Annotated in this window: 34 protein-coding genes and 3 pseudogenes; 25 read left to right on the forward strand and 12 right to left on the reverse strand. The window is 39.0% G+C overall.

The window, feature by feature from the left end; translation table 11 throughout:
* A pseudogene (locus AN490_RS19380) lies at nucleotides 1-250 on the reverse strand (RNA-guided endonuclease TnpB family protein); the annotation flags it as partial.
* Between the two features lie 323 nt (nucleotides 251-573).
* Between AN490_RS19380 and AN490_RS19385 the strand changes: the two are divergent.
* Nucleotides 574-1,896 (forward strand): hypothetical protein, encoded by a 1,323-nt coding sequence (locus tag AN490_RS19385; protein WP_300006527.1) that lies wholly within the window; start codon nucleotides 574-576, stop codon nucleotides 1,894-1,896.
* Nucleotides 1,897-1,921: 25 nt separating this feature from the next.
* Here the strand turns inward: AN490_RS19385 and AN490_RS19390 are convergent, their stop codons facing one another.
* Nucleotides 1,922-2,530 (reverse strand): Uma2 family endonuclease, encoded by a 609-nt coding sequence (locus AN490_RS19390; protein ID WP_300006528.1) that lies wholly within the window; start codon nucleotides 2,528-2,530, stop codon nucleotides 1,922-1,924.
* 237 nt (nucleotides 2,531-2,767) lie between these two features.
* On the opposite strand from AN490_RS19390, the gene AN490_RS19395 reads away from it, so the two are divergent.
* Nucleotides 2,768-3,967 carry a hypothetical protein gene (locus AN490_RS19395; protein ID WP_300006529.1) on the forward strand — a complete coding sequence of 400 codons (1,200 nt, stop codon included), beginning with the start codon at nucleotides 2,768-2,770 and terminating at the stop codon, nucleotides 3,965-3,967.
* Between the two features lie 11 nt (nucleotides 3,968-3,978).
* Nucleotides 3,979-5,358 (forward strand): DUF2079 domain-containing protein, encoded by a 1,380-nt coding sequence (locus tag AN490_RS19400; RefSeq protein ID WP_300006530.1) that lies wholly within the window; start codon nucleotides 3,979-3,981, stop codon nucleotides 5,356-5,358.
* A 24-nt stretch (nucleotides 5,359-5,382) separates the two neighbouring features.
* Here AN490_RS19400 and AN490_RS19405 read toward each other — a convergent pair whose 3' ends face one another.
* Entirely contained in the window at nucleotides 5,383-6,915 is a 1,533-nt protein-coding gene (locus AN490_RS19405; protein ID WP_300006531.1) for a glycosyltransferase family 39 protein, read from the reverse strand.
* A 41-nt stretch (nucleotides 6,916-6,956) separates the two neighbouring features.
* Between AN490_RS19405 and AN490_RS19410 the strand changes: the two genes are divergently transcribed.
* The 3 genes from AN490_RS19410 to AN490_RS19420 all read left to right on the forward strand — a co-directional run bounded on the left by AN490_RS19410 (nucleotide 6,957) and on the right by AN490_RS19420 (nucleotide 9,600).
* The gene (locus AN490_RS19410; RefSeq protein ID WP_300006574.1) at nucleotides 6,957-7,901 is read left to right on the forward strand and encodes a glycosyltransferase family 2 protein; all 945 of its coding nucleotides are present in this window, start codon (nucleotides 6,957-6,959) and stop codon (nucleotides 7,899-7,901) included.
* A gap of 83 nt (nucleotides 7,902-7,984) precedes the next feature.
* Complete coding sequence (locus AN490_RS19415; RefSeq protein WP_015078111.1) at nucleotides 7,985-8,353, forward strand: EamA family transporter; 369 nt, start codon at nucleotides 7,985-7,987, stop codon at nucleotides 8,351-8,353.
* A gap of 317 nt (nucleotides 8,354-8,670) precedes the next feature.
* Nucleotides 8,671-9,600: a polysaccharide deacetylase family protein gene (locus AN490_RS19420; protein ID WP_300006532.1), complete on the forward strand. Its 930-nt coding sequence runs from the start codon at nucleotides 8,671-8,673 to the stop codon at nucleotides 9,598-9,600.
* A gap of 400 nt (nucleotides 9,601-10,000) precedes the next feature.
* Here the strand turns inward: AN490_RS19420 and gltB are convergent, their stop codons facing one another.
* Complete coding sequence (gene gltB, locus AN490_RS19425; protein WP_300006533.1) at nucleotides 10,001-14,707, reverse strand: glutamate synthase large subunit; 4,707 nt, start codon at nucleotides 14,705-14,707, stop codon at nucleotides 10,001-10,003.
* Between the two features lie 1,282 nt (nucleotides 14,708-15,989).
* Between gltB and AN490_RS19430 the strand changes: the two genes are divergently transcribed.
* The 13 genes from AN490_RS19430 (at nucleotide 15,990) to AN490_RS19490 (ending at nucleotide 30,475) form a co-directional block, all read left to right on the forward strand.
* Nucleotides 15,990-17,846: a phosphodiester glycosidase family protein gene (locus AN490_RS19430; protein WP_300006534.1), complete on the forward strand. Its 1,857-nt coding sequence runs from the start codon at nucleotides 15,990-15,992 to the stop codon at nucleotides 17,844-17,846.
* Between the two features lie 216 nt (nucleotides 17,847-18,062).
* Complete coding sequence (locus tag AN490_RS19435; protein ID WP_148766981.1) at nucleotides 18,063-18,479, forward strand: cupin domain-containing protein; 417 nt, start codon at nucleotides 18,063-18,065, stop codon at nucleotides 18,477-18,479.
* A 135-nt stretch (nucleotides 18,480-18,614) separates the two neighbouring features.
* On the forward strand, nucleotides 18,615-18,941 hold the full coding sequence (locus AN490_RS19440; protein ID WP_300006535.1) for an iron-sulfur cluster assembly accessory protein: 327 nt from the start codon (nucleotides 18,615-18,617) through the stop codon (nucleotides 18,939-18,941).
* A gap of 3 nt (nucleotides 18,942-18,944) precedes the next feature.
* Complete coding sequence (locus tag AN490_RS19445) at nucleotides 18,945-19,193, forward strand: hypothetical protein (RefSeq protein WP_300006536.1); 249 nt, start codon at nucleotides 18,945-18,947, stop codon at nucleotides 19,191-19,193.
* Nucleotides 19,194-19,269: 76 nt separating this feature from the next.
* A complete protein-coding gene (rpsL, locus tag AN490_RS19450) occupies nucleotides 19,270-19,653 on the forward strand; it encodes a 30S ribosomal protein S12 (RefSeq protein ID WP_015078104.1) in 384 nt (127 codons plus the stop codon).
* Between the two features lie 381 nt (nucleotides 19,654-20,034).
* Nucleotides 20,035-20,505, forward strand: coding sequence for a 30S ribosomal protein S7 (rpsG, locus tag AN490_RS19455; protein WP_015078103.1), 471 nt, complete (start codon nucleotides 20,035-20,037; stop codon nucleotides 20,503-20,505).
* 180 nt (nucleotides 20,506-20,685) lie between these two features.
* Nucleotides 20,686-22,764, forward strand: a complete 2,079-nt coding sequence (gene fusA, locus AN490_RS19460) for an elongation factor G (protein ID WP_300006537.1) — start codon at nucleotides 20,686-20,688, stop codon at nucleotides 22,762-22,764.
* A 22-nt stretch (nucleotides 22,765-22,786) separates the two neighbouring features.
* Nucleotides 22,787-24,016 carry an elongation factor Tu gene (gene tuf / locus AN490_RS19465; RefSeq protein ID WP_300006538.1) on the forward strand — a complete coding sequence of 410 codons (1,230 nt, stop codon included), beginning with the start codon at nucleotides 22,787-22,789 and terminating at the stop codon, nucleotides 24,014-24,016.
* Between the two features lie 164 nt (nucleotides 24,017-24,180).
* Nucleotides 24,181-24,498 (forward strand): 30S ribosomal protein S10, encoded by a 318-nt coding sequence (rpsJ, locus tag AN490_RS19470; protein WP_015078100.1) that lies wholly within the window; start codon nucleotides 24,181-24,183, stop codon nucleotides 24,496-24,498.
* A 143-nt stretch (nucleotides 24,499-24,641) separates the two neighbouring features.
* Nucleotides 24,642-25,292, forward strand: coding sequence for an LON peptidase substrate-binding domain-containing protein (locus AN490_RS19475; RefSeq protein ID WP_015078098.1), 651 nt, complete (start codon nucleotides 24,642-24,644; stop codon nucleotides 25,290-25,292).
* A 113-nt stretch (nucleotides 25,293-25,405) separates the two neighbouring features.
* A complete protein-coding gene (locus tag AN490_RS19480) occupies nucleotides 25,406-27,475 on the forward strand; it encodes a prolyl oligopeptidase family serine peptidase (protein ID WP_300006539.1) in 2,070 nt (689 codons plus the stop codon).
* A 230-nt stretch (nucleotides 27,476-27,705) separates the two neighbouring features.
* A complete protein-coding gene (locus AN490_RS19485) occupies nucleotides 27,706-29,775 on the forward strand; it encodes a PAS domain S-box protein (RefSeq protein WP_300006540.1) in 2,070 nt (689 codons plus the stop codon).
* Between the two features lie 367 nt (nucleotides 29,776-30,142).
* Nucleotides 30,143-30,475 carry an RNA-binding protein gene (locus AN490_RS19490; protein WP_300006541.1) on the forward strand — a complete coding sequence of 111 codons (333 nt, stop codon included), beginning with the start codon at nucleotides 30,143-30,145 and terminating at the stop codon, nucleotides 30,473-30,475.
* Between the two features lie 48 nt (nucleotides 30,476-30,523).
* On the opposite strand, the pseudogene AN490_RS19495 reads toward AN490_RS19490, so the two are convergent.
* From AN490_RS19495 to AN490_RS19505, 3 genes and pseudogenes are all read right to left on the reverse strand, one after another.
* Nucleotides 30,524-30,685: pseudogene (locus AN490_RS19495) on the reverse strand (Uma2 family endonuclease); the annotation flags it as partial.
* Nucleotides 30,686-30,688: 3 nt separating this feature from the next.
* Nucleotides 30,689-31,225, reverse strand: a pseudogene (locus AN490_RS19500) (Uma2 family endonuclease); the annotation flags it as partial.
* 439 nt (nucleotides 31,226-31,664) lie between these two features.
* On the reverse strand, nucleotides 31,665-33,371 hold the full coding sequence (locus tag AN490_RS19505) for a diflavin flavoprotein (protein ID WP_300006542.1): 1,707 nt from the start codon (nucleotides 33,369-33,371) through the stop codon (nucleotides 31,665-31,667).
* A gap of 790 nt (nucleotides 33,372-34,161) precedes the next feature.
* Between AN490_RS19505 and AN490_RS19510 the strand changes: the two genes are divergently transcribed.
* Nucleotides 34,162-34,884 (forward strand): hypothetical protein, encoded by a 723-nt coding sequence (locus AN490_RS19510; protein WP_300006543.1) that lies wholly within the window; start codon nucleotides 34,162-34,164, stop codon nucleotides 34,882-34,884.
* Nucleotides 34,885-35,060: 176 nt separating this feature from the next.
* On the opposite strand, the gene AN490_RS19515 is transcribed toward AN490_RS19510, so the two are convergent.
* Complete coding sequence (locus AN490_RS19515) at nucleotides 35,061-36,785, reverse strand: diflavin flavoprotein (protein WP_300006544.1); 1,725 nt, start codon at nucleotides 36,783-36,785, stop codon at nucleotides 35,061-35,063.
* Between the two features lie 587 nt (nucleotides 36,786-37,372).
* Here AN490_RS19515 and AN490_RS19520 point away from each other — a divergent pair.
* Complete coding sequence (locus AN490_RS19520) at nucleotides 37,373-37,849, forward strand: phosphate-starvation-inducible PsiE family protein (RefSeq protein ID WP_015078089.1); 477 nt, start codon at nucleotides 37,373-37,375, stop codon at nucleotides 37,847-37,849.
* Nucleotides 37,850-38,112: 263 nt separating this feature from the next.
* Nucleotides 38,113-39,030, forward strand: coding sequence for a carbohydrate ABC transporter permease (locus AN490_RS19525; RefSeq protein WP_300006545.1), 918 nt, complete (start codon nucleotides 38,113-38,115; stop codon nucleotides 39,028-39,030).
* 16 nt (nucleotides 39,031-39,046) lie between these two features.
* Here the strand turns inward: AN490_RS19525 and ruvC are convergent, their stop codons facing one another.
* A complete protein-coding gene (gene ruvC, locus AN490_RS19530; protein ID WP_015078083.1) occupies nucleotides 39,047-39,538 on the reverse strand; it encodes a crossover junction endodeoxyribonuclease RuvC in 492 nt (163 codons plus the stop codon).
* A 190-nt stretch (nucleotides 39,539-39,728) separates the two neighbouring features.
* On the opposite strand from ruvC, the gene AN490_RS19535 reads away from it, so the two are divergent.
* The 3 genes from AN490_RS19535 to tsaE are packed head-to-tail and all read left to right on the forward strand — an operon-like array spanning nucleotide 39,729 to nucleotide 42,421.
* Nucleotides 39,729-41,102 (forward strand): gluconeogenesis factor YvcK family protein, encoded by a 1,374-nt coding sequence (locus AN490_RS19535; RefSeq protein ID WP_300006546.1) that lies wholly within the window; start codon nucleotides 39,729-39,731, stop codon nucleotides 41,100-41,102.
* Nucleotides 41,103-41,158: 56 nt separating this feature from the next.
* Entirely contained in the window at nucleotides 41,159-41,959 is an 801-nt protein-coding gene (locus tag AN490_RS19540; protein ID WP_300006547.1) for a Uma2 family endonuclease, read from the forward strand.
* Nucleotides 41,960-41,989: 30 nt separating this feature from the next.
* On the forward strand, nucleotides 41,990-42,421 hold the full coding sequence (gene tsaE / locus AN490_RS19545) for a tRNA (adenosine(37)-N6)-threonylcarbamoyltransferase complex ATPase subunit type 1 TsaE (protein ID WP_300006548.1): 432 nt from the start codon (nucleotides 41,990-41,992) through the stop codon (nucleotides 42,419-42,421).
* Here the strand turns inward: tsaE and AN490_RS19550 are convergent.
* From AN490_RS19550 to AN490_RS19560, 3 genes are all read right to left on the reverse strand, one after another.
* Nucleotides 42,402-43,649, reverse strand: coding sequence for a hypothetical protein (locus tag AN490_RS19550; protein ID WP_300006549.1), 1,248 nt, complete (start codon nucleotides 43,647-43,649; stop codon nucleotides 42,402-42,404). The genes tsaE and AN490_RS19550 overlap by 20 nt on opposite strands.
* A gap of 3 nt (nucleotides 43,650-43,652) precedes the next feature.
* Entirely contained in the window at nucleotides 43,653-44,393 is a 741-nt protein-coding gene (locus AN490_RS19555; RefSeq protein ID WP_300006550.1) for a hypothetical protein, read from the reverse strand.
* Nucleotides 44,390-45,375: trypsin-like peptidase domain-containing protein (locus AN490_RS19560; RefSeq protein WP_300006551.1), on the reverse strand; the 986-nt coding region annotated here is incomplete at its 5' end. The genes AN490_RS19555 and AN490_RS19560, both read right to left, overlap by 4 nt.

Here is a 45,375-nt window from a genome sequence, read left to right on the forward strand (position 1 = left end):
CAACCCGTTTTAATGTGGCTTGTAATGCTTGAGAATTAATGACTTTATATTCTATCCAGACTTCTTTGAAATCCGGTAAACAGTTCTGTTGTTCAAAGTAAGAAACAGATTTACCAAACTTTTTATATGAAGTAATGCGGTTAGATACAGCAGCATTATACAAATCTTTGTGAAGTTGGCGGTGGTAGGACAACATTTCACTGACTTGTTTATTTGGATATAGTCGGAAAGTTGCTCTCCGTAATGCCATCATCAATCACCCCCTTGGTTTATCTATAGTATACTGCTATTATCTAATTCCATCACTGATATTCTCAATACAGACAAATGGTTGCTGAATCTGCTGACTTTGTCGAGAAATACATTGATAATTTGGCATAAATAAAATATAGTTGTCAAAAACTCAACTGTCCAAATAATTTCTTTCAACTTTGTTGAAAATTAATTATCCAGACGTTTCGTTTTTGACTTGCTTACATCCCCACCATATCAGTACATTGAGGGTGGGGATGTAAGCAAAACAGTTAAAACTAACATTGTCATTATCTCAAAGTCAGAAAAAAGCATAAGCCTATGGTTAAAGCGCAAATGGCGATATCTACGCTCGTCGCAGCCATCGCCAAATTTATCTGGACAGATGATTTCTTATTTCCTGCGTCTATGTGGCTTGTGAGTCGCATATTTATTGGGACTGCTATGTTATTGATTGCCCCCAATTTACCAGCATTACAAGATGGGATTACGCCTCATTTTGGCTGGGGAATTTTTGATGCTTGGGATAGTGTCCATTATCGAGCAATTTCCACTGAAGGTTACGAATTTGTTGATGATGGCAAGCAACATAATTTGGCATTTTTCCCCCTATTTCCTGTCAGCATTTTTATCTTCATGAAATTTGGGTTTCCTTTTGAATTAGCTGGATTAATTATCAATAATTTAGCATTTCTAGGAACACTTTATTTTTTATATTCTTGGGTGAAAAAACAATGTGGTATCAGCGCAGCCCATTGGACAATTTCTGTCATGGCTTACTGTCCTATGTCTCTATTTACGGGGGTAATTTATACAGAAGGATTGTATTTGTTATTGAGTACAATCGCTTTACGTGCCTTTGATCAAAAACAATATGTTTGGACAGCAATTTGTGGGGCAATGGCCACAGCAACACGTCCTACAGGTATGGCATTAATTCCCGCATTTTTAATTACTGCTTGGAAACAAAATAAACCATTAACTGCCTATATTGCAGGTTTATTATCTGCCACAGGGTTGTTAATATTTAGTGTCTATTGTAAATTGAATTTTAATGATTTTTTAGCCTTTATTGCTGCACAAAAAGGATGGCGGCCTTCCTTAGGTTTTGATTGGGAAGGTTGGTTAAATATGTTTATGCAAATTCCCTTTGGCAACAATTGGTATTTTGGTTGGGTTGAGAATGATGAAGGCGGGATTAAAGACTTTTGGTATCCGCTATTTTTTGGTTTAATTGTAATTAGTTCTTCTTGTTTATTCTATTGGCGAAAATATTTCAATCCATTGATATTCTATGCTGGTTATGCGATAATCATATTATCATTAATAATTGCCGATCAGGGATTAATAAATAATTTACTGAATGTATCTATGATATTAGGTAGTACCTACCTTTTATGGTATTTCCGTCAGCAATTAACTCCAGTTATGGTAGTTTATGGTTTTTGTGGTATTGGTTTACTTTTAGCCTCTGGTGGCACAATTTCTTTAAGTCGTCTTGCTTATGGAATCGTTCCTCTGAGTGCAGCTATTGGTGTCTGCTTATCTCGTTATCCGCGTCAAGCTTATTTAGTTATGGGTTTGTTTATCACCTTACTTGGTAAATTGGCAATAGGTTTTGCTCAAGAAATTTGGGTAGGATAGGAGGAAATATTTAAAGTGGAGAATATCAAGATGTAGAATTTTCGACTGCGGATTTTATATGAGGAAATTTAACTTTATTATATAAATCTTGTAAGGAAATCTCAAAAGATACCGTTTCCAAAGATATGTTTTCATCTTCTTCATCATACTCACGCAAATTCCATCTTTTTTTCCCAGTTTTGGAAAATTGTTCTCCATGAATTCGGTTTTGATCAATTAACAGATATTCTTGAAAAGTGGGAATTGTCCTGTAAGCTGCAAATTTATCTTCTCTGTCATAACTTTTGGTAGATTTAGATAATACTTCTATAATTACCTGGGGATTTGTGATTGTATCTGTGCGATTATTGAAAAATTCTGGCTCATCTGCAATAATAATCACATCTGGATAAGTGTATATTAATCTTTGGGGTATCCATAGACGCATATCACTGTTGAAAACCTCATATTTGTCTTGTTGTTTAAAGGCAAAATTTAGTGCAGCAGAAAAATTACCTGTAATGCGGTTATGATTTATAGATGCACCAGCCATAGGAATTATTTGTCCGTCAATGTATTCGCTTTTGTAGTCAGCAGTTGCTTCTAATTCCAGATATTCTTCTGGGGTGTAATATTGCTTTGCTATTAATTGCATATTTTTGATCAGAAAGCGATGTCTGTTAGTTTAACATATCAGTAATAATTATTGATTAAGTTTTTATCTATTAAGTTTCTAATACTTTTCATCTGTTGCATGAGAGATTCAACCAAAGTATGGTAAGTTTTAATACGTAAATAATAGTCCAACTTGTAAATAATCAATAATGGTGCGGCATTTACTATTTCTCTTAAAATACAATTTACAAAGATAAAAGTATCATAATTAATAATCATGAATAATTCACACAAAACATTATTGAAGTCAATAAAAGATAAGTTTGATCATATATTAAACTCTTGCCAATTACCAATTCCCAGATATTTGTTAATTGGTATTATATTCGCCGTGACAATCAGATTAGTTTGTGTTCCCAATAAATCAGTAGATTATAAATATTTTTTAGATCCTTGGTATGATTTTATTGCATCTCATGGCGGATTTAGTGCGTTAAAATATGGTTTTGCTGATTATACACCTTCCTATCTTTACTGGCTTTTAATTGCTTCCACACTACTTTCTGGATTACCTAAAATTTTCGCAATCAAGCTTTTTGCCATGACTGTTGACTTTATTTGTGCATTTTTAACTTATAAAATTGTCAAACTTAAATATCCCGTTAGTAGAATGGCAAATTTGGCATTTTTAGCTGTTATATTAAGTCCCACTGTAATTTATAATAGTTCGCTTTGGGGACAATGTGACGTTATCTATACCACAGGATTAATTGCCTGTATTTACTTTTTATCTATTCACAAACAAATTCCCGCATTAATTAGTTTTGGTGTAGCACTTTCGTTTAAATTACAAGCGATGTTTTTAGCACCTTTATTATTAATCTTATTGATTAAAAAAAGAATATTTTGGTTTTATTTACCAATAATTCCTTTAGTATATATAGGGGCAATGTTGCCAGCTTGGATTGCTGGTAGACCAATCAAAGAATTGCTTTTAGTATATTTTGAACAATCTAATAAATATAAAGAACTAGCTAAAAATGTCCCTAATCTTTATCAATGGATTCCTAACGATTATTATAATATTGTTGTGCCAATAGGTTTACTGTTAACTGTAACTGCGATATTTTTGTTAGCATATCTTGTTTATAGAAGTAAATTAGAAATTACTCAAGACAGACTGATATATTTAGCCACAATATCCGTATTTTTCATGCCGTATCTCTTGCCAAAAATGCACGAAAGATATTTTTATCCTACAGATATTTTATCTATAATCTTTGCTTTTTACTTTCCTCAATATCGTTGGGTAGCAATATCAGTGCAACTGGCATCATTTGTTAGTTATTTAGGAACTCCTATATATATCCAATTATCTTCTATTCCTTTAGGTTTTACACTTTGGTTTGTTGTGCGAAATTGTGATATGATTTACACCAAATCAAAAGCTGCTTTTTCTTTAAACATCAATAAATAAAAAGTTATATTGTGGAAAAATTACTAACCAAAAATAATATTAATGGAATTGTTGGCATTAGTGCCTTAATTTTATTCACAGCTAGTATTCTCCGACATGAATTACTTAATTCATCTGGAGATTTAGCCTTTTTTGATCAAACAGTTTACTTAATTAGTCAGGCAAAATTACCATTTTCCTCTGTACTTGGTTTTCATGTTTTGGCTGATCATGCTGCTTGGATTTTGTATCCTATAGCTTTACTATATAAAATCTATCCTAGTGTTTATTGGTTGTTTGTAGTTCAGTCTGTTGCTTTGTCTTTAGGTGCTTTTGTTACATATTTGCTGGCACTACAAGCAGGTTTAAAAGAAAATCAAGCAATAGCAATGGTGGCTGTGTACCTACTTTATCCAGTGGTATATAACAGCAATTTGTGTGATTTTCACCCAGATACTCTTGCTGTTCCTGCACTTTTAACAGCAGTTTTAGCTGCAAGAACAAAAAAAATAGTTTGGTTTTGTGTAAGTGTTTTGATAGTGTTGGGATGTAAAGCGGTACTTTCCTTAACAGTAGTAGCTATGGGTGTTTGGTTACTATTATTTGAAAAGCGGCGTTTATATGGTGTAATCGCTATCATTAGTGGTATAGCATGGTTTTTAATTGCTAACAAAATTATCATCCCTTTTTTCGGCAGCGAAGCAACATTAGTCAACAGACATTTTTATCGTTATAGCTATTTAGGAAAATCATTTTCGGAAACATTACAAATTATCCTATATCAACCGCAACTTATTATTAGCAATATCTTATCATCTATAAATTTAGAATATTTATGTTTTTTATTAGTGCCTGTAATCTGGGGTTTAATACCCAAATACATGACATCATTAATAGGTGCAATTCCTTGTTTAGCATTAAATATACTTGCTGATCATCCTTCTCAGAAAAATGTAATCTTACATTATTCTTTACCAGTAATTCCATTTTTAATATTAGCATTAATTGCCAGTATTGCAGCAGATAAAGCATGGCTAAAACAAAAAAGAGCGATTCTTTTGTGGTCTTTAATTTGGTTTTTAATTTTAGGTAAATGGGGTTTCTTTATCTCCAAATATCTTAATTTTGTAGATAATTGGCAAGCTACCAAAGAAGCAATATCTTTAATTAAAACTCAAGATAGTGTTCTGACTACAGATGTAATTACTCCACATTTAACCCATAGGCAAGAGATTAGTTTTAAATATAGTATTAATGAATTGAATCAATTTCATTATATATTACTTAATGTTCGTCATCCTGGTTGGGCAGCAACAGCAGAAGATTATGGTAATTTGGTCAAAGAATTAAAAAAGCGTTCTGATTTTAAGTTACAATATCAACGCGATGATGTTTATTTATTTACAAAGTAGTAAAAATATGGCTGCTTAGTAAAATTAATTCGTAGCAATCAAGTTAAAACCCTTGGCTGCTCCGATAATCTTACTCTGCTTTAAATTCATTTTCTGCAAATTCTCATTATCGACCAACAAATAAGATTTATGAACAAACTTATCCTGTAAATCGGCAATAGATGCAGGAATAATTTTACAATCACTATAAAAGTCTAAACTAGGACGACTATCAGGAAAAGAAGTATAAATCTGTGTTCCTGGTGGTACATTATCCTTAATTAATGTTGCCACTGGGACAACAGGAAATTTTTCATTTAACTCCCAAATCCATGATTGAGAACTCATCAATAGTGCTAAAACTAAATACATTCCCGTAAATAAAACAGAAATAAATTGCCGATTATGCTGATTAATTAACCATGATATTATTACCATAATTATTGCTAAAATAATACTCATAACAATTAACAATGGCTGCTTATCAAACATAATAAAATAAACACAACCCGCTAAACCAACAATAACTAAAAATCCGAAAAATCCCATCAAAAATTTACTTCTAAACTTCCCACCCTGCCAAATAAAACTTAAATTAGCCCCAATTGCTAAAGCTAAAAATGGATAAACTGGCATAATATACCAGGGTAATTTTGTACCCATTAGAGAAACTATGGCAAAATAAACAATTGTGCCAATCAGAGTTAAACAACCCCAAGCAGTATCACGGTTTTTCCAACTTAAATATAAACCTCCTGGCAAAAACAATAACCAGGGAAAACCATATTTTATGACTTCAAGTAAATAATACCAAACCGGACCAGTATTCCCTTCCACAGCTTTTCCCAGTCTATCAAAAGCTTGAGATTGAAAATGCACTTGCAAAAAAATATCACCATAATGTTGCCATTGGGCAAAATACCAAGCAATAGCAGGGAAATTCCCTAACAGCATTCCTATCCATAGAAATGGATTTTTTAATAAAGCTAATTGTTTATTAGCAATAATAAATAAACCTGCTATTCCTGCCAAAACTACCACTAACATTCCCTTTGTGAGAGTAATTAAACCCAAACAAAACCCGATACCAAGAGCATATTTTTTATCATGACGCGCTTTGAGAACACAAAATAACAATAATAAGAAAAAGGAAATAGTCATCCCATCTAACATTGCCAGTCTCCCATGACGGACCACAGGCAATAATGTTAAATAAACCAAAGCCGAAAATAAAGCTGGTAAATTTTCTCTAAAAGCCAAACGTCCAATTAAGTAAAGTAAAGGAACTCCTAAAGCTGTTAAAAATGCTCCCGGAAATCTAGTAGTAAATTCCTGCACTCCCCCAATATGATAGCAAATAGCAATTAACCATTGCATCAAAGGTGGTTTTAATAAAAAAGGATCTCCTTGTATAGTAGGATAAAGCCAGTTACCCGTGCGGTAAATTTCTCTAGCGACTATAGCATAAGTTCCTTCATCCCAATCTCGTAAAGGTAAATTACCCAAACCTATCAACCATAAAATTAAAGATGCCAAAAGTAAGCCGAAAAAGTATTCTTTTTGTGAGAATGAACGCATTATTATTAAATGTTAAATAAACTTAATTATTAATTATGATGATGAATCAGCCTATCTACTCCCTAATTATCCCCATTTATAACGAAGAAGAAAATATCACTGAGATGTATCGTAGGTTACATCAAGTCATGGAACAGTTAGACGGTGATGTAGAATTAATTTTAATTGATGATGGTAGCCGCGATCGCTCTTTAAAGATGATGCGCGAATTACATCATCGTGATAATCGAGTCCATTACCTCAGTCTAGCCCGAAATTTTGGGCATCAAATCGCCGTTACCGCTGGTTTGAACTTTGTCCAAGGCAAATGTATCATTGTTATGGATGCCGATCTCCAAGATCCACCAGAACTAATTTTAACAATGATCGAAAAATGGCATCAAGGATATCAAGTAGTATATGCTCAAAGAATATCTCGTCAACAAGAAAGCCGACTAAAACGCTTGACAGCATATCTTTTTTATCGCATTCTTCGACGCTTGGCTAAAGTTGATATTCCTGTGGATACAGGAGATTTTTGCTTAATGGATAGACAAGTAGTAGATATTCTCAATTCCATGCCTGAACGCAATCGCTACATTCGCGGTTTACGTGCTTGGGTAGGTTTTCGACAAACCTCTGTACTTTTTGAAAGAAACCCTCGCTTTGCAGGAGATGTAAAATATACCTTTGGTAAATCTTTATCTTTAGCAATTGATGGTATTATTTCTTTTTCCACAGTTCCTTTGAGACTAGCAACCTACTTAGGGATTATCTCCGCTGCGATCGCTATGATTATGATAATATTAGTGCTTTATTGGCGAATCTTTGCCCCAGTATCTCACTTAATTGGTTACACATTAATTACAATTTCCATGTTTTTCTTAGGTTCAGTTCAATTAATTTGTATTGGGATTTTAGGTGAATACATTGGCCGAATATACGAAGAAGTAAAAGGTCGTCCTCTTTATACATTAAAGGAAACTGGAGGGTTTACAAAAACCTGAAATATAAAAATCTGGTTTGATTTTGAGGCAAAGGTATGGCACCAAAGCATAATATTCAATCAATAAAGTTAAGGTAATATTCAGTGTCAATACCAGAATTTATTTTACTGTTAATCTCCGTCCTCATCAGTGTAGCAGGACAATTTTCTTTAAAAATGGGAGCAATCAAATTAGGTAAAGTGCATGGAGGGAATATTATTAGTCTCATTCTCAACATGATCACCATCCCGGAACTTTTATTAGGATTAACCTGTTATGGTATTGGTGCAGTAGCCTATATCTTACTACTAACCAGAGTCAATCTGAGTGTTGCTGCACCAGCCGTATCAGTTGGTTATATATTTTCTGTATTCCTGGGGTACTTTATTTTAAAAGAACCTATTTCTTTAACCCGTGTTTTTGGATTAGGTTTGATTGTCACTGGGGTGATATTAGTAGTTTGGAAAAAATAAACTCAAGACAAAATAAACTAACATTGAAAAGTCATCAATCGGTGATAAAAATATCTCCGCTCAAGGCTAGAATAGTAGCTAACGTAACTACCAAATATCATTCACCAATGAGAAACTATATTCAGTTAATTATCATCTAACTACTCATGGCATTGAGGAAAAAATAACTTTTTCTTTAATAGTAAATCATGAGTCCAAGCAACACAATATACGTGAATACCTAAATACATCCTCAATTTTTAGAAAAATGTGTTATAACCTACCGTCAGAGCCATCACTACCATCATTGGTTGCTCACCCCTTGAAGGAGTTACACTGTGGAAAATAATAAGTCATTTTTGGGAACGCAGGGAATATTAATTGGATTAATTGGACTAACTGGTACTTTAAGCATCGCTTTGATGATTCTATTCAAAGCCAAAATCTCTGATGCTCAAAACCAAAACGTCATTGTTAAAAATAAAGATATTGCTGCTAATGTCAAAACTCAGCAGCGGTTAGAGGAATTTAAAACAGAAATGCTCACCAGTTGGCAACAAGAAGCACAAGCCAAAGGGTTTGCTACTGATGTACCATCTAACTTCCAAGGGATTGTGATTAGCGAAGCTAAACTTCCTCCAGGAAAAAAAGTTATTGCCTTAACGTTTGATGATGGCCCTTGGCCTAATAGTACGGCAAAAGTATTAGATATTCTCAAAAAAAATAAGATCAAAGGCACATTCTTTGTTGTTGGCCAAAATGTCAAAACTTATCCTGACTTAACAAAACGGGTAGTTGCAGAAGGTCATATTATCGCTAACCATACCTGGCATCATTGGTATCATCACATGAATGCCCAGGCAGCGGCTTACGAAGTTGCTAATACAGGAGACATCATTTATCAAACTACAGGGGTGAAAACCAGACTGTTCCGGCCACCAGGAGGGATTATGAGTAATGGGGTGGCAGCTTACGCCAAAAGTAATAAATATGCCATTATTATGTGGTCTGCTGATTCCATGGACTATTCTCGTCCTGGTATACCAAGATTAATTAACAATATATTTAGGGAAGCTAAACCTGGTGGAATTGTGTTAATGCACGATGGTGGTGGTGATCGTTCTCATACTGTCACAGCCTTACCTGAAATCATTAGTAAGTTCCGTAAACAGGGTTATGAATTTGTCACTGTTCCCGAACTGTTAGAAATGCAAGATCAATATCCACACTTAGTTGCCCAAAAATCCCAGAAATCTCAGAAACCTTAAAGAAAAATGTCTGATTCAGGATAACCACCGATTAAAGAATAAACAGGATAAATACAAACAAGAAAAATGTCTGAATCAGGATAACCAGGATTAAAGGATGAACAGGATAAATACAGAAAAGGTCTGATTCAGGATAACCAGGATTAAAGAATAAACAGAATGAATACAAACAAAGTATTTAATTAAATCCTGTAAATCCTTAAATCCTGTAAATCCTGATTCAGACAAAAAAGAATTAAAGAATAAACAGAATCAAACAAAGTATTTCATTAAATCCTGTAAATCCTTGAATCCTGCAAATCCTGATTCAGACAAAAAAGAATTAAAGGATGAACAGGATAAATACAAACAAAGTATTTCATTAAATCCTGTAAATCCTGTAAATCCTGATTCAGACAAATTACACAGAACTTAACTGTTTTTCCTCAGTTTTCGCTTCGGGACTATCAGCTTCAGAAGGTGGTACTAATTGCCAGAACTTAGGTAAATATTCTGCCCAATTGGCGATAATTTCCTGGGCTTTAGGTGAACCAGTGCGACGCTCGTGAGTTTTAATGAGATCATACAATTGTTGTCTGCCCACATCACTTACAACTCGTTGCACCTTGACAATGGCATGATTAACTAAATCAGGGAAATTACCAGTTTCATCCAAGAAATAAGCTAATCCGCCGGTCATTCCTGCACCCACGTTGCGGCCAACCTTACCCAGAACAACAATCACACCACCAGTCATATACTCGCAGCAATGATCACCAGCCCCTTCAATCACGGCTGTACCTTTAGAGTTCCGCACCGCAAACCGTTCTCCAGCTAAACCATTGGCAAATAACACCCCACCAGTCGCCCCATAAAGGCAGGTATTCCCCACAATCACGTTTTCTGCTGGGTCATAAGTGGCATTTGCTGGGGGCTGAATAATAATTTCCCCACCGTTCATTCCCTTCCCTACATAGTCGTTAGCTTCCCCTACCAGGTTGAGAATCACACCATCGAGGTTAAATGCGCCGAAGCTTTGCCCCACACTACCGTGGAAATTCAGGTTTATTTGCCCTGTAAAGCCGTTGTCACCATGTCGAGATGCGATCGCTCCCGTTAACCTTGTACCGACGGTTCTATCGGTATTGACGACGGTAACGGTTTTACTAACTGTGCCATTTCTCTTAATTGCCGTTTGAATATCTGCATCTGCTAGTAACTGATCATCCAACACTGGTCCATTACTGTGAACTTCTTCATGTACTAACCAACTACGATTAGTTTTTGTGTCTGGTAGTTTAGTTAAACAATCCAAATTCAAAGCTTGGGTTTTATTCAGTTTGACTTCAGAACGCACCGTTAATAAATCAGCGCGGCCAATTACTTCTGATAAAGAACGATATCCCAATTTAGCCAACAGACTCCGCACCTCTTCCGCAATGAAGTAGAAGAAGTTGACAACGTGTTCAGGAATGCCGGTAAACCGTTTCCGCAATTCTTCCTTCTGAGAAGCTATCCCCACAGGACAATTATTAGTATGGCAAATCCGCGCCATAATGCAGCCTTCCGCAATCATGGCTATCGAACCAAACCCAAACTCCTCCGCCCCCATTAACGCCCCAATTAGGACATCCCAGCCGCTTTTCAGACCACCATCTACACGCAAGATGACGCGATCGCGCAAACTGTTTTCCATCAAGACCCGATGTACTTCTGTTAAACCCAGTTCCCAGGGACTACCTGCGTGTTTAATCGAAGAAAGCGGTGATGCACCAGTACCACCATCATGACCGGAAATTTGGATAATATCGGCGTTAGCTTTAGCCACACCTGCTGCAATTGTCCCAATTCCAATTTCTGCGACCAATTTCACCGAAACTTGGGCTTTCGGGTTAATTTGGTGCAAGTCAAAAATCAACTGGGCTAAGTCTTCAATGGAATAAATATCATGGTGTGGTGGTGGAGAAATCAAAGTTACACCGGGCTTAGAACGGCGCAACATCGCAATATAGGGGCTTACCTTGGGTCCGGGTAACTGTCCACCTTCTCCTGGTTTTGCACCTTGGGCAATTTTGATTTCCAGTTGTTGGGCTGTAGCTAAGTATTGGGGAGTAACGCCGAACCGTCCCGATGCAATTTGTCTAATGGCACTTGCAGCCGTATCACCATTTTTCAACCCATTGAGATGAGGAAGCGTCGCAGATTTACCAGCCGTATCCACATCATTTAAAACGTTGTAACGAACAGGATCTTCTCCACCTTCACCAGAATTAGATTTACCACCAATGCGATTCATAGCGATCGCTAAAGTTTCATGTGCTTCTCGTGATAACGCCCCTAAAGACATTCCCCCGGTACAGAAACGTTTAACAATATCATTAACTGATTCTACCGAATCTATTGGAATTGATGAGCGCTCGCTGTGGAAGTCTAGCAAATCACGCAACGCCGTCACCGGACGATTATGCAGATGTTGTTTATAAACCTCATAATGGTCATACTGCTTACCATTGACAGCCTTATGCAGCGACTTCGCCAATTCTGGGCTATTCATGTGGTATTCACCACCGGGACGGTATTGGACAAAACCTAAATTTTCCAACTTCTTCGCCGTCAATTCCGGGAAAGCCTTACAGTGGAACGATAGCACCTCTTGTGCCAACTCACTCACACTTAAACCACCAATGCGGGAAGTTGTTCCTCGGAAACCCAAAGCCAACAAATCACCACCAATCCCAATAGCTTCAAATATTTGCGCTGCTTGATAACTGGAAAGTAGGGAAATTCCCATCTTAGAAAGGATTTTCAGCAAACCCGATTCTATAGCTTTGCGATAATTTTCTCCGGCTTGGTTTAAAGTCAAAGTGGCAATTTTGCCCCTAGTCATAAACTGCTGAGTTTTAGGTTCATGCCACCAAGCAGTTACAGTATCTAAAGCCATATAGGGACAAACCGCACCCGCACCATAACCCAACAAACAAGCAAAGTGGTGGGTACTCCAACATTGGGCTGTATCCACAATTAAGGATGTTTTCATCCGTAACCCTTCACGGATTAAGTGATGATGAACCGCACCAATGGCTAATAGAGGGGGAATATAGGTATATTCAGCGGACAAGCCTGTACCCGTGCGTTGGCTCTGCCCGCCGAAGGCATCGCTTAATATGAGAATCTTCGCACCAGCCCGCACCGATTCCGCAGCTTGTTTTTGCAAAGATTCCACAGCCGTTTTTAAACCATTTGGGCCTGTGGCTATGGGGAATAAAGTTGACAATTCAGCCGTTGCAAATCCTGACAACTTAATAGTTTCCAACTCTGTTTGAGTCAGTACAGGAGACTCCAACTTGAGTCTGCGGGCGTATTCTGGCTTGGGTTCTAATAAATTCCCCTTTTCACCCAATTCCACCGTCAGAGACATCACCAACTTTTCCCGTAAAGGGTCAATTGCTGGATTGGTAACTTGAGCAAATCGCTGTTTAAAATAGTCATACAGCAAATGGGATTTTTCTGACAATACCGCTAAAGGAATATCATCTCCCATACAGAAAGTTGCTTCCGCACCAGTGCTGGCCATGGGGTGAATCACCATTTCCACATCTTCTATGGTGTAGCCAAAGGCAATTTGCTGTTGTAATAAAACTTGGGGATCAATTTTGTCAGTGGTCAGTTGTTCGTTGTTCGTTGACAAATGCCCATTACCGTTACCATTGCCATTAACTACAGACTGACCCTTCACTAATTTACTCAATTCTTGGCGATGCTGTTGCAACCATTCCCCATAGGGATGCTGTTTAGCAATGCGTTGTTTAATTTCCCAGTTCTTGAGAATTTCCTGGGTATTTAAATCCACCGCAATCATTTGTCCAGGTCCAAGTCTACCTTTTTCGAGAATATTCTCTTCCGGGAAATCTACAACTCCAGCTTCGGAGGCAACAACGATATAATCATCTTTGGTAATGACATAACGTGCAGGTCTTAAACCATTGCGGTCTAATGTCGCCCCAACTTTTTTACCATCGCTAAATACTAACAGTGCAGGTCCATCCCATGATTCTTGCAACCCGCTATAATATTCATAAAAATCCACAATTTCGGGATATTCAGCCAAGGAAGGTTGATTTTTATAAGCTTCAGGAACCATCATCATTAACCCTTCTAAGGGGCTGCGTCCCGAACGCACCAATAACTCTAGTACATTGTCTAAAGTAGCGGAATCGCTATTATTAACGTTTACCAATGGCTTGAGTTCGTCAAACCTATCTTCCCAAATCGGATGACTAAGGGTAGCTTCCCGTGCCATCATCCAATTAATATTCCCCAATAGGGTATTAATTTCTCCATTGTGACCTAATAGCCGCATGGGTTGGGCTAAAGGCCATTTAGGCATGGTATTGGTACTAAATCGGCGATGATATACCGCAAATGCCACTTTAAAAGCCGGATTTTTGAGATCTTCGTAAAAATCCCCCAAGACAGCGGAACGCACCATGCCTTTATAAACAATTGTCCGGCTAGACAAGGAACAGATGTAGAAATCCTCAGAAATTCTTCTTCCCGCTTGCATAATGCGTTTACTGGCAATATACAATTCTCTTTCTAGTTCATCACCGCTTTTATCAGCACAATAAATGATCACCTGTTCTATTTGGGGTTGATTTTCTTTAGCTTGCACCCCTAATACTTCTGGACACACTGGAACTACTCGCCAGCCCAGTATATTTAATTTTTCTTCTGCTGCGATTTGCTCAAATGCAGTTTTAGCAGCTTTGGCGGCTGTTGCGTCTTGGGGAAAAAATATCATCCCCACAGCCATATTACTCAGATGAGAAAAATCAATTGCATTACTATTTTCTTGTGCTAATAATTCCCAAGGAATCGCTGTTAATATCCCCGCACCATCACCAGAATCTTGGTCAGCACTACAACCACCTCTATGTTCTAAGCAAGTTAAAGCAGTTAAGGCTTTAGCCAAAATTTCATGACTGGCAATATTTTGACGATGGGTGATAAACCCGACTCCACAAGCATCCCTTTCTTCTACTAGCCACTTTTGTCCTGGATATGTATCTGGAAAATTAGTATCTAACACTGTAATTTGCTTACCCTGATTTGATGGTTGATGATTCATACTCTATTCCTGAAATGTTGAGGTACAGATGTTGTTATTACTGCTTAGAGGGAAATTTTCTCAGTTTTGGCACTGGATAAAAAATACATAATTACCAAAGTTTAAAGATAACAATTTTAGCTTGACATTTAGTCAAAGCTGTGCTACCAATGCCTATTTATTTTTTATTTGTTTATGCACTGTTAAAAAACTACCTTAATCCAGAAGAACCTGTAAATTCAATCGTTTTGAAGTTTGCAGTTTTTTTTGCTGATGGCTTACACCATACTTGCTATTCCTATTCTTGGCTGATACTGATCGTTCACCAAAATTAGTCTATTTTCACTATATGCCCATTTGACAATTCCTAAAATATATCTGTTTTTTCCTGTATTTTGGCTGTTTATTCATTGGCAACCACAGGAACTTGAGATTTTAGATTCAAACCCCAAAATCCAAAATTTTAGAGATGAGGATAGGGTGTGCGAATTTCACCTTTAACCCCTAACAGTATCATAGCAGTCTCTAAGTGATTTGTATTATTTAAAACAATTTTAGCTAGTATTTTTAGCACGATAATTGTTTGCTACTCTGAACAAGAGACAAAGACCCAAAATAAATATTATCACGAATATTTCTAAAAAAGATAATTATTTTTTAAATTTTCTGATAAATTTTCGTTAGAGGATGTTTGAAAAGTTTATGGCGAATATAATTCGCTACTACACAAACGAAGTCCACCTATTCCTGCGGTCTCCTAAGGGATACGTGGACTAATGAAAAATCAAGGTTTTTAACCCACGAAGGTGGGTTTTGCCTGCGTAGCCGCGATTTCTAATCGCTGGGTTTTGCATAATCACGTTCCCAAATACCGAGTCATTGACACTCTCAGAGGCTTTAGCTGCTGAGATTCTGCTGACAGATTGAGATTAGGGAGTACCCAAAGTCTAATTCTCGCTGCGTTCGTCAAACAACGCCTACTTAGTTACTCTAAGTCCAGCTTAGGTTTCTAGCTACTTTTATCATTTTGGTGCTTTCAGAGGCCATCACTCAGCCAAGATCCGGTACGCTCCACAACCTGCCATTAATCGCTCTTTCTCGTCCTACTGCCGTTAGGACTTAAACCTAACCGTTGTTTCACGGGAGCCGGGATTTCTCCGATACTAGGATGTTTCAACACGTAGATAGTTATTCCTACTCACAATCTCATTTTAGCATAAAATACCACTGCGGTTAAAACCGCTCGTGTCCCTTCCCTCTCAGGGAGCCAAGCCACTGAGTTTCCCGCTTACCGCGAGGTTTTATGATTCTGAAAATACTCAATTCTGTGTTACCGCTACTGTCAACAGCGCTGTGTTTGACTGCTACTTATAGGGTATTTGCTGAAAATACTCCTAGTTTACCAACTCCCGTTCCCAGTGCCGTTAGTGCTGGTAATCAAATTATTCTCAATGGACGCACCTTACCAGGAGCATGGTTACAACCAACAGCAACCACCGTTAAAGGACAAACTTATCTGAGTGATGGCGCAGTTAAGCAATTAATGGGGATAGATTTACTCAATAGTAGTAATCCTGGCAAACAACCAGTACAGTGGTTTTCTGGCTTGACAAATCCCCCCATTCTCAATACTAATCTCAGCGAAGGATATCGCTATTTAGATATTACTCAATTAGCCCAAACAGCTAAATGGCAAATTCAAGCTAATGGTAGCACTTTAGTAATTTCTACTCCCCCTTCTCAACTGAAAAATATCCGTCTCGGTAAACAACCAAAAGGAGATAGAGTTGTCCTCGATTTAGATATAGCGACTCCTTGGCAAATTCGACAAGAATTACCAGTTAAAAAAGTAGTAGATCCTGATGAGATTATCCCTAAATCTACCACACCACCCAATCGAGAATGGACTCTCACCCTAGATGGTACTGCTGATCCGGCTTTAATACAACGCTATAACTCTCAACCCACTACACCGCCTATTCCCGCATCAATAATTCAAAAAGTGGAAATGGTGAATAATCAAACAATTGTCCGGTTGAGCGTTCCCTTTGGTCAGTCTCTACAAGTTAGCACTATTCCCCAACCAAATCGCTTAGTTATTGATATTCAACCTGATGCAATGGTAGAAAAAACTATTGCTTGGGCGCAGGGATTACAATGGCGACAGCAGTTGGTAACTTTAGGAACAGATCGCTTTCCTGTGGTTTGGCTAGATATTAACCCTCGTGCTATAGGATTAAGCATTAAGCCTATATTAACTAATCCGCAAACATTAACTGGGACTGCCCCTTTGTTGCTAACTGCTCAAAATTACTTAGCAGTAGCCGCAATTAATGGTGGTTATTTTAACCGCAATAATAAATTACCTTTAGGGGCAATTCGGCGAGATAATCAATGGATATCCGGTCCAATTCTCAACCGGGGAGCGATCGCTTGGAATAATAACGGACAATTCTATTTTGGTCGCCTCACCCTCACAGAAACCTTAATTACCAACAATAATCAACGTTTACCCATTTCCTTACTTAATACTGGCTATGTCCAACGCGGTATTGCCCGTTATACTCCAATATGGGGAAATACTTATACACCTTTAGCTGATAATGAAATTATCGTAGTTGTCGAAAACAATCAAGTAATTAATCAGTTAGCAGGTGATAAAAGTGGTATAACTGCTATTCCCATTCCCCAAAATGGTTATCTCCTCATCTTCCGCAATCAGACACCACAATTACCCATGGGGACAAAAGTTTCCCTTACCAGCAACACCACCACACCTGAATTTAGTCGCTACCCCCACATTATTGGTGCAGGTCCCCTATTAGTCCAAAATCGGCAAATAGTCCTGGACGGACCAGCAGAAACATTCAGCCCTGCTTTTATGAAAGGTCAAGCAGTTCGTAGCAGTATTTGTACTACTTCCAGAGGTAATCTGATGATTGCTGCTGTACATAATCGGGCTGGTGGTGGTGGTCCAACCTTGGAGGAACAAGCAAAATTAATGCAAACAATGGGTTGTATCAATGCTTTAAATTTAGATGGTGGTAGTTCTACCAGTCTTTATTTAGGTGGTCAGTTACTTGACCGTTCCCCCAATACAGCGGCTCGTGTTCACAATGGGATTGGGATTTTTATATCACCAAAAGCTCCTAGTCCCTAACAAAAATTTAGATTTTGTGATTTCTCGATTTTGAACTTGAGAATAATCCATTATTTTTTTCATGAAGACTTTGTGTGGACATATTACTTTAAGCAAGGGACTTTACCAGTCAATGGTGAGTTTTGCTATCTTTATCAAAGTGGCTAAATCTGGCCCCCTTTTCCATCAACTGTTCCCACTAAAAACAGGTTTGTTATGTCTCCAACTGAGGTAACTATGGCTAAATTATCAGAAACTGCCCCAAATACTCTCACTCTGCAACCAACAATTAATTCTAGAAGTATTGCTGCTGGTGAATTACGTCCGTGGGGTTCGTTCACAGTCTTGGAAGAAGGGCGTGGATATAAAATTAAGCGAATTGAAGTCAAGCCCGGACATCGCCTCAGTTTACAAATGCACCACCACCGCAGTGAACACTGGATTGTTGTTTCCGGTACAGCTAAGGTAGTTTGTGGTGATCAAGAAATTTTACTAAGCAATAATCAATCTACTTATGTTCCCCAATGTACAACTCATCGGTTAGAAAATCCCGGTGTAATTCCCTTAATTTTGATTGAAGTCCAAAATGGCGAATATCTCGGAGAAGATGATATTATTCGCTATCAAGATGATTATGCCCGTTCGGAAAAGTAGGCAGGGGGCAGGGGGCAGGGGAGAGAAATATTCTTTTACAACTGACCACTGTACGGGCGAAGCATTTGGAGAACTATTTTTGGCAATGACCGATAATTTATCTTCCAAATGCTTCGCCCCTACTAACAACTGACCATGATTCATTTCAGTCCAACAGCCATTAATGAAATCGGGCGCTTAAAATCTAAACAACCATCAGATACCTTATTTCGCTTGCGAGTCAAATCTGGAGGTTGTGCTGATTTGTTTTACGATCTGGCTTTTGATACAACAGTACAATCTCAAGATCAGGTTTTAGAGTTGCATGATATTCGCGTAGTTATAGACCCAGAAAGCCTAAATTACATCACTGGGTTATCACTAGATTATTCAGAAGATTTGACAGGTGGCGGTTTTCGCTTTCATAATCCCCAAGCAATATCCACCTGTAACTGTGGCAATTCTTTCTCTATTAGTCAGTAGTCATTGGTCATTGGTCATTGGTCAGTAGTCATTGGTCATTGGTCATTGGTCATTGGGAAAATTCTTTCTCCCCCCCAACTTCCCCAACTTCCCCAACTTCCCCAACTTCCCCAACTTCCCCAACTTCCCCAACTTCCCCAACTTCCCCAACTTCCCCAACTTCCTCTACTCCCCCAACTTCCCCAACTTCCCCAACTTCCCCAACTTCCCCAACTTCCCCAACTTCCCCTGTTCCCTCCCAAAAATGATTGACAGAAAATCAAAAAAAAAGATATAATCAGGATTTGTTAAAACTTAGATCATAAAGCAGCTTCACGCGCTGTAACTCATGCCAACAATACAGCAGCTAATACGTAGTGAGCGCGAACTAGCGCGTCAGAAAACCAAGTCCCCTGCTCTGAAGCAATGCCCGCAACGGCGAGGCGTTTGCACCAGAGTATACACAACTACACCTAAAAAGCCTAACTCAGCACTCCGCAAGGTAGCCAGGGTAAGACTTACCTCTGGATTTGAAGTAACAGCTTACATCCCAGGTATCGGTCATAACTTACAAGAACACTCCGTAGTTATGATTCGTGGTGGTCGGGTCAAAGACTTGCCCGGAGTTAGATACCACATTATTCGTGGCACATTAGATACAGCCGGAGTTAAAGACCGCAAACAAGGCCGTTCCAAATATGGAACTAAGCTCCCAAAAGCAGGTAAAAAATAGGTAAGTGGCGGTTAATCGCGTTAAATACGGTTAATCGTCCTACCTGCAAACTGCGTAATAAACCAGCAGTAACGAATTTTTTTTCAGAAAATCAAACTGGATCTGGCATAAAAACAAGTTGTATGAGTTTGGAAAAGATAATCTTGTAAACGATAACAGCACTTTAATCTAAATTTTAAAGTTGATTACGTTGTCGTCTTCTGTGTCTGGTAGCAGATAATAAGTGAATTAATTCAGCCTCCTCTCAACTGATAGCGATAGCATGGCTCAAGCCATAAAGGAAAACACAGGAAAAATCAGCGGCTAATTAAACCGCTTTTAGTCTCCTGTGTTCTGATAGCATATAATTTCGTGGTCAAATTCCGTATTCAAGGATGAAGTATGTCTCGTCGTGGTGTTAGTCAAAGGCGCACAGTCCCGCCTGACTCAGTGTATAATAGTCGCCTTATCAGCATGATGATGCGCCGGATCATGCGTCATGGCAAAAAATCAATTGCCGCAAGAATAGTTTATGACGCTTTGAAAACTATTGAAGAACGTACTGGTGGAAGTCCATTAGAAACTTTTGAAAAAGCGGTGCGTAATGCGACACCATTAGTAGAAGTTAAAGCTCGCCGCGTTGGTGGAGCAACTTACCAAGTACCAATGGAAGTGCGTACAGATCGCGGTACTACCCTAGCATTGCGGTGGTTAGTTCAGTATTCTCGCCAACGTCCAGGTAGAACCATGGCCGGAAGATTGGCTAATGAATTAATGGATGCAGCGAATGAAACGGGCAGTGCTATTCGTAAGCGCGAAGAAACGCACCGGATGGCGGAAGCAAACAAGGCATTTGCACATTATCGTTACTAAGTAGAAAAACGATATATCGTCTTCTCATGTGCGGTATATCGGAGAATTTATGGCTAATGCTCAAAGATTGGCAACCGTCTGGCTAGGCTAACAAAAAAATACGGTTTTCCGTAAAAGTATAGAATCTTAACAAAGAGTAATATACAAGATATCATGAGGCGACAACGATAGGAGGTAACTGTGGTACGCACGAACCCGCTAGAGAAAGTACGCAATATCGGTATTGCGGCGCATATAGATGCGGGCAAAACAACGACAACAGAGAGAATATTATTCTACTCTGGGATCATTCATAAAATCGGCGAAGTTCACGAAGGAACAGCCGTTACAGACTGGATGGAACAAGAACGGGAGCGGGGAATTACCATCACTGCTGCTGCCATTAGTACCAGTTGGAATGATCATCAAATTAACATTATTGATACTCCCGGTCACGTGGACTTCACCATTGAAGTTGAGCGTTCCATGCGAGTATTAGATGGTGTAATCGCTGTATTTTGTTCCGTAGGTGGTGTTCAACCCCAATCAGAAACAGTATGGCGACAAGCGGACCGCTATAAAGTCCCTCGCATTGCCTTTATTAACAAGATGGATCGCACCGGTGCGAACTTCTATAGAGTGCATGACCAGATGGTCGATCGTTTGCGGGCTAACGCCATTGCTATTCAACTGCCTATCGGTAGTGAAACTGAATTCAAAGGTATCGTTGACTTGGTGAAAATGTGTGCATATATGTATACAAACGATCAAGGAACTGATATCCAAACAGTAGAAATTCCCGCTGAACTAGCCGAAAAAGCCGCCGAATACCGCATCAAGTTGGTAGAAGCAGTATCAGAAACTAGTGATGTGCTGATGAATAAGTACTTCGAGGGCGAAGAACTGACAGAAGCAGAAATCTGTACTGCCCTCCGCAAAGGAACAATTGCTGGAACAATAGTCCCAGTGCTTTGCGGTTCAGCCTTTAAGAACAAAGGCGTGCAATTGATGTTGGATGCGGTGATAGATTATCTACCATCACCACTGGAAGTGCCACCAATTCAAGGCACACTGCTCAACGGTGATCCCGTAGAACGTCATGCTGATGATAACGAACCATTATCAGCTTTGGCATTTAAGATTATGGCTGATCCTTACGGTCGCCTCACCTTCGTTCGTGTTTATTCTGGTGTGCTGAAGAAAGGTAGTTACGTTCTTAACGTCAGCAAGAATAAAAAAGAACGGATCTCTCGGTTAGTGCTAATGAAAGCAGATGACCGACAAGACGTAGATGAACTACGGGCGGGTGATTTAGGTGCTGCTTTAGGATTGAAAGATACTTTGACAGGTGATACCCTTTGTGATGAAGGCTCACCAGTAATTTTGGAATCCCTATTTATTCCTGAACCTGTGATCTCGGTAGCGGTTGAACCCAAAACCAAGAACGACATGGATAAGCTTTCCAAAGCACTGCAATCTCTTTCCGAAGAAGACCCCACCTTCCGTGTGCGTGTTGATCCGGAAACCAACCAAACCGTGATTGCGGGCATGGGAGAATTGCACTTAGAAATTCTGGTAGACCGAATGTTACGCGAATTTAAGGTAGAAGCCAATGTGGGTCAGCCACAGGTAGCTTACCGGGAAACAATTCGCAAAGCTGTTACCAAAATTGATGGTAAATTTATCCGTCAGAGTGGTGGTAAGGGTCAGTACGGTCACGTAGTGATCAATTTAGAACCAGGTGAACCAGGAACAGGTTTTGTCTTTGTTTCTAAAATTGTCGGTGGGATTGTTCCCAAAGAGTACGTAGGACCGGCAGAACAGGGCATGAAAGAATGTTGTGAATCTGGTATTTTAGCTGGATATCCACTCATTGATGTCAAAGCCACCTTGATACATGGTTCTTATCACGACGTAGACTCTTCAGAAATGGCTTTCAAAATTGCCGGTTCTATGGCTATGAAAGAGGCAGCATCAAAGGCCTCTCCTGTCATCTTAGAGCCGATGATGAAAGTTGAAGTTGAAGTACCTGAAGACTATATCGGGAACATTATTGGTGACTTAATCGCCCGCCGGGGACAGATTGAAAGCCAAAGCACTGATAATGGGCTGGCGAAGGTGGTATCGAAAGTTCCACTGGCAACCATGTTTGGTTATGCTACTGATATCCGGTCGAAAACCCAAGGTCGGGGTATCTTTACGATGGAATTTAGTACCTACGAAGAGGTGCCTCGCAGCGTAGCTGAGGGAATCATCTCAAAAAGTAAAGGGAACGCTTAATTAAAAAAGGAAACGATTATTCATGGCACGCGCAAAGTTTGAAAGAACTAAACCTCACGTTAATATCGGTACTGTTGGTCACGTTGACCACGGCAAAACTACTTTAACAGCAGCTATTACCATGACCTTGGCCGCTAATGGTCAAGCGGTGGGTAAAGGTTACGACCAAATTGATAATGCACCGGAAGAAAAAGCTCGGGGTATTACAATCAATACTGCTCACGTTGAGTACGAAACCAATAGTCGTCACTATGCTCACGTAGATTGTCCTGGACACGCTGACTATGTGAAAAACATGATCACTGGTGCGGCACAAATGGATGGAGGCATCTTAGTAGTTGCGGCTACGGATGGTCCTATGCCCCAAACTCGTGAACACATCCTCTTGGCAAAACAAGTCGGTGTTCCTAGTCTTGTCGTGTTCTTGAACAAACAAGACATGATGGACGATGAAGAGTTGATGGAATTGGTAGAACTGGAACTGCGGGAACTACTCACCCAGTATGATTTCCCCGGTGATGATATTCCCATTATCAAGGGTTCGGGTCTGAAAGCTCTGGAAGCAATGATTGCTAATCCCAAAACTCAGCGCGGTGAAAATGAGTGGGTAGACAAAATCTATGAGTTGATGGATGCTGTAGATGCTTCTATTCCTACTCCTGAAAGGGATGTGGATAAACCATTCTTGATGGCTGTGGAAGATGTGTTCACCATCACAGGTCGTGGGACTGTGGCTACTGGACGGATCGAACGCGGTATCGTTAAGGTTGGCGATACAGTTGAGCTAGTCGGCATCAGAGATACCAAGACTACCGCAGTCACTGGGATCGAAATGTTCAAGAAGAGCCTTGATCAAGGTATGGCTGGGGATAATGCAGGTGTACTACTGCGTGGTCTCAAAAAAGAAGACATTGAGCGGGGTATGGTAATTGCCAAACCTGGTACAATTAAACCTCACACTGAGTTTGAAGGCGAAGTTTACGTTTTAACAGAGAAAGAAGGTGGTCGGAAAACACCATTTTTCGCAGGTTATCGCCCTCAGTTCTATGTGCGGACAACTGATGTAACTGGAACAATCCAAGCCTTTACCGATAGGGAAGGTGGAAATGTGGAAATGGTTATGCCTGGCGATAACATCAAGGTAACAGTAGTATTGATCAATGCGATCGCTATTGAACAAGGTATGCGCTTCGCTATTCGTGAAGGTGGCCGGACTATTGGTGCTGGCGTTGTCGCTAAAATCTTGAAATAACACTCACCTTTTTGCTCTCATTCAAAAGGAGTAGAGATGAATTATATAATCTCTGCTCCTTTCTATTCCCATAAACAATTTTAAATTTCAGATTTGGGATGGAATTTAACATCTAAAAATCTAAAATCTAAAGTCTAAAATTTACCGAACCTGGAAAACTAAAAATGGCAACTCTACAGCAGCAGAAGATTAGAATTCGTTTAAAGGCATTTGACCGCCGTTTGTTAGATACATCTTGCGAGAAGATTGTTGAAACAGCTAACCGTACCAACGCTACAGCTATCGGACCGATTCCTTTACCCACCAAGCGCAAGATATATTGCGTACTGCGATCGCCTCACGTAGATAAAGATTCCCGCGAACACTTTGAAACCCGCACCCATCGCCGGATTATTGACATTTACCAGCCTTCTTCTAAAACCATTGATGCACTCATGAAGCTAGATTTACCTTCTGGTGTAGATATTGAAGTCAAATTGTAAACTTGTCATTTGTCAATAAATAAGATCCCCGACTTTTTAGAAAAGTCGGGGATCTGTTCTTTTCTTAATGATAAAATATCAACCAAGTGCGGGAAAAATAGGGAACAATATATTTTAAGAATAAAATTTATACTCAACTAACCATGACATCTTCTTCTAAAATTGCAGTGCGTGAACTACCTCTATTCCCATTACCTGAAGTGGTTCTATTCCCAACTAGACCATTACCTTTACATATCTTTGAATTTCGCTACAGAATCATGATGAATACGATTTTGGAGAGCGATCGCCGATTTGGGGTATTGATGATTGATCCCACAAAGGGGACAATTGCTAATGTGGGTTGTTGTGCGGAAATTCTCCATTATCAACGGCTACCTGATGACAGAATCAAGCTATTAGCTTTAGGACAGCAAAGATTTCGGGTTTTAGAATATGTCCGCGAAAAGCCCTATCGCGTCGGTTTGGTAGAATGGATTGAAGATCAACCCCCAGCTAAAGATTTACGTCCTTTAGCATCTGAGGTAGAACAACTATTGCGGGATGTTGTGCGTCTTTCTGCCAAGTTAACAGAACAAGAGATTGAACTACCAAATGATTTACCAGATTTACCCACAGAACTATCTTATTGGATAGCTAGTAATCTCTATGGTGTCGCTCCCGAACAGCAAGCATTATTAGAAATACAGGATACAGTTGCTCGTTTAGAACGAGAAGCGGAAATTCTCACTTCTACTCGTAATCATTTAGCAGCGCGTTCTGTTCTTAAAGATACGTTTAATGAAATGGAATAAAGGAAAACGTTACTTAATCTTTAAAGATCCCCGACTTCTTAGAGAAGTCGGGGATCTGAATCTGGTAATTGATTGCTATAGGATAGAGATAACAGTCCATCTATCCTGAATTTATGTCTAACTCTAAACAACCCCTGACCTATCCCACCATTAGCAAAAGTGATCAAATAGATAATTATCACGGAACTGTGGTTGCAGACCCTTACCGCGCCTTAGAAGACCCGGATACGGAAGAAACAAAAGCTTGGGTAGAAGCCCAAAATCAAGTTACCTTTAGCTACTTAAATGAAATTTCTGCTAGGGAAAAAATAAAACAGCGTCTCACCAAACTTTGGGATTATGAAAAATATGGAACTCCCTTTAAAGAAGGTGAAAGTTACTTTTATTTCAAAAATGATGGACTGCAAAATCAAAGTGTTCTCTACACTCTCCCAACCTTAGAATCAGAACCAAGAGTATTACTTGACCCTAATCAACTTTCAGAAGATGGTACAGTTGCCCTTTCAGGAATTGCTATCAGTGAAAATGGTCAACTTTTAGCTTATGGTTTATCTAGTTCTGGTTCAGATTGGCAAGAATGGAAAGTGAGAGATATTGCCACAGGTGAAGATCTACAAGATCATTTACAATGGATTAAATTTTCTGGTGCTGCTTGGACTCATGATCATCAAGGTTTTTTCTACAGTCGTTATGATGAACCAAATGAAAAAACCAAATTAGAAGATGTAAATTATTACCAAAAATTATACTATCACAAACTTGGTACACAGCAATCAGAAGATATTTTAATTTATCATCGTTCTGATGAAAAAGAATGGGGTTTTGGTGGTAACGTCACCGAAGATGGCAAATATTTGATAATTTCAATCTGGCTAGGAACTGACTCCAAAAACTTAGTTTTTTATAAAGATTTAACAAATCTAAATTCTGAAATTATCGAACTAATTAACCAATTTGCAGCCGATTATAGCTTTATTGATAATGATGATCATATTTTCTACTTCCGCACAGATTTAAATGCCCCAAAAGGCAGAGTTATTGCCATTGATACTAAAAAACCAACTTCAGAAAATTGTCAGGAAATTATTCCCCAATCTGTAGAAACATTAAAAAGTGTTGGTATTCTGAATAATCAATTTGTCGCTGATTATCTGCAAGATGCCCATAGCCAAATCAAGATATTTGATCTCAAAGGGAATTTTATTCGAGAAGTAGAATTACCCGGAATTGGTTCAGCAAGTGGATTTGGTGGTAAACGGCATGATACAGAAACATTTTATAGTTTCACCAGCTTTACTACTCCCGGAACTATTTACTGTTACGACATGAAAACGGGTAAAAGTGAAATTTTCCGGCAGCCAAAAGTAGATTTCAATGCTGATGAATATGAGACGAAACAGGTTTTTTATGAAAGTAAAGATGGTACAAAAGTGCCAATGTTTATTACCCACAAAAAAGGAATTAAATTAGATGGTAATAATCCCACTTATCTCTATGGATATGGTGGTTTTAATATCTCATTAACACCAAGTTTTTCTGTGAGTTTATTAATATGGCTAGAAATGGGGGGAGTGTATGCTGTTCCTAATTTGCGGGGTGGTGGTGAATATGGGGAAGAATGGCATCAAGCAGGAATGAAAGAGAAAAAACAAAACGTTTTTGATGATTTTATTACTGCTGCTGAATGGTTAATTGCTAATAATTACACTAAACCTGCAAAACTAGCAATTGGTGGAGGTAGTAACGGCGGTTTATTGGTGGGTGCTTGTATGACTCAACGCCCTGATTTGTTTGGTGCAGCCTTACCCGCAGTGGGTGTTATGGATATGTTGCGTTTCCATAAATTTACTATTGGTTGGGCTTGGGTAGCTGAATATGGTTCTTCAGAAAATGCGGCAGAATTTACAAATTTGTATGCTTATTCACCTTTGCATAATTTAAAGCCGGGAACAGCTTATCCGGCTACGTTAATTATTACCGCAGATCATGATGATCGTGTTGTTCCTGCCCACAGTTTTAAATTTGCAGCGGCTTTACAAGCAGCCCATAGTAGTGATGCACCTGTATTAATTAGAATTGAAATAAAAGCAGGACATGGTGCAGGTAAACCGACAGCAAAAATTATTGAAGAAGCAGCAGATAAGTGGGGTTTTTTGGTACGCGTTTTGGCGATTGATGTTTAACTTATTGGTAGATAAATTTCCGATAATTTTCAGTTACTGCACACACAATACTTGTTTAAATCTGCGTCTTTAATGCTTTCACTAATATATATATATATATATATATATATATATTAGTGCATAGTATGAGTTAATATTTTGGTAAAATTTTACCTAGCGCGAATTTTGGGTTCAATGCTACTCTTACTTCGTGACTGCAAAATGAATCAAAAGCACTGAAAAGAAAAACTATGGCTCAAGCCCATTACCAAATCCTGTTTTTAGAAGATTCCCCAGTAGATAGGGTATTATATAGCCGCTTTTTACGTCAGGATACGTTGGCTACATATCAGATAACTGAGGCTAAATCAGGATTAGAAGGATTAACCAAACTAGCGGAAAGCCAGCCAGATTTAATTCTTCTAGACTATCAACTACAAGATATGAATGGGTTGGAATTTCTCAACCAGTTGCAGCTACAACTCAGTAGTCCACAGATTCCAGTGATTATTTTAACAGGAATAAGAGATGAAGAAATTGCTGTGCAAGCAATGGAGAACGGTGTTCAGGACTACATTGTTAAGGATAAAATCACTCCCCAAGGGTTGTGCCGCGCCATTCATGAGGTATTAGAGAAAACCCGCATGATGAAGAATATGCAAACCCTTTATATTCCCATCGAGCAAGCAGAATTATATCGAAATTTGCGAAAACTCAATGCCTCTTTAGAGAAAAAGGTACAGAAACGGACTGAGGAACTGGCAGCCAGTGAAAGTAAATATCGCGCTATCTTCAATCAAAGATATCAATTTACAGGGCTACTTGACCTAGAGGGGATGGTCTTGGAACTCAACCAAGCAGCATTGAAATTTACTGGGTTGCAACTGGCAGAGGTGGTAAACTGTCCCATTTGGGAAATTTATTGTTGGCAAATTTCCCAGGCAACGCAGGATCAGTTAAAGCAAGCGATCGCTCGTGCTGCCCAAGGTGAATTTATTTCCTACGAGGTAGAAGTACAGGGAATAGATAATCAAATCCTCACCATAGATTTCTCCATCCGACCCCTAAGGAATGATGCCGGTGAAGTAGTTATGCTGATTTCAGAGGGACGCGATATTACTGAAGCTAAACTTAATGAAGCTAAACGGAAGCAAGCAGAAGCCATTTTAAAATTTCAAGCCCAGATCCTCGAAGAAATTCACGATGCTGTCATTACTACTGATATCAATGGCATTATTCAAAGTTGGAATCTCGGTGCAGAGAACTATTATGGGTATACAGCGGCGGAAATGATTGGGCAGAGTGTGAGCATTCTCTACGTAGATCCAGTTGAACTCGAAACAAACATAATGTCAACCCTATTGGCAAAGGGTCGTCATGAGGTAGAGGTGGCTGCCTGTCGTGCGAAATCAGGAGATATTGTTTATATCAACTTGCGGCTTTCGGTCATCCGGGACAACCATGGCAACATTACTCATATAGTTGGCTGCTCCCATGACATCACTAAACAGCAAGCTGCAATTAAAGAGCGGAATGATATATTGAAACAAGAACAAGCTGCTCGCAAACAATCAGAAGCTGCTAACCGCATCAAAGATGAATTTTTGGCGGTTGTATCCCACGAATTGCGGACACCACTGAACTCTATACTCGGTTGGGCTAGTTTACTCAAAAAAGGTAAATTAAAGCCAGAAGAAACGGATAAAGCTCTAAGTATTATTGAGCGTAATGCCAAATTACAGGTTTACTTAATTAATGATTTGCTCGATATGTCCAGGATTTATCAGGGTAAAGGGACTTTGAAAGTTTCTTCAGTTAATCTTGCTACTATAATTTCAGCAGTTTCAGAAACACTGTTTTTAGCACCCAAAACTAAAAAAATTCAGATTCAAACTATTATTGCAGCAAATATTGGTCTAGTTGCTGGTGATCCAGTCCGATTGCAACAAATCGTGTGGAATTTGTTGTCCAACGCTGTCAAATTTACACCTCATGGTGGGCAAATAGAAGTGAGGCTAGAGTGTGTTGGCTTTGATGCTCAAATTACAGTCAGTGACACAGGTAAAGGAATCAGCTCAGAATTTTTACCATACATATTTGATTACTTTCGTCAAGAAGATAGCTCAACTACTAGAGAATTCGGTGGCTTGGGGTTGGGGTTGGCAATTGCCCGTAATTTAGCAGAACTGCATGGTGGCACTATTCAAGCTGATAGTTCTGGTCTGGGACAGGGAGCTACTTTCACCTTTAGACTACCTTTAATGAATGCTAACTCAGAAAATGCTGATTATCCTCAGCCACAAGATGGATATTTAGCTTAACCGAATCAAATTTAAACTCATTGGTAGTAAATATATTCCCCGGCAAAGCATTGTTTTTTTATGTCAATGAACAACTAAGAATCAGTTGATGCTTACAGAAGCGGATATAAATTGAAGCATTGCGGCTGAAGTGCGAGAAATAGGGGGAAATTTCCAATATTGACTGCTCATAAACAACAAATATGACTTTTTACAACATTTTTTTAACTTCTTTCCACAATTATCATTTTTTGTGTAATCATTAGAAAGTGGGAATTAATTCGGCGGTAATGTTTGTGGTTAGTATTGACAGGCTTTCCCTTTTGGTATTTACAGACTTTTCTCCGAAATCTAAATCTCTACATTCTTATGATTTTGGAAATATTCTATGTCAATTTACGTGGGTAACCTCTCTTACGAAGTTACACAAGATGCTCTCAGTGCTGTTTTTGCAGACTATGGTACTGTAAAACGTGTTCAACTTCCTACTGACCGTGAGACAGGTCGCTTGCGCGGCTTCGGTTTTGTGGAAATGGGTACTGAAGCTGAAGAAACCGCCGCTATTGAGTCCCTTGATGGTGCTGAATGGATGGGTCGTCTTCTGAAAGTGAACAAGGCCAAACCCAAGGAAGATAGAGGTCCTGGTGGTGGTGGTGGTGGTAATCGCGGTGGCTACGGCGGCGGCGGTGGTAACCGTGGCGGCGGCGGCGGTCGCTATTAAGCTGAATTTCGCTAAAATCTTTTAGTTATTTAATGCTGAAAAAATTACCTATTCCCTTCGCGGGGTGGGTAATTTTTTTGATCGTAAAACCTCTTCTCCAGAAAGTACAGCAGGAAATTGGACAATTTCTACAGGTTTTCCTAGTCGGTAGATTTCCACTTGTTGATTTTGGGGGTTAATTAACCAACCCAAACGCAAACCATTATCTATCATTTAGCCTTCTTCATCATCACCAAAATCAGGTTCAACACCAAGAGCGCGTAATTGTGCTGCTAATCTTTCTGCACGTCTTCTTTCTTTCTCCCCTTGTTTTCTTTCCCGTTCTGCCGGTGTGAGAACCCAGTTACCTGAAGCATCATACCAGCGTAACCACTGCCGTTCAATGCCTTCATAGACACCTTGCCACAATCCCAAACCTAATTCAATATCATTTAGCCATACACGCGGTTGATTAATTTTCAATTCAGCATAACTACTTCCCTGTAACTGAAATGCTCTTAACTGGTCAGTGTAACGGTCAAAAACTAGATAATAGGGTACTCTTAAAACTCGTTCGTAAACTTCCCACTTAGTTGGAGGTTGACTAGCATCTCGTAACGTTTTCCCTAAATCTTCTTTTTCTGTTCCTGGTGAAATAAATTCTACCACTACAAAAGGATTAACGCCTTCTTGCCAAACTACATAACTCAGCCGCAGTTCTTTTTGTGCATACAACCTGGGGACATCAACTACCGCAAACCAGTCAGGGCGCGTCGTCAAGTAGTTTATATAAAATATTTTTCTCTCTGTTCTTTCTCGTTCCTAGTCTCTGACTAGGAATGCAGTTGATGAGGCTCTGCCTCAAGTACCAGGATAAAATCGGGTAAAGTGGCTTGTATTCTGGGATTGGAGGCAGAGCCTCTTAGTAGGCATTCCCAGCCGGAGTCTGGGAACGAGGGATATATTTTTTATTTTCTTAAATATCGTATTCATATCACCTTTGTCCAAACTCCAAAAATGTGATGCTTGGGGAGAGGGATGCGATCGCTTGTAAATGGTAAACTCCAAAAATGCGATGCCTGGGATAAGCGAAAACTCTTACCCTTGCGCCTTTGCGTGTTAGCGAAGCGGGGCGAAGCCTGGCAGACTTATATTTTAACTAAACAAGAAAATCAAAAAATATTTAGGTGGGCATTGCCCACCCTACTGTTTAATAATAACTCGCTGATTTGCGATAATGTACTGCTGTGACAGCATCTTGATTTAAAACCTTACCATCATCAACAGTGGCATAAACTAACCAATGATCACCAGATTCCATCCGACTTTGGACAGAACATTCCAAATACGCTAAAGCACCATTGAGAATAATACCGCCATTATTGGCTTCTTGAATGTCCAAACCGGCAAATCTATCTTGTCCAGGGGCGTAAACTTTCATAAATTGCTTACGAATTTCTTTCCCTTCCGCCAAGATATTAACTACAAATTTGTTATTTGTATAGGATAAGGATTCCATAGCTCGTTCTTTAGCTACCGCAATGGTTAAACCAGGAGGATTAAAACTGGCTTGTGTTACCCAAGATGCTAACATTCCCGTTTTAACATCACCTTGAGTGGCTGTAACCACACATATAGAACCAACAATCCGCCCTACAGCTTGTTCGACATTACTTGCTGGTTGTTTAGCGACAACTGATTTTTTGGCGGCGCGTTTCAATGCTTGGGCAAAGTCAGTTCCTGCTTCTTCGCAGGTTTGTAAAGTGACTTCATTAGGTTTGAATTTAACGCGAATGGTGTCAAATCCAAATCTGTAACCTGCGTCTTTGAGTTTACTTTCGATTAAATCAACGGCTTCTCCACTCCAACCAAAAGAACCAAATACACCGGCTAATTTATTGTTAGTTGCGGTAGAAAGGACAATTCCTAAAGCTGTTTGGACTGGTGTGGGTGCGTGTCCTCCTAATGTGGGTGAACCTATGACGAAACCGGCGGATTTTGCAATTGCGGCTTTGATTTCTTGGGGTTCGGTAAATTCGCAGTTAATGGCTTCGACACTGACACCGGCTTTAGTGATACCGCGAGCGATCGCCTGTGCTAAAGTTGCAGTATTGCCATAAGCTGAGGCATAAATTAAAGCCACTGTCATATCAGCGGAAGTTTGCTGTTTAGTCCATTCCCGATAGCCTTTGGTGATGTCAATTAAACCATAGCGCACCATTGGTCCATGACCAGTAGCGTACATTCGCACCGGCAAATCTGCCAATTTCTCCAAAGCCGTTTCGATTTGTTTGGCGTGAGGTGCCATTAAACAGTCAAAATAATAGCGTCTATCTTCGTTAAATACTTCCCAACCTTCATCAAAAACTTGATCTGAGCAAATATGCGCTCCAAATAGTTTATCAGAAAACAAAATTTCCGTTTGTGGGTCCCAGGTACAAAGTTCGTCCGCGTAACGGGGGTTAGGTGTGGGAATAAATTGTAAATGATGTCCTTTTCCTAAATCGAGGGTATCTTCTCCCCGCATAACCAAAATTGATAAATCGTCTTTTTCCAAAGCTGCGCGTAAATTTATCGCCCCTGGGTTGGAACAAACAAAGGTAATTTGAGGGGCAATTTCTAGTAATGCTTTTAACGTCGCAGCGCGGTTGGGGTTAATGTGACCCAGAATTACATAATCGAGATATTTGACATCAAACCGCTGTTGTAATGCTTGGAGGTAAATTTCGGTAAAAGTTTCGCCAGGGGGGTCAACAAGGGCATTTTTATCGCCTTGGATGAGATAGGAATTAGCCGTTGTTCCCTTAGCTAAAGCATATTCAATTTCAAATCTTAATCTGGCCCAACTGCGCGATCGCAATATTATGGTATCTGTACCAATGGGCAATATTTGTACATCACGGGGTTTAGTGGTCATTGGTAATGAGTAATTGGGAAAAACTCTTGCGCCTCTGCTCCCTCCATGATAGGTTTTTTTGACATAAGCTGTGACGAATTTACTTTTTTTGCCCGAAAGCCTTAGAGGGTGTTTGAAAAGTTATGGTTGATGTATCAAATATTTTTTACCCCACCCTAACCCTCCCCTTGTAAAGGGGAGGGAACTGGATGGGTAGCAATGTGATGAAAATTACGGAATACCACTTTTCAAACATCCTCTTAGGGAACACCAAAAAATAAATTACCCAATTTTGTGGGATGGGCATTCTTGCCCGTGTGAGCGAGACGCTTACACTACAGTCCATCATTGTTATCTTGACAAACTACTAGGCTACAAAATATCAGATTTAGCTGTGTAACAGCCTACTTCACACACTCCCTCTCAGGTAAGTGTGGGCTTCTCAGCGACTCTTCTTTGAAGACATTAACTGGGCCTTAAAGCCATAAGCACTAGTATATAACGGCGTGAATAAATCAACCATACTCAATCGCCAAAAAGCCTACTGGATATTAGTTTTGACTTTTGACTTTTGACTTTTGCCCTGCGCTAATAGGGACTTTTGAAGATAATTTTAAGTTTTGTCATAGGCTGCTTTTGGTGCATTTAGGAATGTGTATTACACCTATCACGGATAATTATGTCAGATGTGATAATTTTTTATATTTTGCTATTGCCATTTGGGTAATTTTGAACTACCATATTTCTAAGTACCTAGTCGGTACATATAAAGAAATTAAAAACATAAGGAAGATAAGGAACAGAGAACATAATGATAACCACCAATTTTCAAAAATGGGGTGCGTTAGTTGCTTCACTGGCAAGCATTCTAACTCTTTCTAGTGCGGCGGAGGCAATTGTCATCACTAGTCCAACTGGTCCTAGTAGTGGTCAGTACAATATTACTACTGCTGCGGCTACTGGTGCTCCTAGTAGGACAAATGTCTCAGTTCCTATTAGTTACACAGGTACTCCATTTAAGATTCAAAGCTTAAACAGCGTAACCATTAATGGTCTTAGCCTAAACGGAAATAAAGGTAGGTTGACCGCCAAGCTTACTGCCTTTGATGTGACTAGTAATTCAGAGATTCAATCTGTGTCTCTATTTAGTACGTTTGCTACTACAGGTTCCTCTTCCGCTCTCTCTTTAGGCAACTACAAATTTGTCCAGGATTCTGGGAGTACTTGGGCGACGAATTCCAGTGTACCTGGCACCTATACTGCTGTGGATTCGTTGACCGGAGCGTCATTGGCGGATTTCAGTGGCCTTTTCTTCAATAGCAACACCAGATGGACATTAGATATAGGAAACGGCAGAAACACAAACTCTAGTACAGGCTCGTTTAGCAGTTTTTCAATTGATGCTAGTCCTGTTCCCTTTGAGTCTAATGCCGCGCCAGCAGGTGTGGCGATTGTCTTTGGTACTTTGATGTTGCGGAGAAAGTTACAGCAGCGCTCGGCTCAGAAGATGTCACTAGAGTCGGTTAATTCTTAATTTAAGCTCAATAGACATCTCCGAAAATGAATGTAGAGACGTTCTATAGAACGTCTCTAATGGGAATGAATTCCCAGTTTCATAGTAAAAGTCATCTGAAGATGACTATACTCAACACGACTTAATTATTTGATTTAAGCGGGTAGGGGTTTAGCATTGCTAAACCCCTACAATACTTAATAATGGTTTCCTACTTTCCGGTGGTGTACTGCTGTCATGGCATCGGGATTGGATACTCTACCGGCGTAAGCCGTGCTGTATACTGCCCAATGATCACCACAATCCATGCGGCTAACTACTTCGCATTCTATGTATGCTAGGGCATCTGTGAGGATAGGTGCGCCATTTTCAGCAGGTTGGGTTTTCACACCTTGAAAACGATCTGCACCGGGAGCAAATCTTTTTAAGAAGTGTTTCATTAACGGTTGATAGTTGCCTTCTTCGAGTACATTGAGAATGAAGCGATCGCCTACTTGCATGAGTGATTCTATGGCTCGGTCTTTGGCGACGGCAATGGAAAAGCCCAAGGGTTTGAAGCTGGCTTGACTTACCCAGGAAGCTAACATGGCACTGGATACGTCGGATTTTTTAGCTGTGATGATATATAAACCACCGCTAATTCTTCCCAAGGCTTTATCTAAGTCAGCAGCCAGGGATTTCATGGCTTTGATGCTTTTGTCTCTTGTTACCCATTGTCCCAAGTCTGTCCCCGCTTCTTCACACTTTTTATAAGTGTTAGCTGTGGGTGTTTCCCGAATTTCAATTACGGGAAAAGATAAGTGTAACCCTAAAGCCCGGAATTTATTTAATAGGGGATAGGTGGGTTCATCATCTCCTCCACCAGTTTCAAAAATGCCAATGGCTTGTTTTTCTTTGGCAGAACCTAAAACGGTGCTGAGGGCGGCTTGAATGTTAGAATTGCCTGAAGTTGGGGGCATTCCCACAACTAAACCTGTACAACGTCCTACCAGTTCCCGCAGTTCTTGTAATTCGTTGACGCTGGCTAAATCTACTATTTCGACAGCGACACCGGTTTTTGTCATCCCGTTAGCGATAGATTGGGCGATGCGATCGCCAAAACCGTACTCCCAGACGTAAAATATCCCTACAGGGGTTTCGGCTTTGGTTTGGCCTTGACTCCAACTGCGATAACGGCCTGTCAATTCTTCCACATTGTGATACAATAGGGGTCCATGTCCGGTGGCAATCATGCGAATTGTTTTCAATTCTGCCATGCGTTTCATTGCGGACAGGACAGAACGGGCATTTGGACCCATTAAACATTCGTAGTAATATTGAAAATCAGCTTCTATTGCTGCTAAATCGTCATCGAAGGTACTTTCTGAGCAATAATGTAAGCCGAAAGCATCGCAGGTATAGAGAATTTGGGTTTTGTGGTCAAAGCTGAAAATGGTATCCGGCCAATGTAAATTAGGAGCAATGACAAATTCAAATTCATGGCCATTTCCTAAATCTAGGCGATCGCCATTTTTGACAATTTTGCGGTTAAATGGTTGATGTACCATATCTTCCAAAAACTGAATTGCCACCTTTGACGCAACCACAGTTAGATGAGGAGCGAGTTGTAGTAAGTCTTTTACTAAACCGCTGTGATCTGGTTCAGTGTGACTAACAATTAAATAATCAATATCTTGGGGATTAATTAAACCGGTGAGAGTATCAAAATAAAGTTTGCGAAACTTTTCATGGGAAGTATCAACCAGGGCGATTTTTTCCCCCCGAATCAGAAAAGAGTTGTAGGTTGTACCATTTTGTAAACCAAACTCAATATCAAAGCGATCGCGGTCCCAATCCAATGACCGAATTGCGGTAGTATCTTCACTAATCTCTACAGTATTTATAGTCAGACGCTTTTCTAGTTTCTCGGTGAGTAATACCATAACGCCCCTCTTTAATAAATTGAGTATTTATGCCTTTCTCTTATTGTGGCACAGCTTGAATATTAATTTTTATTAAAAAACATATACCTCAGAGGGTGTTTGAAAAGTTATGGTTGATGTATCAAATATTTTTTACCCCACCCTAACCCTCCCCTTGTAAAGGGGAGGGAACTGGATGGGGGTAGCAATGTGATGAAAATTACGGAATACCACTTTTCAAACATCCTCTCAGTTAAGAAAATTAAAACTGTCAACAATCATCGTCAGTCAAAAGACCAACAGCATCTTTCCATAGTCCTAATTGTGGGCAATTCCCGTCTCCATTGGGCATTATTCATAGATAAAATCTTATACTTAATAATGGATAAATCTTATCTACTTAGGTCAGCGGGGCTAACTTAAAGTTAATCAGCTACTGAAGTATCAGTAAAAAAATAGAACCAGGAATTAATTAAAGTTTGAAAGTGGGGGTTAATCTCCTCCTTGATTTGAATTGATAATTACTTATTGTTCTCTGTTCACTTTATTCAAAGTAGTTTAATGGTTAATTATTAAAATAGATTTATCTTTCTGTTCTAGAAAATACTATGCCACAGCGGATAATTATAGAAGTCAATAATTTGTTTAAACGGGATAGAATTGTTCGTAACTTAGAACTTTTTCAGGATATTATTGTTATCTCCCTTTGCGTGAGTTTGTTTTGTGTCATGCTCATTCGCTTAGGAGATATGTTTTTATCATTTTTAAGTCCATTAGATCTACGGCAGGTAACATCTGATATTTTGTTTATTCTGATATTAGTAGAACTGTTTCGGTTGTTAGTTGATTATCTGCAAGAACGGAGTATTTCTGTAGGTGCAGCGGTAGAAATTACGATTGTTTCGGCTTTACGAGAGGTAATTTTACGTGGTGTATTAGAAATTTCCCGCGACCAACTTTTTGGACTTTCTGTATTTCTACTAATTTTATCAGGAATTTTCCTGGCTTTACCTTGGATGCCTCGTTTATTAGAACAGGTGAAAATTAATCAGCATGAAACAGTAGACACAAAACCAGAATTGTAATTTTATTGAAGAATAGGGAAAAGGATTATTTTACTAATTCCCTATTTAATTTTTGAGTATATTTGCTAAATAGTTTTTGTGGGACTCTGAAATCCTACTGATATGATAAAATAATACCTTTGCCATTACTACGTAACGCTGACGTAAACAATCCAACCTCCAAATCAAGGCTTTTCTCAATTTGGCGTAAGTATTAATCAAAATAACTTTATCTAGACTCCGAAATAAGATACCATAGTTGCTAAAACTTGATCCTCAAATATATGTCGCAATTAACATCAAAACAATGGATTTTAATTCAACAGAGAATAACACCTTATTTATTTTTATTACCAGCCTTAATTATTTTAACATTAACTGTTTTTTATCCAGCAGTTCAAGCCTTTTATCTGAGTTTTACCAACTATGAAAATATAGGAGATCCTCCTCAATGGATTGGCTGGAAAAATTTCCTGCGTTTATCGAAAGATCCAGTTTTTTGGCAAACATTACAAAATACATTTCTTTATCTAATTGGTGTTGTGCCAATTTTAGTATTTTTACCCTTGGCTTTAGCAATTTTAGTCAATCAAAAACTGCGGGGAATGAATTGGTTTAGAACAGCATATTATACCCCAGTTGTAATTTCTATGGTAGTAGCTGGGATAGCTTGGAAATGGTTATATGCAGAAAACGGATTGCTGAATCAAATTCTCAAAACTTTAGGGATTGTCCCCGACGGAATTCCCTGGTTAACAAGTCCTGATAAGATATTGGGAATTGTTCCCATTTCCTTAGCTAGTATTATGGCTGTAACTATTTGGAAAGGTTTAGGCTACTACATGATTATTTATTTAGCTGGATTGCAAGCCATTCCCGCTGATATTTATGAAGCCGCGGCTATTGATGGTTCAGACGATATTCGTAAACATTGGGATATTACCTTACCATTGATGCAACCTTATTTAGCTTTAGTGGCTGTAATTTCGGCGATTTCGGCAACTAAAGTTTTTGAAGAAGTTTATATTATGACCCAAGGTGGACCGCTGAATAGTTCTAAGACAATTGTTTATTATTTGTATGAACAAGCATTTGGTAATTTAGAAATTAGCTATGCTTGTACTATTGGTTTGGTGCTATTTTTAATTATTTTAGGTTTATCAATTTTAAGATTATTTGTAAATCAAGATGGTAATTGGTAATTGGTAATTGTTAATCTCACAACTGGAACGAAGCTGTTAACGCCACCGCTAAAGCATCTGCCGCATCATCCGGCCGAGGAATTTCATCTAAATCCAACTCCCGCATCACAGCCTCTTGCACTTCTGCTTTATCTGCTTTACCATAATTCGTTAAAGCTTGCTTAATTTGGGGAGGTGCAAATTCTACATAAGGAAGCTTACGCTGTCCTAAAACTAACATCAGTACACCCCTGGCTTGTGCTACAACAATGGTATTTGCCATCCGATAAAAAAATAACTTTTCAATTGCCACCAAATCTGGCTGTAAGTCCTCCATCACGCTGTGTAAATCATCAAATAAAATACATAGTCGCTGAGTCATTTCCACATCAGCATTTGTGCGAATTACGCCAAAATCTACCATCTCTACCGTTGTCTCTTGTCCTTTATTTTGACTTTGTTGCCAATTAATTGCCCCAAATCCCACAGTTGCCAGTCCTGGATCTATTCCTAAAATTCGCTTTTTCATCAAATTCACTTTTATTAAATTGGTAAAACACAACGCCGCAAAAGTAAGATAGGTATTTTCCTCAACTGTTGATTCCCTATCCTCCCTGAAATATAAAGGATTAAATCAAACTTATGGTTTTTTCAGTATTGAAAGCAGGTGATGTTAAGTTTCTGTTAAATATTGTTTTTACCAACTTTCCCTATTAAGTATGTTCATCGGTTTTTTGAAACAAGCCATTAATTCGCTACAACTAGAGTCTCACAGTCGCACTTCCCACCGGGTTAACCAATGGTTCAAATGGTTATCCCCTGGATTAGCGGTGAAACGCTGGTTACTGATTACTGTTGGGGGTGTTGTCTTAGCCAGTTTGGGGTTGGCTATTTGGGTAAAATTAACCCCCATTTTTTGGATACTAGAGTTGCTAAAAGGTCTTTTGGGACTCCTCGCGAATATTTTGCCCAACTATATTAGTGGTCCATTACTCCTTCTTTGTGGTGTCCTGTTGGTGCTGTGGGGACAATCCCGCACCGTCGGTTCAATTACCGAAGTCCTCAGACCTGGAGTGAATGAAGAGGAATTGATAGATGTCCTCTTAGCCCACCGTCGCTTATACCGTGGTCCAAAAATTGTAGTTGTTGGTGGTGGAACTGGACTTTCAACGTTACTCAGAGGCTTAAAAACTTATAGTGCTAATATTACTGCTATTGTCACCGTAGCAGATGATGGCGGGTCTTCTGGTAGATTGCGCGAAGAGTTTGGCGTTTTACCACCTGGAGATATCCGCAATTGTTTAGCAGCACTAGCTGATGAAGAAAAATTACTGACGGAATTATTTCAATATCGCTTTCGGGCTGGAGATGGCTTAACAGGTCACAGTTTTGGTAATTTGTTTTTAACAGCCATGACTGATATTACTGGGGATTTGGTGCAAGCGATCGCTGCCAGTTCTAAAGTATTAGCGGTGAGAGGACAAGTTTTACCTGCTACCCTCAGTGATGTCCGTCTCTGGGCAGAATTGACAGATGGCCGCCGCATTGAGGGTGAGTCGAATATTCCCAAAGCTGCGGGAAAAATTGTCAAAATTGGTTGTATTCCTGAAAATCCACCGGCAGTTCCCGCGGCAATTAAAGCCATTCAAGAAGCTGATTACATTATTATTGGTCCGGGTAGTCTTTATACAAGCTTAATTCCTAATTTATTAGTTGGAGAAATTGCCGATGCGATCGCCGCTACCAATGTACCCCGCATTTATATCTGCAATATCATGACCCAACCAGGAGAAACTGATGGATATAGCGTTGCTGAACATATTCAAGCCATAGATGATGCTTGTGGCAATAGAAGGTTATTCGATGCTGTATTAGTTCATAAAAAAACACCCTCAGCCCAAGCGCTTATCCGTTATGCCCAACAAAATGCTCATCCAGTTTTTTTAGACCGAGAATCTGTTACCCAATTAGGACGGCGAATAGTTCCTGCTAATATTTTATTTGAAGATGAATATGGTGCTGTTCGCCATGACCCCCAAAAACTAGCCAAAGTTTTATTAGAATGGTACAGTGGAGCGCATCACGGGAAGTAAAAACTGGGGACGGGGAAATATATTTCCCCATTACCAATTACCAACCTAACATATTTATGACTTCTTCCATCATTTCTCAAACTGAACCACCCCTTCCCCCTTGGGAAACTTTACCGACAATGTATGATTTACCTAGCGAAAACCCAGAGGAAAAAGGCTTGCCAGACGACTTTCATTTTTTACAACCTTTACTTTTATATTTAACATTTCAGCCAACAACCTGGAGTTCAGAACTTGTTTATAGTGCTGCTGATCTGAATCTTTATTATGATCTGCAAAATCCTTTATGGTATAAACGCCCAGATTGGTTTGGTGTAGTAGGAGTCCCCAAATTATATAATGGCCAAGATTTGCGTTTAAGTTATGTCACTTGGCAAGAACCAGCAAACCCTTTTGTAGTTGTAGAATTATTATCTCCTGGTACAGAAGATGAAGATTTAGGTAATAGAAAAAGTCAAATAGGTAAACCTCCCACAAAATGGGAAGTCTATGAACGTATTTTAAGGATTCCCTACTACATTGTTTTTAGCCGCTACACCAACGAAGTTCGCGCATTCCAGTTAGTAGGTGGTCATTATGAACCTATTAATATGACTGAGGGACGCTTACCAATGCCAGAATTAGGTTTAAGTTTGGGATTATGGCAAGGGACATTTCGAGATATTCCCAAGTTATGGTTAAGGTGGTTCACACTAACAGGAGAATTAATTCCTGAACCAACAGAAGAAGCTATTGCTGCTAATGAAAGAGTTATTCTTGCTGAACAAGAAACAATAGAAGCAAAAAGAAAAGTTGAACAACTAGGACAACTGTTGCGTGATTTAGGCGTTAATCCCGATACACTGGATAATGCTTAGACATTACCAATTACCAATTACCAATTACCAATGACTAAAATTTTCCTTCCTGACATAGAAGCTACGCAGCAATTAGGTATTACCCTTGGGGAAACTTTGAATGCTGGAAGTGTGATTTTGCTAGAAGGTGATTTAGGTGCTGGTAAAACTACTTTGGTGCAAGGTATTGGTAAAGGATTGGGGATAATTGACTCTATTGTTAGTCCTACTTTTACTCTGATTAATGAGTACACAGAAGGACGTATTCCTCTTTATCACTTAGATTTATACCGTTTAGAATCTCAAGAAGTGACAGGATTGAATCTAGAAAGTTACTGGGAAGGCATAGAAGTAATACCGGGAATTGTCGCCATTGAATGGGCTGAAAGAATGCCATATCTACCAGATAGTTATTTAAAGATATGTTTAAACTATGGTGAAAATGGCAGCCGTCAAGCCGAAATTATGGTTTGCGGGAATTAGTATTACTAAATAACCAAGAAAGAAGGTTAGCAACCGTAGCAGCGCCAAAGGAAAATAGGGCAATAATGGCATCACGGGGTAAAACACCATCTAACCAACTACCTTGGATACTAGAAACAGGAAAATCTTGATCTAATCCAATTTGAATTTGTTTGGTTTTACCAGAAAAACGGGCTTCTATGCCTTTTTTATCAGGCATTATTTGCAAATTGCGGATAAGTTGAATATTTAACGGTTTATTAGTGTCTTCTCCCATCAGAAATTGATTTTCTTTAATTTCTCGATCCTGTTCTGCCATGCGGATTTTGCCTTCGACAATGGTAGATATTTCTAAATCATCTCTGAGGTTGCCACCATTTCTATCTACATGAGTAAATGTGACATCTTTAGTTTTTATTTTGCCTCTAAACCATTGTTCTGATTCATATTTTGGCGGTTTTGATAGAGTGAGATAAATATTAGTATTTTCTTGAATTTTAAAGGTAAATTCTTTATTATCGGGGTTGACAATAAACTCTAATTGTGCTTGATCATCTTGTGAATTCGGTAAATTTAAACTAGGGATTTTATAGCCTTCTACAATAACTTTAATAGGCTGTTCACCTAAATATATTTCTAAGGAATTGGGATTATTTTGAGAATTGGGAAGAAGAGAAAAAGCTAATTGTTGACGATAAAAATCATAATTTAATTTAGCTATTCTTGTTTGTGGTTGTAGTCGTAATTCTTTGAGACTAATTTCGCTTTCTGTCTTAGAACTGGCTGGAGTAATAATAATTTTACTTTCCCTGTCTGTAAGTTGGATTTCTAAGGAATTTAATTTATCAATTTCTGGTGAAGATTGACTTTGAAAACTGCCAGTAAAGGTTAATGTTTGTATACCTTCGGTTTCTAGTTCTTTAACATTTTTAATATTTCCTAAAAACAGTTTAGGTTGATTATCATCATAAGTAAAACTCATTTCTTTAAAAATAAGATTACCTTCAAATGTATGGTTTCCAGGGACAATAGCACCAATAGTAATAATAAACAAAACCACAAGCAATATTATCACCAAGAAAGATGATTTTTGCTGGATTAGATATTGTTTTAGATTTGGCAATTGCTGGAGAAAATGATTATTGAATCCTGTACGAATTAAACCAGACTTAGTAATAATAAAGTTCTTGATCTTACTAAATCTGGAATTGTGAGAAGATTTCTGTCTGCCTTTTTGCCTATATCCCATGATTTATTTTAACCAATTGGGGTTATGTTCAAATACAATGCGTCGTTCAATTCTATCACTTGGTTCATTACTGCGTTCAATATTAGCAATATAGTGAAGTTCATAACGTCCCTTTGGAGACTTACTTCCATCCCATGTAAAACTAATTTCACCACTATTGGGGGTAGTGCGAGATGTACTATATACAGGCTGTTGATCTTTTTGATCTGTGAGTGGAAGGATTTTTAAACTGGTAAATTTAACTCGATCTTGAGAATAAAAAACAAACTCGTATTTACCAGAAGTTTGTCCCAATGTGACGGGAACATAGACATTTTGAGAACCCAGGCTATAGGATGCTACAGCGCGGAGTTTATTTGCAGGAATATTGGCTTTTTTAAGAACGTAAGTATCCCAGCTAAAGCCGAAATTTGCACCATTGTTAGATAATAGCAAATCATCTAATTGATAGTGATAATTATCATCCAATGATTTGACTATAACTTGAGGATTTTTACCATCTTTAATGCGGGGAACTTGTAAGGTTAGGGTATTACCATAATTGGCAATGTTGCGGGTAGCAATGGAAATTAAACTCAAGCTATTACCGCTTAATGGTTCGAGTTTGATGCCTTCACAACGGTTGGGTGATTGACGGCGGATATAATCTGTAGAACGGGCATTTCCTTGAGGACAAGAGGCAACAGCAGAGAGAGGATTAATGCTGAAGATTAATAAGCTGGCCAGTAGAATTTTATAACTCATGATTTTGTTAAAGTAATTTTCCAGATGGACAATTGTTTTTTAACTACAGATATAGGATAGGCAAAGTTCTGGGTTTCACCCGTTTTTCGGGCATAAACTATGCCTATGAGCCGATTTTTTGAGTCTATCACAGGACTGCCAGAATAACCAGGTTTAAGTGCCGTTGCAGATATTTGTAATTGTTGGTTCTGATAATTGATTTTTCCTGATTGAACAGACCATGATTTATCTTCACCTCGTTTAGCATCATGACCGATAATTTGAATAGGCATTGCAGGGTTGATGGTAGTAGACATTGATAAAGGTTGGATATCTTCTGGTAGTTTATCGGTAATTTCCAAAACAGCTAAATCGAGTTCATCTGTAGGAGTCATTTTCAATAATTCGGTATTTCTCCTCATTCTGACTTTACCTGTTGGTGGGGAACTGAAAAACTCCACTTGAATATTTTCACCTTGTTCATTGCCATCAAAAATCACATGACGATTGGTGAGGATTAATATCCGATTAGCATCTCGCTGGATAACTACACCAGTCCCAACCTCAATTCCTTGACGTTGGCTGTTAGAAAACTTGGCAGTAATGAGGACGACAGAACGTTTAACAGGTAAATTGGGGTCATTTTTGGGCAAAAAGTTGATATCGCTTTCTACACTGGCTAGTTTATTCTGTTTTTCAATCCATAATTTTCGGGCTTCTATATTGTTGTTACTGGCATATATATAATTGGGGTCAAGTTCTTCGGCTTTGTCGAAATGTTTTATAGCTTCTTCAAACTTTTCTTGGTCTTGCAATGCTAAACCTAAATTATTATTAGCTAAAGTATGGGCAGTTGTCGGAGTTGTAGAAGTATCTTCTGGTAATGATAGGGCTGTTTTATAGTTGGAAATCGCCTCATCTAATTTCTTCTGGTCACTCAGGGCAATGCCAAGATTGTTGTAAGCAATAGCATATTTAGGGTCAAGTTCAATAGCTTTTTGGT

This window comes from Anabaena sp. AL09 (assembly GCF_001672255.1).
Lineage (GTDB): Bacteria > Cyanobacteriota > Cyanobacteriia > Cyanobacteriales > Nostocaceae > Dolichospermum > Dolichospermum lemmermannii.

Bases quoted from the DNA above. Each gene is read 5' to 3' on its own strand.
- AN490_RS19385 (WP_300006527.1), top strand. From the start codon at position 574: ATGGTTAAAGCGCAAATGGCGATATCTACGCTCGTCGCAGCCATCGCC.
- AN490_RS19390 (WP_300006528.1), bottom strand. From the start codon at position 2,530: ATGCAATTAATAGCAAAGCAATATTACACCCCAGAAGAATATCTGGAA.
- AN490_RS19395 (WP_300006529.1), top strand. From the start codon at position 2,768: ATGAATAATTCACACAAAACATTATTGAAGTCAATAAAAGATAAGTTT.
- AN490_RS19405 (WP_300006531.1), bottom strand. From the start codon at position 6,915: ATGCGTTCATTCTCACAAAAAGAATACTTTTTCGGCTTACTTTTGGCA.
- AN490_RS19410 (WP_300006574.1), top strand. From the start codon at position 6,957: ATGAATCAGCCTATCTACTCCCTAATTATCCCCATTTATAACGAAGAA.
- gltB (WP_300006533.1), bottom strand. From the start codon at position 14,707: ATGAATCATCAACCATCAAATCAGGGTAAGCAAATTACAGTGTTAGAT.
- AN490_RS19430 (WP_300006534.1), top strand. From the start codon at position 15,990: ATGATTCTGAAAATACTCAATTCTGTGTTACCGCTACTGTCAACAGCG.
- AN490_RS19435 (WP_148766981.1), top strand. From the start codon at position 18,063: ATGGCTAAATTATCAGAAACTGCCCCAAATACTCTCACTCTGCAACCA.
- AN490_RS19440 (WP_300006535.1), top strand. From the start codon at position 18,615: ATGATTCATTTCAGTCCAACAGCCATTAATGAAATCGGGCGCTTAAAA.
- rpsL (WP_015078104.1), top strand. From the start codon at position 19,270: ATGCCAACAATACAGCAGCTAATACGTAGTGAGCGCGAACTAGCGCGT.
- rpsG (WP_015078103.1), top strand. From the start codon at position 20,035: ATGTCTCGTCGTGGTGTTAGTCAAAGGCGCACAGTCCCGCCTGACTCA.
- tuf (WP_300006538.1), top strand. From the start codon at position 22,787: ATGGCACGCGCAAAGTTTGAAAGAACTAAACCTCACGTTAATATCGGT.
- rpsJ (WP_015078100.1), top strand. From the start codon at position 24,181: ATGGCAACTCTACAGCAGCAGAAGATTAGAATTCGTTTAAAGGCATTT.
- AN490_RS19475 (WP_015078098.1), top strand. From the start codon at position 24,642: ATGACATCTTCTTCTAAAATTGCAGTGCGTGAACTACCTCTATTCCCA.
- AN490_RS19480 (WP_300006539.1), top strand. From the start codon at position 25,406: ATGTCTAACTCTAAACAACCCCTGACCTATCCCACCATTAGCAAAAGT.
- AN490_RS19485 (WP_300006540.1), top strand. From the start codon at position 27,706: ATGGCTCAAGCCCATTACCAAATCCTGTTTTTAGAAGATTCCCCAGTA.
- AN490_RS19490 (WP_300006541.1), top strand. From the start codon at position 30,143: ATGTCAATTTACGTGGGTAACCTCTCTTACGAAGTTACACAAGATGCT.
- AN490_RS19505 (WP_300006542.1), bottom strand. From the start codon at position 33,371: ATGACCACTAAACCCCGTGATGTACAAATATTGCCCATTGGTACAGAT.
- AN490_RS19510 (WP_300006543.1), top strand. From the start codon at position 34,162: ATGATAACCACCAATTTTCAAAAATGGGGTGCGTTAGTTGCTTCACTG.
- AN490_RS19515 (WP_300006544.1), bottom strand. From the start codon at position 36,785: ATGGTATTACTCACCGAGAAACTAGAAAAGCGTCTGACTATAAATACT.
- AN490_RS19520 (WP_015078089.1), top strand. From the start codon at position 37,373: ATGCCACAGCGGATAATTATAGAAGTCAATAATTTGTTTAAACGGGAT.
- AN490_RS19525 (WP_300006545.1), top strand. From the start codon at position 38,113: ATGTCGCAATTAACATCAAAACAATGGATTTTAATTCAACAGAGAATA.
- ruvC (WP_015078083.1), bottom strand. From the start codon at position 39,538: ATGAAAAAGCGAATTTTAGGAATAGATCCAGGACTGGCAACTGTGGGA.
- AN490_RS19535 (WP_300006546.1), top strand. From the start codon at position 39,729: ATGTTCATCGGTTTTTTGAAACAAGCCATTAATTCGCTACAACTAGAG.
- AN490_RS19540 (WP_300006547.1), top strand. From the start codon at position 41,159: ATGACTTCTTCCATCATTTCTCAAACTGAACCACCCCTTCCCCCTTGG.
- tsaE (WP_300006548.1), top strand. From the start codon at position 41,990: ATGACTAAAATTTTCCTTCCTGACATAGAAGCTACGCAGCAATTAGGT.
- AN490_RS19550 (WP_300006549.1), bottom strand. From the start codon at position 43,649: ATGGGATATAGGCAAAAAGGCAGACAGAAATCTTCTCACAATTCCAGA.
- AN490_RS19555 (WP_300006550.1), bottom strand. From the start codon at position 44,393: ATGAGTTATAAAATTCTACTGGCCAGCTTATTAATCTTCAGCATTAAT.